General features: G+C 60.1%; 39 protein-coding genes. 22 read left to right on the top strand and 17 right to left on the bottom strand.

Annotated features, from left to right (window positions below; genetic code table 11):
* Nucleotides 1–50: 50 nt before the first annotated feature.
* Nucleotides 51–725 carry a ribose-5-phosphate isomerase RpiA gene (gene rpiA / locus AC1D2P_RS15835; protein ID WP_046032311.1) on the bottom strand — a complete coding sequence of 225 codons (675 nt, stop codon included), beginning with the start codon at nt 723–725 and terminating at the stop codon, nt 51–53.
* A 145-nt stretch (nt 726–870) separates the two neighbouring features.
* On the opposite strand from rpiA, the gene ilvA reads away from it, so the two are divergent.
* Both ilvA and AC1D2P_RS15825 read left to right on the top strand, forming a co-directional pair.
* Entirely contained in the window at nt 871–2,385 is a 1,515-nt protein-coding gene (gene ilvA / locus AC1D2P_RS15830) for a threonine ammonia-lyase, biosynthetic (protein ID WP_477757414.1), read from the top strand.
* A 39-nt stretch (nt 2,386–2,424) separates the two neighbouring features.
* Nucleotides 2,425–2,850, top strand: a complete 426-nt coding sequence (locus tag AC1D2P_RS15825; protein ID WP_109785663.1) for a DUF2269 domain-containing protein — start codon at nt 2,425–2,427, stop codon at nt 2,848–2,850.
* A 118-nt stretch (nt 2,851–2,968) separates the two neighbouring features.
* Here the strand turns inward: AC1D2P_RS15825 and AC1D2P_RS15820 are convergent, their stop codons facing one another.
* A complete protein-coding gene (locus AC1D2P_RS15820; RefSeq protein ID WP_477811499.1) occupies nt 2,969–3,625 on the bottom strand; it encodes a histidinol-phosphatase in 657 nt (218 codons plus the stop codon).
* A gap of 143 nt (nt 3,626–3,768) precedes the next feature.
* On the opposite strand from AC1D2P_RS15820, the gene AC1D2P_RS15815 reads away from it, so the two are divergent.
* Together AC1D2P_RS15815 and ptsP are read left to right on the top strand one after the other, a co-directional pair.
* Nucleotides 3,769–4,248, top strand: a complete 480-nt coding sequence (locus AC1D2P_RS15815) for an RNA pyrophosphohydrolase (protein ID WP_007945562.1) — start codon at nt 3,769–3,771, stop codon at nt 4,246–4,248.
* 22 nt (nt 4,249–4,270) lie between these two features.
* Nucleotides 4,271–6,550, top strand: coding sequence for a phosphoenolpyruvate--protein phosphotransferase (gene ptsP, locus AC1D2P_RS15810; RefSeq protein WP_046032315.1), 2,280 nt, complete (start codon nt 4,271–4,273; stop codon nt 6,548–6,550).
* Nucleotides 6,551–6,651: 101 nt separating this feature from the next.
* Here ptsP and AC1D2P_RS15805 read toward each other — a convergent pair whose 3' ends face one another.
* Nucleotides 6,652–7,398, bottom strand: a complete 747-nt coding sequence (locus AC1D2P_RS15805; RefSeq protein WP_046032316.1) for an NRDE family protein — start codon at nt 7,396–7,398, stop codon at nt 6,652–6,654.
* A 132-nt stretch (nt 7,399–7,530) separates the two neighbouring features.
* Between AC1D2P_RS15805 and AC1D2P_RS15800 the strand changes: the two genes are divergently transcribed.
* The 4 genes from AC1D2P_RS15800 (at nt 7,531) to AC1D2P_RS15785 (ending at nt 11,206) form a co-directional block, all read left to right on the top strand.
* Entirely contained in the window at nt 7,531–8,313 is a 783-nt protein-coding gene (locus AC1D2P_RS15800; RefSeq protein WP_109785661.1) for a sulfite exporter TauE/SafE family protein, read from the top strand.
* 80 nt (nt 8,314–8,393) lie between these two features.
* Complete coding sequence (gene lgt, locus AC1D2P_RS15795; RefSeq protein ID WP_046032318.1) at nt 8,394–9,206, top strand: prolipoprotein diacylglyceryl transferase; 813 nt, start codon at nt 8,394–8,396, stop codon at nt 9,204–9,206.
* Nucleotides 9,207–9,256: 50 nt separating this feature from the next.
* Nucleotides 9,257–10,228, top strand: coding sequence for a thymidylate synthase (locus AC1D2P_RS15790; protein ID WP_046032319.1), 972 nt, complete (start codon nt 9,257–9,259; stop codon nt 10,226–10,228).
* 141 nt (nt 10,229–10,369) lie between these two features.
* Nucleotides 10,370–11,206: a hypothetical protein gene (locus AC1D2P_RS15785; protein WP_146206164.1), complete on the top strand. Its 837-nt coding sequence runs from the start codon at nt 10,370–10,372 to the stop codon at nt 11,204–11,206.
* A gap of 18 nt (nt 11,207–11,224) precedes the next feature.
* On the opposite strand, the gene cadR is transcribed toward AC1D2P_RS15785, so the two are convergent.
* Nucleotides 11,225–11,674, bottom strand: coding sequence for a Cd(II)/Pb(II)-responsive transcriptional regulator (gene cadR / locus AC1D2P_RS15780; protein ID WP_109785659.1), 450 nt, complete (start codon nt 11,672–11,674; stop codon nt 11,225–11,227).
* Nucleotides 11,675–11,758: 84 nt separating this feature from the next.
* On the opposite strand from cadR, the gene AC1D2P_RS15775 reads away from it, so the two are divergent.
* From AC1D2P_RS15775 to AC1D2P_RS15745, 7 genes are all read left to right on the top strand, one after another.
* Nucleotides 11,759–14,020 (top strand): heavy metal translocating P-type ATPase, encoded by a 2,262-nt coding sequence (locus AC1D2P_RS15775; RefSeq protein WP_109785658.1) that lies wholly within the window; start codon nt 11,759–11,761, stop codon nt 14,018–14,020.
* Nucleotides 14,021–14,035: 15 nt separating this feature from the next.
* Nucleotides 14,036–14,899, top strand: coding sequence for a LysR family transcriptional regulator (locus AC1D2P_RS15770; RefSeq protein WP_109785657.1), 864 nt, complete (start codon nt 14,036–14,038; stop codon nt 14,897–14,899).
* A 224-nt stretch (nt 14,900–15,123) separates the two neighbouring features.
* Complete coding sequence (locus AC1D2P_RS15765; RefSeq protein ID WP_109785656.1) at nt 15,124–16,200, top strand: putative 2-aminoethylphosphonate ABC transporter ATP-binding protein; 1,077 nt, start codon at nt 15,124–15,126, stop codon at nt 16,198–16,200.
* On the top strand, nt 16,200–17,924 hold the full coding sequence (locus AC1D2P_RS15760) for a putative 2-aminoethylphosphonate ABC transporter permease subunit (protein ID WP_109785655.1): 1,725 nt from the start codon (nt 16,200–16,202) through the stop codon (nt 17,922–17,924). The genes AC1D2P_RS15765 and AC1D2P_RS15760 overlap by 1 nt, the downstream gene beginning before the upstream one ends.
* A gap of 38 nt (nt 17,925–17,962) precedes the next feature.
* Nucleotides 17,963–18,988, top strand: a complete 1,026-nt coding sequence (locus AC1D2P_RS15755) for a putative 2-aminoethylphosphonate ABC transporter substrate-binding protein (protein ID WP_109785654.1) — start codon at nt 17,963–17,965, stop codon at nt 18,986–18,988.
* A 124-nt stretch (nt 18,989–19,112) separates the two neighbouring features.
* Complete coding sequence (locus AC1D2P_RS15750; protein ID WP_109785653.1) at nt 19,113–20,246, top strand: TIGR03364 family FAD-dependent oxidoreductase; 1,134 nt, start codon at nt 19,113–19,115, stop codon at nt 20,244–20,246.
* Complete coding sequence (locus AC1D2P_RS15745; RefSeq protein ID WP_109785652.1) at nt 20,246–20,803, top strand: phosphonate degradation HD-domain oxygenase; 558 nt, start codon at nt 20,246–20,248, stop codon at nt 20,801–20,803. The genes AC1D2P_RS15750 and AC1D2P_RS15745 overlap by 1 nt, the downstream gene beginning before the upstream one ends.
* A 12-nt stretch (nt 20,804–20,815) precedes the next feature.
* On the opposite strand, the gene AC1D2P_RS15740 is transcribed toward AC1D2P_RS15745, so the two are convergent.
* On the bottom strand, nt 20,816–22,192 hold the full coding sequence (locus AC1D2P_RS15740; protein ID WP_109785651.1) for a GTPase/DUF3482 domain-containing protein: 1,377 nt from the start codon (nt 22,190–22,192) through the stop codon (nt 20,816–20,818).
* Nucleotides 22,185–23,555 (bottom strand): DUF2868 domain-containing protein, encoded by a 1,371-nt coding sequence (locus AC1D2P_RS15735; protein WP_109785650.1) that lies wholly within the window; start codon nt 23,553–23,555, stop codon nt 22,185–22,187. Before AC1D2P_RS15735 ends, AC1D2P_RS15740 begins: the two co-directional genes overlap by 8 nt.
* Before the next feature lie 86 nt (nt 23,556–23,641).
* Here AC1D2P_RS15735 and AC1D2P_RS15730 point away from each other — a divergent pair, with 86 nt between their 5' ends.
* Nucleotides 23,642–24,154 (top strand): dihydrofolate reductase, encoded by a 513-nt coding sequence (locus AC1D2P_RS15730; protein WP_046032330.1) that lies wholly within the window; start codon nt 23,642–23,644, stop codon nt 24,152–24,154.
* A gap of 124 nt (nt 24,155–24,278) precedes the next feature.
* On the opposite strand, the gene AC1D2P_RS15725 is transcribed toward AC1D2P_RS15730, so the two are convergent.
* Nucleotides 24,279–25,670: an L-cystine transporter gene (locus AC1D2P_RS15725; RefSeq protein WP_223522947.1), complete on the bottom strand. Its 1,392-nt coding sequence runs from the start codon at nt 25,668–25,670 to the stop codon at nt 24,279–24,281.
* A gap of 242 nt (nt 25,671–25,912) precedes the next feature.
* Here AC1D2P_RS15725 and AC1D2P_RS15720 point away from each other — a divergent pair, with 242 nt between their 5' ends.
* Entirely contained in the window at nt 25,913–26,968 is a 1,056-nt protein-coding gene (locus tag AC1D2P_RS15720; protein WP_109785649.1) for an HAD family hydrolase, read from the top strand.
* A gap of 95 nt (nt 26,969–27,063) precedes the next feature.
* On the opposite strand, the gene ilvD is transcribed toward AC1D2P_RS15720, so the two are convergent.
* From ilvD to AC1D2P_RS15695, 5 genes are all read right to left on the bottom strand, one after another.
* Nucleotides 27,064–28,905 carry a dihydroxy-acid dehydratase gene (ilvD, locus tag AC1D2P_RS15715; RefSeq protein ID WP_109785648.1) on the bottom strand — a complete coding sequence of 614 codons (1,842 nt, stop codon included), beginning with the start codon at nt 28,903–28,905 and terminating at the stop codon, nt 27,064–27,066.
* A 258-nt stretch (nt 28,906–29,163) separates the two neighbouring features.
* Complete coding sequence (locus AC1D2P_RS15710) at nt 29,164–30,375, bottom strand: MFS transporter (protein WP_109785647.1); 1,212 nt, start codon at nt 30,373–30,375, stop codon at nt 29,164–29,166.
* Nucleotides 30,368–31,345, bottom strand: coding sequence for a diiron oxygenase (locus AC1D2P_RS15705; protein WP_109785646.1), 978 nt, complete (start codon nt 31,343–31,345; stop codon nt 30,368–30,370). Before AC1D2P_RS15705 ends, AC1D2P_RS15710 begins: the two co-directional genes overlap by 8 nt.
* Nucleotides 31,342–32,421 carry a SagB family peptide dehydrogenase gene (locus tag AC1D2P_RS15700; RefSeq protein WP_109785645.1) on the bottom strand — a complete coding sequence of 360 codons (1,080 nt, stop codon included), beginning with the start codon at nt 32,419–32,421 and terminating at the stop codon, nt 31,342–31,344. Before AC1D2P_RS15700 ends, AC1D2P_RS15705 begins: the two co-directional genes overlap by 4 nt.
* Nucleotides 32,422–32,845: 424 nt before the next feature.
* The gene (locus AC1D2P_RS15695; protein ID WP_007945535.1) at nt 32,846–34,042 is read right to left on the bottom strand and encodes a class I SAM-dependent rRNA methyltransferase; all 1,197 of its coding nucleotides are present in this window, start codon (nt 34,040–34,042) and stop codon (nt 32,846–32,848) included.
* A gap of 230 nt (nt 34,043–34,272) precedes the next feature.
* Here AC1D2P_RS15695 and AC1D2P_RS15690 point away from each other — a divergent pair, with 230 nt between their 5' ends.
* The 3 genes from AC1D2P_RS15690 to AC1D2P_RS15680 are packed head-to-tail and all read left to right on the top strand — an operon-like array spanning nt 34,273 to nt 36,307.
* Complete coding sequence (locus AC1D2P_RS15690; protein ID WP_177412231.1) at nt 34,273–35,088, top strand: HDOD domain-containing protein; 816 nt, start codon at nt 34,273–34,275, stop codon at nt 35,086–35,088.
* Nucleotides 35,089–35,116: 28 nt separating this feature from the next.
* Nucleotides 35,117–35,929, top strand: a complete 813-nt coding sequence (mutM, locus tag AC1D2P_RS15685; protein WP_109785643.1) for a bifunctional DNA-formamidopyrimidine glycosylase/DNA-(apurinic or apyrimidinic site) lyase — start codon at nt 35,117–35,119, stop codon at nt 35,927–35,929.
* A gap of 54 nt (nt 35,930–35,983) precedes the next feature.
* Complete coding sequence (locus AC1D2P_RS15680; protein WP_109785642.1) at nt 35,984–36,307, top strand: multidrug transporter; 324 nt, start codon at nt 35,984–35,986, stop codon at nt 36,305–36,307.
* A 139-nt stretch (nt 36,308–36,446) separates the two neighbouring features.
* On the opposite strand, the gene AC1D2P_RS15675 is transcribed toward AC1D2P_RS15680, so the two are convergent.
* From AC1D2P_RS15675 to AC1D2P_RS15655, 5 genes are all read right to left on the bottom strand, one after another.
* The gene (locus AC1D2P_RS15675) at nt 36,447–36,698 is read right to left on the bottom strand and encodes a YfhL family 4Fe-4S dicluster ferredoxin (RefSeq protein ID WP_003195146.1); all 252 of its coding nucleotides are present in this window, start codon (nt 36,696–36,698) and stop codon (nt 36,447–36,449) included.
* Between the two features lie 102 nt (nt 36,699–36,800).
* Nucleotides 36,801–37,280 (bottom strand): pantetheine-phosphate adenylyltransferase, encoded by a 480-nt coding sequence (coaD, locus tag AC1D2P_RS15670; RefSeq protein WP_007945531.1) that lies wholly within the window; start codon nt 37,278–37,280, stop codon nt 36,801–36,803.
* A 115-nt stretch (nt 37,281–37,395) separates the two neighbouring features.
* The gene (locus AC1D2P_RS15665; RefSeq protein WP_077431099.1) at nt 37,396–38,991 is read right to left on the bottom strand and encodes a GMC family oxidoreductase; all 1,596 of its coding nucleotides are present in this window, start codon (nt 38,989–38,991) and stop codon (nt 37,396–37,398) included.
* 48 nt (nt 38,992–39,039) lie between these two features.
* Nucleotides 39,040–39,585 (bottom strand): twin-arginine translocation pathway signal protein, encoded by a 546-nt coding sequence (locus tag AC1D2P_RS15660; RefSeq protein WP_109785641.1) that lies wholly within the window; start codon nt 39,583–39,585, stop codon nt 39,040–39,042.
* Nucleotides 39,586–39,613: 28 nt separating this feature from the next.
* Complete coding sequence (locus AC1D2P_RS15655; protein ID WP_477757413.1) at nt 39,614–41,044, bottom strand: coniferyl aldehyde dehydrogenase; 1,431 nt, start codon at nt 41,042–41,044, stop codon at nt 39,614–39,616.
* 165 nt (nt 41,045–41,209) lie between these two features.
* Between AC1D2P_RS15655 and AC1D2P_RS15650 the strand changes: the two genes are divergently transcribed.
* Entirely contained in the window at nt 41,210–41,878 is a 669-nt protein-coding gene (locus tag AC1D2P_RS15650; protein WP_046029693.1) for a TetR/AcrR family transcriptional regulator, read from the top strand.
* Between the two features lie 35 nt (nt 41,879–41,913).
* On the top strand, nt 41,914–42,768 hold the full coding sequence (locus tag AC1D2P_RS15645; protein WP_109785639.1) for a sulfurtransferase: 855 nt from the start codon (nt 41,914–41,916) through the stop codon (nt 42,766–42,768).
* Nucleotides 42,769–42,866 lie beyond the last annotated feature (98 nt).

The raw sequence follows: 42,866 nt of genomic DNA, 5'->3' as shown, positions 1-42,866 counted from the left end.
CCGCTATCGCGAGCAAGCTCGGCTCCTACAGGTTTTGCGTTGTAAATGGCTTACTCGGCGCGCAGGGTTTTCACGCCTTCGCTGGTGCCCAGCAACAGCAAGTCCGCCGGGCGTGCCGCGAACAAACCATTGGTGACCACGCCAACAATGGCGTTGATCTGACGTTCCAGTTCTACCGGGTTGGTGATCTGCATGTTGAACACATCAAGGATGATGTTGCCGTTGTCGGTCAGCACGCCTTCGCGGTAAACCGGGTCGCCGCCCAGTTTCACCAGTTCGCGGGCCACGTGGCTGCGGGCCATCGGGATGACTTCGACCGGCAGCGGGAACGCGCCGAGCACTGGCACCAGTTTGCTGGCGTCGGCGATGCAGATGAACGTCTTGGCCACGGCCGCCACGATCTTCTCGCGGGTCAGGGCCGCGCCACCGCCCTTGATCAGGTTCAGGTGCTCATCGCTTTCATCGGCGCCGTCGACGTAAAACTCCAGGTCGCTGACCGTGTTCAGCTCATACACCGGAATTCCGTGGCCCTTGAGGCGGGCGGCGGTGGCTTCGGAGCTGGCAACAGCGCCGTCGAACGCACCTTTGTGCTTGGCCAGGGCATCGATGAAGCAGTTGGCGGTGGAGCCGGTGCCGACCCCGACGATGCTCTTGTCGTCGAGTTTCGGGAGGATGAAGTCGACGGCGGCCTGAGCCACTGCCTGTTTGAGTTGATCCTGGTTCATGCGGGCTCCGAGATGCCGGGGAGGGAACGAAAGGCCGGCATTATAGCCCTAAGCGGGGCTAAAACCGCTGTATTCGTGTGGTCGTACAGCTGAAAGCCGGGTTAGACTCCGTGGTCCTGCCCAACCCGCTCAGTGATGCTTTCCGATGCTCGAACAGTACGTCAAAAAGATCCTCACCTCGCGCGTTTATGACGTTGCCGTAGAAACCCCATTGCAGACAGCCCGCCAGCTCACCGAGCGGCTGGGCAACACGATCTGGCTCAAGCGTGAAGACTTGCAGCCGGTGTTCTCGTTCAAGATTCGCGGCGCTTACAACAAGCTGACCCAGTTGAGCGACGAAGAGCGTGCGCGCGGCGTCGTGACGGCTTCGGCGGGTAACCATGCGCAAGGCCTGGCCCTGGCGGCGAAAGTGCTGGGCGTCAAAGCCACCATCGTCATGCCCAAGACCACCCCGGAAATCAAAGTCGAAGGCGTGCGTTCGCGCGGCGGCAAAGTGGTGCTGCACGGGGATTCGTTCCCGGAAGCCCTGGCCTACTCGCTGAAACTGGTCGACGAAAAAGGCTACGTCTACATCCATCCTTACGACGATCCCCACACTATTGCCGGGCAGGGCACCGTGGCCATGGAGATTCTGCGTCAGCACCCGCAGCCACTGGACGCGATCTTCGTTCCGGTGGGCGGTGGCGGGCTTATCGCCGGCATTGCGGCGTACGTGAAGTACCTGCGCCCGGACATCAAAGTCATCGGCGTCGAACCGGACGATTCCAACTGCCTGCAAGTCGCCATGGCGGCGGGTGAGCGCGTGGTATTGCCGACCGTGGGCCTCTTCGCCGACGGCGTTGCGGTGGCACAGATCGGCCAGCACACCTTCGACATCTGCAAAGACTATGTCGATGAAGTGATCACCGTCAGCACCGACGAGATCTGTGCGGCAATCAAGGATATCTACGACGATACCCGCTCGATCACCGAGCCTGCGGGCGCGCTGGGCGTGGCCGGGATCAAGAAGTATGTCGAGCAGCGCGGTGTCAGCGGCCAGACCTTCGTGGCCATCGACTCCGGCGCTAACGTCAACTTCGACCGCTTGCGCCATGTCGCCGAACGCGCCGAGCTGGGCGAAGGTCGTGAAGCAATCATCGCCGTGACCATCCCCGAGAAACCGGGCAGCTTCAAGGCGTTTTGCGAAGCCATCGGCAAACGCCAGATCACCGAATTCAATTACCGCTACAACACTGGCAGCGAAGCGCACATCTTCGTTGGCGTGCAGACGCACCCGGAAACCGACCCGCGCAGTGCGCTGATTGCCAGCCTCGGCGAACAGGGCTTCCCGGTGCTGGACCTGACCGACAACGAACTGGCCAAGCTGCACATTCGCCACATGGTCGGCGGTCGAGCGGCCCACGTTGTTGATGAAGTGATCCTGCGCTTCGAATTCCCGGAGCGTCCGGGGGCGTTGTTCAATTTCCTCAACAAGTTGGGCGGGCGCTGGAACATCTCGATGTTCCACTACCGCAACCATGGTGCGGCGGACGGCCGAGTAGTCGCGGGCCTGCAAGTACCGCACGACGAACGTCATCTGGTGCCGGCCGCGCTGGAAGAAATCGGTTACCCGTACTGGGATGAAAGCGACAACCCGGCCTATAAGCTGTTTCTGGGCTGAACGGCTACGCTGATGGGCAGGCCATAAGGAAATCGAACAATGGAAACGTTATCTGCCCTGAAAGCGGCGCACATGGTCGCAACGGTTGTGTTGCTGATCAGCGCACTGGGCCTGGGCGTCTGGGTTTTACTTGCGCGGCGCAAGGGTGACGCGACGGCGGGAAGCCGCACCTTGCAACGGCCAAGGGTGTTTGTCTGGCTGCTGATGGGCCTGGCGCTGCTGAGCATGCCGGTTACAGGCTGGTGCATGGTGCATCTGGTGGGTTGGCCGCTGGGGCAGACGTGGTTGCTGGCCTCCAGCGTGCTGTACACCGTGGCGGCGCTGGCGTGGTTCTGGTTGCTGGTGCGGCTGAACAAACTGCGCAAGGCGCCGGGTAGCGTCGGTAAATTTACCTTTGCGTTGGCGTTGTTCAGTTTTGTCTGTTTTGTGGCCATTGCGGGGTTGATGGGAGCCAAACCCATCTAAGGCAGTCTCTGTAGCAGCTGCCGAGGTACGAGGCTGCGATGGGCTGCGAAGCTGCCCTTGAGGACGGCCCTGCGGACCGCAACGCAGCCTCGTGCCTCGGCAGCTGCTACAGATGTAATCAGAGGCGCAGACTGATCACCGGCCAGCCACGCTTCTGGGCTTCGGCACGCAGATTCGGATCAGGATCAACCGCGATCGGGTGGGTTACCTGCTCCAGCAACGGCAAATCATTCATCGAGTCGCTATAGAAGTAGCTGCCTTCCAGTGAATGCCCGGTCTCGTCCAGCCAACGATTCAAGCGCGTTACCTTGCCTTCACGGAAGCACGGTACGTCGGTACTGCGCCCGGTGTAGCGGCCATCGACCATCTCGCACTCGGTGGCGATCAAGGTTTCAACGCCCAGGCGCTGGGCAATCGGCCCGGTGACGAAGCGGTTGGTCGCGGTGATGATCACCAGTTTGTCGCCGGCGTCGCGGTGCTTGGCCAGCAGTTCGAGGGCCTTGGGCAACATGATCGGTTCGATGCAGTCGCGCATGTAGTCGCTGTGCCACTGAYCGAGCACGGTCATCTCGGTGCGGCCGAGGACTTCCAGGCAGAAGTTCAGGTAGGCGGCGTTATCCAGCTTGCCGGCCAGGTAATCCTGATAGAACTCGTCGTTGCGAGTCTTGTAGGCGACGGCGTCGAGGAAGCCGCGTTCGCACAGGTAATCGCCCCAGGCGTGGTCACTGTCGCCGCCCAGAAGAGTGTTGTCCAAGTCGAATAAAGCCAGGCGCATTGCAGTTACTCGCTGAAAAGTCTGTAGAAAGGCGCCCAGAATACGGACTTTTCACAAGAGTGCACATAAGGTTGGCCGGCTCGTTGCTGCCTTCACAACCTTTGTGGAACAATGCGGCGACATGCGTTTGCGAGGTTGTTGCCGTGATCGACCCCGATGGTTTCCGCCCCAATGTCGGGATCATTCTCACGAATGATGCCGGACAGGTGCTATGGGCTCGCCGTATCAATCAAGATGCCTGGCAGTTTCCACAGGGAGGGATCAACCCCCAGGAGACGCCGGAAGACGCCTTGTACCGCGAGTTGAACGAAGAAGTGGGTCTGGAGCGCGAAGATGTTGAAATTCTCGCCTGCACCCGGGGCTGGTTGCGCTATCGTTTGCCGCAACGTCTGGTCCGTACCCACAGCCAACCGCTGTGCATCGGCCAGAAACAGAAATGGTTTCTCCTGCGCCTGATCTCCAACGAGCAGCGGGTGCGGATGGATTTGACCGGTAAACCGGAGTTCGATGGCTGGCGCTGGGTCAGCTATTGGTATCCGTTGGGCCAGGTGGTGACATTCAAGCGCGAGGTGTATCGACGCGCTCTCAAAGAGCTTGCCCCGCGCCTTTTAACGCGCGACTGACGACGGAGTTCGACCCCGAGCCATGCTCAATACGCTGCGCAAGATCGTCCAGGAAGTTAACTCCGCCAAGGATCTCAAGGCGGCGTTGGGGATTATTGTGTTGCGCGTCAAAGAGGCCATGGGCAGCCAGGTCTGCTCGGTCTACCTGCTTGACCCCGAGACCAACCGCTTCGTGCTGATGGCTACCGAGGGCTTGAACAAGCGCTCGATCGGCAAAGTCAGCATGGCACCCAACGAAGGTCTGGTTGGCCTGGTCGGTACGCGCGAAGAACCCCTGAACCTCGAAAACGCTGCGGACCACCCGCGCTACCGCTACTTCGCCGAGACCGGTGAAGAGCGCTTCGCTTCATTCCTCGGGGCGCCGATCATTCACCACCGCCGGGTCGTCGGCGTGTTGGTCATCCAGCAAAAAGAACGCCGCCAGTTCGATGAGGGTGAAGAAGCCTTCCTCGTGACCATGAGCGCGCAACTGGCTGGCGTTATCGCCCACGCCGAGGCCACCGGGTCGATCCGTGGCCTGGGCCGTCAGGGCAAAGGCATCCAGGAAGCCAAGTTTGTCGGCGTGCCGGGTTCGCCAGGTGCAGCGGTCGGTACGGCGGTGGTCATGCTGCCGCCCGCCGATCTGGACGTGGTGCCGGACAAGACTATTGTCGACATCGACGCCGAACTCGGGCTGTTCAAGACCGCCATCGAAGGCGTGCGCGCCGATATGCGCACGCTGTCGGCCAAGCTCGCGACACAATTGCGCCCGGAAGAGCGCGCCTTGTTCGACGTCTACCTGATGATGCTCGACGACGCCGCGCTGGGCAGCGAAGTGACCACCGTCATCAAGACCGGTCAGTGGGCCCAGGGCGCACTGCGTCAAGTGGTCACCGATCACGTCAACCGTTTCGAATTGATGGACGACGCCTACCTGCGTGAGCGTGCCTCGGACGTCAAGGACCTCGGTCGCCGCCTGCTCGCCTATTTGCAGGAAGAGCGTCAGCAAACCCTGGTTTATCCCGACAACACCATTCTGGTCAGCGAAGAACTGACGCCGGCCATGCTCGGCGAGGTGCCGGAAGGCAAGCTGGCCGGTCTGGTGTCGGTACTCGGTTCCGGTAACTCCCACGTCGCGATCCTGGCGCGAGCCATGGGTATCCCGACGGTGATGGGCCTGGTCGACTTGCCGTACTCGAAAGTCGACGGCATCCAGATGATCGTCGACGGCTACCACGGCGAGGTCTACACCAACCCCAGCGATGTACTGCGCAAGCAGTTCGCCGAAGTGGTCGAGGAAGAGAAGCAACTGGCCCTTGGGCTGGATGCACTGCGCGACTTGCCGTGCGTGACCCTCGATGGTCACCGCATGCCGTTGTGGGTCAATACCGGTTTGCTGGCGGACGTGGCGCGGGCGCAGAAGCGTGGCGCTGAAGGCGTGGGTCTGTACCGCACCGAAGTGCCGTTCATGATCAACCAGCGTTTCCCGAGCGAAAAGGAACAACTGGCGATCTACCGCGAGCAGCTCGCCGCGTTTCACCCGCAACCGGTGACCATGCGCAGCCTCGACATCGGCGGCGACAAGGCCTTGTCGTACTTCCCGATCAAGGAAGACAACCCGTTCCTGGGCTGGCGCGGGATTCGCGTCACCCTCGACCACCCGGAAATTTTCCTGGTCCAGACCCGCGCCATGCTCAAGGCCAGCGAAGGCTTGAACAACTTGCGGATTCTGCTGCCGATGATCTCCGGCACCCACGAACTCGAAGAAGCCTTGCACCTGATCCACCGGGCGTGGGGCGAAGTGCGCGACGAAGGCACCGATGTGCCGATGCCGCCGATTGGCGTGATGATCGAGATTCCGGCGGCGGTGTATCAGACCAAGGAACTGGCGCGGCAAGTGGACTTCCTGTCGGTCGGCTCCAACGACCTGACTCAGTACCTGTTGGCCGTCGACCGCAACAACCCGCGGGTGGCCGACCTTTACGACTACCTGCACCCGGCGGTGCTCCAGGCCTTGCAGAACGTGGTGCGTGACGCCCATGCCGAAGGCAAGCCTGTGAGTATCTGCGGTGAGATGGCCGGTGACCCGGCGGCGGCGGTGCTGTTGATGGCGATGGGCTTCGACAGCCTGTCGATGAACGCCACCAACTTGCCGAAAGTGAAGTGGATGCTGCGCCAGATCAACCTGAGCAAGGCCAAGGAATTGCTGGCCGAGCTGATGACCATCGACAACCCGCAAGTTATCCACAGCTCGCTGCAACTGGCGCTGAAAAACCTCGGGTTGGCGCGGATGATCAATCCAGCGGCGATCAAGCCCCTCTAATTCTGCGGCGGCCCCATCGAGGGCAAGCCATGCTCCTACGGATTTGTGTCGTGCAGCCACAGACCTGTAGGAGCAAGGCTTGCCGTCCAGCCAACACAAAACTAAAGCCTGATCTCCACTTCCCCAAGATGCCCGCCATACGGCCCGAAACTCCGTTCGACCAGATGCCGCGAGCCATCCGCCTGCACAATCAACGCCGTGCTCGCCCGGGTCCCGTAGCTTTGGCTGGCAATAAACACACTCGACAACAACGTCTCGGTCGCCAGCCCCACCCCTGTATCCGGCAGCTCGGCAAATGGCGCAGTCTGCGAATCGCTCAACAGCGCCAATAGTGCTTGAGGTTGTGGGTCTTCCAGCACCTCACTCAATGCCGCCTTGGCCTTGAGCAACTTCGGCCAGGGCGTATCCAGCCCGGCGTTGGATAACCCATACACCCCAGGCACCAGCATCACGGCCTCGGATTCCCGGGCATTGAAGTGCCAGAGCTCATTGCCATTGCCGACCAGCAGGTTAAATCCGCCATATTCCGGCGAGCGGGCGACAACGTCGGCTAAATAGTCGTCAATCGGCAGCTCCCCGGTGAGAAACCGCGCCACCAGTTCACCGCGAGACTTGCGTCCGGGTGGTCGGTGCGGATCACGAATATTGGTCAGCGCCGCAAAGCGCCCATTGGCGCCGACACCGAGCCAGGTGCCGCCGGCCTCCAGGTCGCGACCGGCATGAACGTGCGCAGCTTCTGGCCATTGCGCCAAGGGCAGGCTGGGGCGCGCGTAGAACTCGTCGCGGTTGGCCGCCACGATCAGCGGCTGGGCGTGACCCGGTCGCCAGGCGAAAACAATCAGGCACATAAGGTGGTCCTTGTGTGTTTTTTGCTCACTCTACGCAGACATCGCACGGGTATCCATCGCCATCCAGTGGAGCCTTGGGCCCCGCATCCGTTACTATGCCGGTGCTTTTTTGAGAAGCGTACAAGGAAGGTCATGGAATTTCTGCTCTATCTGGCGCTGGGCGCCTGCGCAGGCGTGCTGGCCGGGCTGTTCGGGGTCGGCGGCGGGATCATTATCGTCCCCGTGCTGGTATTCAGTTTCACCTTGCAGGGCTTCGATGCATCGATTCTGACCCATCTGGCGGTCGGTACCTCCCTGGCGACGATTATCTTTACCTCGGTCAACGCCGTGCGCGAACACCATCGTCGTGGCGCGGTGCGTTGGCCGATTTTCGTCTGGATGACCGTGGGCATTTTGATGGGCGCCGGTTTCGGCGCACTGACGGCCGAAGCGATCTCCGGTCCGAATTTGCAGAAAATCATCGGTGTGTTCGCCCTGGTCATCGCCGCGCAACTGGCGCTGGACGTCAAGCCCAAGGCCAGCCGCACGGTGCCGGGCAAACTCGGTCTGACCATGGCCGGCAGTGTGATTGGCTGGGCCTCGGCGATTTTCGGGATTGGCGGCGGCTCCTTGACCGTGCCGTTCCTGACCTGGCGCAGTGTGCCGATGCAACAGGCCGTGGCCACATCGTCGGCCTGCGGTCTGCCGATCGCATTGGCCAGTGCGTTAAGTTTCATGATCCTGGGCTGGCACGATCCGTTGCTGCCGGCCCATAGTCTCGGTTTTATTTATTTGCCGGCACTGTTGGGCATTGCCCTGACCAGCATGGTCTTCGCCCGTATCGGCGCGCGACTGGCCCACAGGCTGTCGCCGAAGTTGCTGAAAAGACTGTTTGCCGCTTTGCTGTTCTGCGTCGGCCTGAGTTTCTTGCTCTGACGACCCGCGCAATCCTGACTTAATCCTGAGGTGGCAGCGTCGCCCGGGAATTTTGGTTTCAACTCTAACGAGGAGTCGCAATGCTGCCTTACCCGCAGATCGACCCGGTGGCCCTGGCCATCGGTCCGCTGAAAATCCACTGGTACGGCTTGATGTACCTGATCGGCATTGGCGGCGCCTGGCTGCTGGCGTCCCGTCGGATGAACCGTTTCGACCCGACCTGGACCAAGGAGAAGCTCTCCGACATGGTCTTCTGGATGTCGATGGGTGTCATTGTCGGTGGCCGTTTGGGGTATGTGCTGTTCTACGATTTGCACGCGTACCTGGCCAACCCGGCGCTGATTTTTGAAGTGTGGAAGGGCGGCATGTCGTTCCACGGCGGGTTCATCGGCGTGATGCTGGCGGCGTTGTGGTTTGGTAAAAAGAACAACAAGTCGTTCTTCCAGCTGATGGATTTCGTCGCGCCGATGGTGCCGATCGGCCTGGGCGCCGGGCGTATCGGCAACTTCATCAACGCCGAATTGTGGGGCAAGCCGACCGACGTGCCGTGGGCAATGATCTTCCCGCCGTTCAGCGATCCGTCGCAGTTGCCGCGCCATCCGTCGCAGCTGTACCAGTTCGCGCTGGAAGGCGTGGCACTGTTCCTCATCCTCTGGTTGTTCTCGCGCAAGCCGCGGCCGACCATGGCGGTGTCCGGGATGTTCGCGCTGTTCTATGGCATCTTCCGTTTCATCGTCGAATTCGTCCGCGTACCGGACGCGCAACTGGGCTATCTGGCCTGGAACTGGCTGACCATGGGCCAAGTGCTCTGCGTGCCGATGATTGTCGGCGGCCTGTTCCTGATCTGGCTGGCGTATCACCGTGCCCCGGCGACGCCAGCAGCAGCCGTATAAATTCGAACCCCGGGGGCAACGGTCTCCGGGTTCAAGGACACAGGTAACTCATGAAGCAATATCTCGAACTGGTCGCCCACGTCATCAAGAACGGCACCAAGCAAGCCAACCGCACGGGCGTGAACACCATCAGCTTTCCGGGTGCGATGCTGCGCTATGACCTCAAGGAAGGTTTCCCGGCGATCACCACGCGCAAGATGGCTTTCAAATCGGCCATCGGCGAGATGTGCGGTTTTCTGCGTGGCGTTAACAACGCCGCCGAATTCCGCGCGTTGGGCTGCAAGGTCTGGGACCAGAACGCCAACGAAAATGCGCAGTGGCTGGCCAACCCGTTCCGCCAGGGCGAAGACGACCTCGGCGAAATCTACGGTGTGCAATGGCGCAAATGGCCAGCGTACAAACAGATCCCGGTCAGCAATAAGGCCGCTATCGAACAGACATTGGGCCAAGGCTACCGCCAGATCGCTGAAGGCGAAGAAGACGGCCAGGCTTACGTCGTGCTGTACAAGGCGATTGACCAGATTCGTCAGTGCGTCGACACCATCATCAAAGACCCGGGCAGCCGCCGCATTCTGTTCCACGGCTGGAACGTTGCCCAGCTCGATGAAATGGCCCTGCCGCCGTGCCATCTGCTGTACCAGTTCCACCCGAATGTCGAGACCAAGGAGATTTCCCTGACCCTCTACATCCGTTCCAACGACCTAGGCCTCGGTACGCCGTTCAACCTCACCGAAGGCGCGGCGCTGCTGAGCCTGATCGGTCGCCTGACCGGCTACACGCCGCGCTGGTTCACCTATTTCATCGGCGACGCGCACGTCTACGAGAACCATTTGGACATGCTCAATGAACAGCTCAAGCGTGAGCCGTTCCCGATGCCGAAACTGGTGATCAGCGACCGTGTGCCGGAGTTTGCCAAGACTGGCGTTTATCAGCCGGAGTGGCTGGAGCTGATCGAACCGAGCGATTTCTCGCTGGAAGGTTACGAGCACCACGCGCCGATGACCGCGCCGATGGCGGTTTAATAGATGGGCGGATAGATTTTTATATTAGAAAAAGGTCTATCTGGCTGTCATTTTTGACAGTGGGCGAACGAATGCTAGGGTGTTTGAATGGCCATTAGGACGTGGTCAGCAACACCCTTTCTTTATTTCAGGAGCTTCGTCATGACAATCATTGCGCCCCGTGCAACTACCGGGTTTTCGCAAAGCCCTATCGGTCTCTCGCCAGAGCACTTGAGTAGTCAATTAACCGGTTTACCGCTTATTGGCTGCGAAAGCCGATCCGGACTTTTTCATTTCATCCCAAGCCTCGCTCCATGGGATTGCGTGGTGCCTATGGAAATATTCACTGGCGCACCTATCTTCGTCGATTCTCTGCGCGTGGTTGTGTCAGTAAATGACAGGGAATTTCAGATCGGTGATCAGGTTCGGGTGCAGTGGCAGGCGCTTGGTGGCAGCGGGAAAAGTTACCAGTCACCACCTCAGCCAGTACTGAGTTTCACCTCGTTGCAGTTTGCTGTTCCTGACGAAACGGCACGCCCGTTTGAAGGCGACCGGGTTGAGGTTATTTTTGTTATCGAAAGAGGGGGGAGCGCATTACCTTCCGCATCGTTGTACATGACGTTCGCCCAGGCACTGATTCAAACCGCCCCGATTTCTATTGACGACGTATCGGAGGGAGTTCTGGATATTGATCAACATCCCGATGGCGTTTTCCTAACCATTCCACTGATTGAAAACCTGCGAACAAACAACGCCATTGAAATGCACTGGAAAAGCAGCCCGAACGGCGGGCAGGGTGGCGCCTGGAGGGACTATCAGCGCAAGTTAACGGTCAGTCCCGATTCACCCCTCAAGTTTCGGATTGATTCTTCTGTCTATCAGGCGCATCGCGGAGAGTCCGTTCACCTGCTTTGCAGTTTGTTTCTGGGTTCCGGGATGGTCCCCGGCCTGAATTATGGCATGGGCCCCCGGGGTACCTTGGAGTTCACATTGGTCTGAGCGTTAATTGGCGAAGGACTAATGTCCATGACTGCGGCCGACATGGGAATGCCCCACCTCGGTCGCCACAACCCCGCCACTCACTTCCAGCCGTTGCAAAATCCCGCACTGATCAATCTCCGGCCCTTCGCCACAGCGTTGGCGCAGGTCGAGCAATTGTGTCTGCAACGCCAGTAACCCATCGATCCGCGCCTTGACGTGGTGGATGTGCTCGTCGATCAACGCATTCACGCTTTCGCACTGATCCTGCGGGCTGTCGCGAAACGCCAGCAGGCTGCGGATTTCTTCCAGCGTCATGTCGAGGGTGCGGCAGTTGCGGATGAAGGTCAGGCGCTCGGCGTGGGCCTGGGTGTAGACGCGGTAGTTGCCGTCGCTGCGAGCCGGCTCCGGCAACAGGTTTTCGCGCTCGTAATAGCGGATGGTTTCCACGGCGCAGTCGGTCAGTTTGGCCAGTTCTCCGATCTTCATGACGGCAGTCTCCAAATAGGTGCTTGACCCTATAGTGGCTACAGGGTCTTTACTTGGCAACAGGCACCTTATGGACGCGACCTGATGAGCGATTCCCAACACACCCACACCCCCAAGGCTGAGCACGATCACAGCCACACACTGCAGCCTGTAAAGAAGCACGAGCATGGCGGCCACGGCGATTCCTGCTGTTCCACCAAAGCGGCTGCGCCGTCGCTGATCAAGTTGAGCGAAACGCCAACGGCCGGTGCACGCCTGAGCAGCTTTCGCATCGATGCGATGGACTGCCCGACCGAGCAGACGCTGATCCAGAACAAACTCGGCAAACTCGCCGGTGTGCAGCAACTGGAGTTCAACCTGATCAACCGGGTGTTGGGCGTGACCCACGACTTGCCAAGCACTGCGCCCATCATCGAGGCGATCAAATCCCTCGGCATGCAGGCAGAACCGCTTGAGCAAGGCGTCGAAGCACCCGCTCCCGCGCCGGAGAAAAAACCGTGGTGGCCATTGGCGCTGTCCGGTGTGGGGGCGCTGGCCGCCGAAGTCATTCACTTCACCAACGCTGCACCCACTTGGGTGGTGGCGGTCATTGCGCTGGTCTCGATCCTCAGTGGTGGCCTGACCACGTACAAAAAGGGCTGGATCGCCCTGAAAAACCTCAACCTGAACATTAACGCGCTGATGAGCATCGCGGTGACCGGCGCGATCCTGATCGGTCAGTGGCCGGAAGCGGCGATGGTGATGTTCCTGTTCACCGTGGCCGAGTTGATTGAAGCCAAATCCCTGGACCGCGCACGCAATGCGATCAGCGGCCTGATGCAGATGAGCCCGGAACAGGCCACGGTGCAGCGGGCCGATGGCAGCTGGGTCGAGCAAGACGTCAAAACCATCGAGCTGGGGGCGCGGGTGCGGGTACGACCCGGTGAGCGCATCGGGCTGGACGGTGAAGTGGTGGCCGGCAGTTCAACTATCGATCAGGCGCCGATCACGGGTGAAAGCTTGCCGGTCGAGAAAACCGTCGGCGACAAAGTATTCGCCGGCACCATCAATCAGGCCGGGTCTCTGGAATATGCCGTGACCGCAGCGGCGGACAATTCGACGCTGGCGCGAATCATCCACGCCGTCGAACAGGCCCAGGGCGCGCGGGCACCGACCCAGCGTTTCGTCGACAGCTTCTCGAAAATCTACACGCCAGCGGTATTCATCCTGGCCCTTGCCGTTGCGCTGATTCCTCCGCTGTTCATGGGCGCCGCATGGTTCGACTGGATCTACCGGGCGCTGGTGTTGCTGGTGGTCGCTTGCCCTTGTGCGCTGGTGATTTCCACCCCGGTGACCATCGTCAGCGGCCTCGCGGCGGCGGCACGCAAAGGCATTCTGGTGAAGGGGGGCGTGTATCTGGAGGGCGGTTACAAGCTCGATTATCTGGCGTTGGACAAGACCGGAACGATCACCCACGGCAAACCGGTACAGACGGATTACCTTTCTCTCGACACAACCACCGTCGAAACAGCCCCGGCGATTGCCGCCGCGCTGGCCGGACGTTCCGATCACCCGGTGTCGCTGGCCATTGCCAATGCGGCTGTGGATAAACAACTCGCGCCGCTGTTTGTGGATAACTTTGAAGCGCTAGCCGGTCGCGGTGTGCGCGGTGAGATCAACGGTCAGGTGTACCACTTGGGTAACCACCGTTTGGTCGAAGAGCTGAACCTGTGTTCGCCGGCGCTGGAAGAGAAACTGTTCGCGCTGGAGAAACAGGGCAAGTCGGTGGTGCTGCTGCTCGATAAATCCGGCCCGCTGGCGCTGTTTGCGGTGGCGGACACGGTAAAAGAGTCGAGTCGCGAGGCGATCCAGCAACTGCATGACCTGGGCATCAAAACCCTGATGCTGACCGGCGACAACGTCCACACCGCTCAGGCGATTGCCGCACAAGTGGGCATCGACGAGGCCAAGGGTGATCTGCTGCCGACCGACAAACTGCAAGCCATCGAAGCCCTTTATGCACAGGGTCATAACGTCGGCATGGTGGGCGATGGCATCAACGATGCGCCGGCACTGGCCCGGGCCGAGATCGGTTTTGCCATGGCCGCGGCGGGCACCGACACGGCCATCGAGACCGCCGATGTCGCCTTGATGGACGACGACTTGCGCAAGATCCCGACGTTCATCCGGCTGTCGCGGCAGACCTCCAGCATCCTGAAACAGAACATCGCGCTGGCATTGGTGATCAAGGCGATCTTTCTTGGGGTAACCTTCGCCGGGCTCGCTACCATGTGGATGGCGGTGTTCGCCGACATGGGCGTCAGTTTGTTGGTGGTGTTCAACGGTTTGCGCCTGCTGCGCAAATAAGGAAGAGGGAAGGGTGTGCTGAGTGCGGAGCTGAAGGCGTTTTACATGGTGGCCCGCCTGGGCAGCATTACCCTGGCGGCGAAGAAGCTCGGCCTGAGCCAACCGACGGTCACGACCCAGATCCGCAACCTGGAAAACCAGTATTCGGTGGAACTGTTCTACCGTGGCGGCCGCCGCCTCAGTGTCAGCGATGAAGGCGCTCGGCTGTTGCCGATGGTCAAGGCGCTGTTGCAACAGGAAGCCGACATCGAGTTTTTCCTGCGCAACAGTGGCCAGGTCCAGGGCACGTTGCGCATTGCCGCCACGGCGCCGTATTACATCCTGGATCTGGTGAAAACCTTTCGCGAACGCTTGCCGCAAGTGGAAGTGTCGGTGGAAATCGGCAACTCGCAGCAAGTGCTCGAAGCGCTGGAGGATTACCGGGTGGATGTCGCAGCGTCCTCGCAATTGCTGGACGATGCGCGACTGATTCGCCGGGTGCTCGGCAGCGATCCGCTGGTGCTGGCCGTGCATCGCAATCACCCGCTGGCGATTCACGATCATGTGCCACTCAGCGCCTTGGCCGGGCATACGTTGCTGATGCGCGAGTCGGGCTCGACCACCCGTCGATTGACCGAAGAGTTGCTGGTCAATGCCGGGGTGAGTTTCGGGCCGTTGCTGGAAATTGGCAGCCGTGAATCGATTCGTGAGGCGGTGCTGCGCAACATCGGCATCAGCATCATTGCCCGCCAGGAAGTGCCGCACGATCCGCAATTGCGCGTGCTGACCATCGAAAATGCACCGCAGATTCCCGAGTACCTGTATTGCCTCAAGGAGCGCAAAGGCGCGCGGCTGCCGGCGGCGTTCCTGGGGTTGGCGCAGGAAATGGCCCCGGCCTGAAATATCCATCACTTGAGCTGGCCTCATCGCGGGCAAGCCTTGCTCCTACAGGAGTGGATAAGCCCCTGTAGGAGCAAGGCTTGCCCGCGATGGCGTCAGTTCAGGCGCCGCATGACTTCAACCAAAAATCCTGAATACCACTATCAGTCGTTTTTGCCTCACTGCCATATGACGGACGCATTACAAATCTAGGATGGCTCTCATCTGCTTGATGAGGCCTGTCCATGAACCACTCGATCGCAACTGCCCTGACCAACCCCGGCGCCCCAATGAAAGTGCGCGGCGTGCAGAAACGCTTTGGCGCCTTCACGGCGCTRGATAACGTTTCCCTCGACGTGGCGGCCGGTGAGCTGGTGTGTCTGCTGGGCCCGTCGGGTTGTGGCAAAACCACGTTGCTGCGCTGCATCGCCGGTCTGGAAAAACAGGACAGCGGCGAGTTGTACCTGGGTGATCGCGACGTTTCCCATCTGGCCCCCCAAGCGCGGGACTACGGCATTCTCTTCCAGTCCTACGCGTTGTTCCCCAATCTCACCGTTGAAGCGAACATTGCCTACGGCCTCGCGGGCAGCGGTCGTGATGAAGTGCGTAAACGTGTCGGTCAGATGCTGGAACTGGTCGGCCTGATCGGCAGTGAGAAAAAGTACCCCGGCCAGTTGTCTGGCGGCCAACAGCAACGCGTTGCACTGGCTCGGGCCCTGGCGCCAGCGCCCTCGTTACTGTTGCTGGACGAACCGATGTCGGCACTCGACGCCCGGGTCCGCGAGCATCTGTGCACCGAACTGCGCCAACTGCAGCGCAACCTCGGCATCACCACCCTGATGGTCACGCACAATCAGGACGAAGCCATGCTGATGGCCGACCGCATCGCCGTGATGAACAACGGCAAGGTCGAGCAGTACGCCACGCCGCAGGAAATCTACGACCGCCCGGCCACACCGTTTGTGGCGGAGTTCGTCGGCCAGGGCAACTGGTTGCCGTTCAGCCGTAGCAGTGACAGCCACGCCCAGGTCGGCGGGATGAGCCTGCGCCTGGCCGATGGCAGCGCCCAAACCGCGTCGGGCCGACTGTTCTGCCGCCCGGAAGCGATCAACGTGAACCCGGTGGTGCACGAGGAAAACCTGTTCCCGGCCAAGGTTCGCGAAATCACCTTCCTCGGCAACCGCTGCCGCATGAGCTTCGAGCTCGATCAATTGCCGGGCCATGCGCTGCTGGCCGAATTGGCACCGGAAGCCATGCCGCGCCTCGGCGCCCAGCAAATCATGGTCGCCTTGCCGCCACGCAGCCTGCAGGTGTTTGCCTGATGAGCGCGAACATCGCGCTGCCGATACCGCACAAGCAGTTTCGGCAGACCTCCCGTGCCGAGATCGGCGACCGGGTGTTCGTGGTCGGCGGCAAAGTCCTGTTGCTGGTGCTGCTCGGTGTCGCCGTGTTGATGCCGTTGCTCGCCATTTTCTGGCGTGGTTTCAGTTCCGAGGCGGGGCAGGGCGGTGGTCTGGTTGCAGCGCGCGAATTGGTGACCAGTGCGAATTTTCACTGGCTGTTGGGTAACAGCCTGAAGGTTTCCCTCAGTGTGGCGGCGATCGTCGTACCGTTGGCGTACCTGTTTGCCTACGCCCTGCAACGCACATTGATTCCCGGCAAAGGCGTCTGGCGTGCGATATCCCTGCTGCCGTTGATGGCACCGTCGATGCTGCCCGGCATCGCACTGGTTTATCTGTTCGGCAACCAGGGCCTGTTGCGCGGTCTGCTCTCGGACAACATCTACGGTTTCTGGGGCATTGTGCTCGGTGAGGTCATCTACACCTTCCCGCATGCCTTGATGATTCTGCTGTCGGCGCTGTCCCTGGCGGATGCGCGATTGTTCGATGCCGCCTCCAGCATGGGCGCAAGTCCCGCCAAAGCCTTTCGCAGCATCACCTGGCCGGCGACCCGTCAGGCCGTGTTCGCCGCGTTCTGCCTGGTGTTCACCCTGACTATCACCGACTTCGGTGTGCCCGTGGTGGTCGGTGGCGACTATCAAGTGTTGGCGCTGGAGGCCTACAAAGCGGTGGTCGGTCAGCAGCAGTTTGGTCGCGGCGCATTGATTGGCATGGTCCTGCTGTTGCCGGCGCTGTTCAGCTTCGGTGTCGATGCGTGGTTGCGTCGACGTCACGGTGATTCCATGAGCGGTCGTGCCCAGGTATTCAAACCGGCGGCATCGACACTGCGAGACGGTTGCTACCTGGCCATCGTGTTGCTGATCTGCGCCGCGTTGTTACTGGTGTTCGGCATGGCGGTGTTCTCATCCCTGGTCAAATTCTGGCCGTACAACCTGTCGTTGTCGCTCAATCATTACCAGTTCAACGACACGGCGGGCGGCGGCTGGCTGGCTTACGGCAACAGCGTGAAGATGGCGTTGTGCACGGCGTTGATCGGCAGCGTGCTGATTTTTACCGGCGCTTACCTGATGGAAAAAACCAAGGGCCAGCGTGGGCTGAACCTGACCCTGCGCATGCTCAGTTTCGTACCGATGGCGGTGCCGGGACTGGTGTTGGGCCTGGGTTATGTCTTTTTCTTCAACCTCACCGGCAACCCGCTGCATGTGCTCTACGGGACCATGACCCTGCTGGTGGTCTGTACCATTGCTCACTATTTGACCACCGCACAAATGACCGCGACCACCGCGCTGCGTCAGCTCGACGCCGAGTTCGAAGCCGCTGCGCTGTCGCTCAAGGCGCCGCTGTATCGCCACTACCTGCGGGTGACGGTACCGATCTGCCTGCCGGCGCTGCTGGACATCGTGCGCTACCTGTTCGTCTCGGCCATGACCACTGTTTCGGCGGCGATCTTCCTCTATAGCCCCGACACCATCCTCGCGGCAGTGGCGGTGCTGAACATGGATGACGCCGGCAACGTCGGCGGTGCGGCAGCGATGTCGACTCTGATTCTGTTCACCTCGGCGGGCGTGTCCCTGCTGCTGGCCTGGGCTTCGCGCGGTTTGCTGCGTCGTTCCCAAGCCTGGCGGCAGACCGCGCCTGGCCATTGATTCGTACAACCCACTCAACTCAACAACAGGAAAAGATCATGTTCAAGCCCCTGGCCTTGGCCGCTGCTGTCCTCACCGCTTTCAGCCTGAACGCCTTCGCGGCGAAAACCGAGTTGACGGTGTACACCGCCCTCGAAGCCGAACAACTGAAGACCTATAAAGAAGCGTTTGAAAAGTCCAACCCGGACGTCGAAATCAAATGGGTGCGCGATTCCACCGGGATCATCACCGCCAAACTGCTGGCCGAAAAAGCTCGCCCGCAAGCTGATGCTGTCTGGGGCCTGGCCGCGTCGAGCCTGGCGATCCTCGATCAACAAGGCATGTTGCAAAGCTACGCGCCGAAGGACCTGGGCAAAATCGGCAACAACTACCGCGACGCCGCCAACCCGCCAGCCTGGGTCGGCATGGACGTCTGGGCCGCGACCGTTTGCTTCAACACCGTCGAAGCCGAGAAGCAGGGCCTGACCAAGCCCGTGAGCTGGCAAGACCTGACCAAGCCTGAGTACAAAGGCAAAATCGTGATGCCGAACCCGGCCTCGTCCGGCACCGGTTTCCTCGACGTCAGCGCCTGGCTGCAAACCTTCGGCGAGAAGCAGGGCTGGCAGTACATGGATGACCTGCACCAGAACATCGGCCAGTACGTTCACTCCGGTTCCAAGCCTTGCAAACTGGCGGCGGCTGGCGAATTCCCGATCGGTATTTCCTTTGAATACCCGGCTGTTCAACTGAAGCGCCAGGGTGCGCCACTGGACATCATCCTGCCGAAAGAAGGCCTGGGCTGGGAGATCGAAGCGACTGCCGTGATCAAAGGCACGCCGCATGAAGACGCCGCGAAGAAACTCGCTGACTTCTCGGCAAGCCCGGCGGCGATGGAGCTGTACAAAGAAAACTTCGCCGTACTGGCTCAGCCAGGTATCGCCAAGCCACAGACCGAACTGCCGGCTGACTACGAGCAGCGTTTGATCAAGAACGACTTCGCCTGGGCCTCGAAAAACCGCGACGAGATCCTGACCGAATGGCGCAAGCGCTATGACGGCAAGTCCGAGAAAGTGGTTGCCAAGTAAGATCTTCATCGGCTGACAGGTCCCCATCGCGGGCAAGCCCGCTCCCACATGATCTGTGGCGTTCACAAAACCTGTGGGAGCGGGCTTGCCCGCGATAGCGGTCTGTCATTCAGGACAAATTTCAATGACACAACACAACGACATGCTGATCGTCGGCGCCGGCATTCTCGGTCTGTCCCACGCCTACGCCGCCGCCAAACGCGGTCTGAAAGTCACCGTTTTCGAACGCAGCGAAACACCTTTAGGGGCTTCGGTGCGCAACTTCGGTCAGGCATTGGTCACCGGCCAGCCGCCGGGCCCGATGCTCGAACTGGCCAGGGCCAGCCGCGAGATCTGGGGCCAATGGGCGCAACTCGCCGGCCTGCAACTCAAGCGTAATGGCTCTTACTTGTTCGCCCGTACCGAAGCGGAAGAGCACCTGCTCGAAGCTTTTTGCGCCGGTCGCGCCGTGGAACACGGCTACCGCGTCGAGCTTCTGCGCGGTGCTGCCTTGCGCGATCTGTACAGCGGCCAGTTCAGCCATCACCGCGCCGCGTTGCACGGGATGGACGATCAACAACTGTATTCCCGCGAGGCGATACCGGCACTGATCGACTACCTGCGCCGCGAGCTCGGCGTCACCTTTCACTTTTCGACCCTGGTTCGCGACATCGAGCCGGGCCGCTTGCACAGCACCACCGGCACGTTCAGCGCCGAGCAGATCATCCTGTGCTCGGGCCACGACTATCAGACCTTGCTCGCCGAGCCGATTGCCGAACTCAACCCACAAATCTGCCGTCTGCAAATGCTCCGCGTCCGCCCGCAGGTCAACCTCAACTTGCAACACGCCTTGCTCACCGGTTTGAGCTGCGTGCACTACGGCGCCTTTGCCGACCTGCCGGAAGCGGCGGCGGTGCAGGCGCAGATCCTGCGCGACGAGCCGCACTTGCACGAAAACGGTATCCACCTGCTAATCAGCCCGACGCCCTACGGCGAATTGATCATCGGCGACTCTCACCATTACGGTCGCGATCCATCACCGTTCAATGCCGAGCAAGTGGACAACTGGATGATCGAGCTGGCCGAGCAGACGTTGGGCTGCAACGTGCAAGTGGTCGAGCGCTGGCAGGGGGTCTATGGTTCACGGGGGCCGGGGCCATTTTCATTCCTGCGACCGCAGCCGGGCGTCAGCATTGCGCTGATGCACACCGGCGTCGGCATGAGCGTCGGGCCCGCGATGGCGGAGCGTAACGTGGCGACTTTATTGGGAGAGCGTTGATGGGTAGCAGTGAGCACGTGATCGCCGAAGTATTCGGCTTGTATGAACGTTTTGGCGACAGCGATTACATCGGCGAGCCGGTGTCGCAGATCGAGCACATGTCCCAGGCTGCGCAACTGGCAATGGCCGAGGGCTTCGATGATGAAGTGGTGCTGGCGGCGTTCTTTCACGACATCGGGCACATCTGCGCCGAGAGCGCCGAGAACATGGGCGGCTTCGGCGTGGTCAGCCACGAGCGATTGGGCGCCGATTACTTGCGTCGCGCCGGTTTCAGCGAACGCATGGCGCGACTGGTGGAATACCACGTGCAGGCCAAGCGGTATCTGACGCTGAAAGAGCCTGGGTACTACGAGCGCTTGAGCGAAGCCAGCCGCCGCACCCTGGAATACCAGGGCGGGGTGATGACACCGGCCGAGGCTGCCGCCTTCGAGCAAGACCCGTTGTGCGAAGTCAGTTTGCGCATGCGCCAGTGGGATGAACTGGCGAAGGAAATGCAGGTGCCAGTGATCGACCTTGGGGTCTTGAAGGAAAAAGCGGCGCGACTGTTGGCTGCGTGAAGGCTGCGCCGCTTAAAGCTGTTGCGCCAACACCTCAATTTGCTCTTGGCGCTCGGCCTGATTCAACTTCGCCTGCGGATTAAGCGACGACCATTGCGGATACGCCCGTGCCTTGTTCAATGCTTCGGGCAATTTGCCTTCGCGCCAGGTCTTGTCCTGGGGCGTGGCCACGTGAATGCTGTCCATCGCGGCATGCCCGCGCTGATTCAGCGCCTGTAGCAGTTGCCGCTGACGCAACGCCAATAACCGCAATACGCTGTCATCGACGGTCAGCTCTCGCTGACCTTTGATTTTGCCCAGCAAACGGCTGCCATAGCTTCGCGCGGTTTGCAGCGCGCCACCGGCGATCGCTCCGGCCAAGGCTGCCGCACCCAGGGTAATGCCGCCCACCAGCAAATCGACCCCGGCGCCCGCGGCCGCACCGGCCGCGATTCCACCGCCGACCCTGACGCCGAGTTGCTTGAGGGTTTCGGGGTTGAACAAGTCATCGCCCCAGCGCCCATCGAGCAGCGGCAAGTCACTGGCCGCCGCGTCCTGTGGGCGGAAGGCGTACAGCTTGAGCAGTGCTTCAACGCAACGTTGTTCGCGCTGGCGCACGGCTTTGTGCAGTTCACCAATGGCCTGTTGTTCTTGCGCCGCGTCGCTGGCAACGCTGCGCCGGCACGCGGCGCAATCAATCAGCAATTCGGCAATCAACCGCACTGCGCTTTGCTGACGGGCGAGGCGTTGGGCCTGTTGATCGGCGATCAAGCGCTCCAGTTGCTCACGGGAGCTTTCCAGCAGGAGGGCGAGGCTTTCATAGAGTCGACGCTCACCATCCTCTGGCGGCGCGACGCTGTCGAAACGCACCAAGGCATGCAAGCCCAGGCGCGCCAACGCTTCACGCCAGGCCGGTTCGCGATGGTTGGCACTGCTGACGAAATTCAGCACCGGCAGCAACGGTTTGCCACAGCTGGCCAACACTTCCAGTTCATCGCGGTACTTGGCCAACACCGGCTCGCGGGCGTCGATCACGTAGAGGCCGGCGTCGCAGGTGAGCAGTTGGCGCAACACTTTGGCTTCCTGCTCAAAGCGCTGCCGGGCTTCGCTGCCCTCAAGGAACCGCGCCAGGCGGGCCGGGCCGTCGAGGCGTTCGCCGGGACGTTCCAGCCGTTCGAGGTAGTCGAGCAGGGCGATGGCGTCTTCCAGGCCGGGCGTGTCGTAGAGGTCGAGCAGCGGCTCGCCGTCCACCGACAACCTCGCGCCTTCGACATGGCGCGTGGTGCTGGGGCGATGGGACACTTCGCCGAAGCCGACATCACGGGTCAGTGTTCGCAGCAATGAGGTTTTGCCGACGTTGGTGTGGCCGACCACGGCCAGTTTCAACGGTGCCTTCCAGGCGTTAGTCATGACCGCTCTCCAGCCAGTTCAACGGCGCGCAATCGGCGAACGGCAGCTCCAATTGCTGCAAGGCGACATGCCAGTCCCCCAGCCGTTCGGCATCCAGCGCTTCGCCGGGCGGCGCTTGCAGCAGCCAGACGCGGGTGGCGGCCGCATTGCGCGCCAGTTCGGCGATCAGCGCCAGGCTGCCACGGTCCGGCGAGCGCCGTGGGTCGCAGGCAATCAGCAACCGCGCGGGCGGAAAGCGGCTCAGTTGTTCGAGGAGTTTGTGGCGCGATTCACGGCTGTCGAGTATGCCGGCGTTGCCCACGGTTTTCGGCAGGTGCGGTGGCCACTCGCGTTGGTCATCGAGTTCAATGGCCACCAGCAGGGCGCCGTCGCTTTGCTGATCCGTGACACCGCTTTGCACGCGATGAAGTTGCGCCGGCGCGGCATCGCTGATACCCAGGCGCTCGCTGGTGGGCATCAAGCGTTCGCGCAGTTGGGCATAACCGGGCAGGTTCAAATCCAGGTGCAATTTCGCCTGGCCGGTTTTCCAGCGCCATCGGCAAAACAGCATCAGCAGCAAGCGCGGCAACACGCCGTACATCAGCAGCACACCCACCAGCCAGGCGGCCCAGGCTTGCCGAGCGCTTTCGATGTTCAGCGCGGCATCGCCGCTGGCGCGAATCATCTCCACGCTGGGCACGCTGAAACCGATCAAGGCCGGCAGCGCGCCGAGGGCCTGAGTCATGGCGACGAAGGTGTCGCCGCTCAGGAGGGTGGTTTCCCAGACGAAGCCGTAGCGCCGGGTGGCCATCAACGTCAGTAGAATCGCCAGGGCGCTGAGCATCGCCAGCAGCCACAGGCCGTTGACCAGAATACCGAGGGCCCAGCGATTGAGTTTTTGTCGCTGCAATAGCAGCAGCAGGGCCGGGGCCAGTTGTGCGGCTTTGGCATCACGCGCGAGTCTTTCACTGAGCCACAACCATAAGCGCCCGAGGGTGGCGCCGTGTTCGCCGGCGAAGACCAGGCCCAGCGCCCAACTGATCAGCAAAATCAGGTTCAGCCCGAGCAAACTGCCCAAGGCCCAGAACACATTCACCGGGGTTTGCCCGTCGCCCATCGCAGCAAACGCCAGGCCGGCGCCGCTGACCACGGCCAACACCGCCATCACGATCAGCGCCAGTCGCGCGCCTTGCAGCCAGTGCACGAGGGCATTGGCCAAACCATCGCGTTCGGCCAGCCACACGGCCCGACGTTGAATCCGTGCCGGCAGGTCGCCGCCAGCGCTGCGGGCCAGTCGGTTGGCTTCCAGATCCTCAAGCGGCCCGGCGTGTTCTTCACGCAGGCGGATGGTTTCTGTCAGCCAGAGGTTGTTCAGTTCAGTCACGCGGCATCCCGTCGCTTAGATTGAGTCGTGAGCATAACCGCTGTGGCGCTTATCGGGGTACGGATGGCTCTGGTATCCTCGCCGGCATGACTAAATCACTCCCCCTCAGCCTGATTGCAGCCCTCGGTGAAAACCGTGTAATCGGCGTCGACAACAGCATGCCCTGGCACTTGCCGGGGGATTTCAAATACTTCAAGGCCACCACCCTCGGCAAGCCGATCATCATGGGTCGCAAGACCTGGGATTCGCTCGGGCGACCGCTGCCGGGCCGGTTGAACATCGTGGTCAGCCGTCAGGTTGATCTGGTGTTGGAAGGCGCGGAAGTCTATCCATCGCTGGAAGCGGCCGTGGCGCGCGCCGAGGAATGGGCGAAAGAGCAGGGCGTCGATGAGCTGATGCTGATTGGCGGTGCGCAGTTGTATGCGCAGGGGATGGCTCAGGCTGACCGCTTGTATCTGACGCGCGTGGCGCTAAGCCCGGACGGGGATGCGTGGTTTCCGGAGTTTGATTTGAAGGAGTGGAAGTTGGTGTCGAACGTGCCGAATCCGGCCGAAGGCGACAAACCGGCGTACAACTTCGAGGTTTGGGAGAAGGCTTAAAAGCATCGCGAGCAAGCTCGGCTCCTACAGGGTTTTGAGGTGGAGCACACACCGTGTGAACACCACTGATCCCTGTGTAGGAGCCGGGCTTGCCCGCGATGGGGCCGGTCCTGTCGATGAAGATTTAAGCGTGAGCCAACGACCCATGCTCATCCGCATCCAGCAGCTCTTTATCCGTCTGCTGCATGATCTGGCTGGTGATCGCGCCCGCTGTCATCGACCCACTGACGTTCAACGCCGTGCGCCCCATATCGATCAGCGGCTCGACCGAAATCAGCAACGCCACCAGTGACACCGGCAAACCCATCGCCGGCAACACGATCAACGCGGCAAACGTCGCGCCACCACCGACACCCGCCACACCGGCCGAACTCAGCGTCACAATCGCCACCAGCGTCGCGATCCACAGCGGGTCCAGCGGGTTGATACCCACGGTCGGCGCCACCATCACCGCCAACATCGCCGGGTACAGACCGGCACAGCCATTCTGGCCAATGGTCGCGCCGAACGAAGCGGCGAAGCTGGCGATGGACTGCGGGATTCCCAGGCGGCTGGTCTGCGCTTCGATGCTCAATGGAATCGTCGCGGCGCTGGAGCGGCTGGTGAAAGCAAACGTCAGCACCGGCCAGACCTTGCGGAAGAAGCGCAGCGGGTTGATCCCGGCTGCCGACACCAGCACGCCATGGACCACAAACATCAGGCCCAGGCCGATGTAGGACACCACTACAAAACTGCCGAGCTTGATGATGTCTTGCAGGTTGGAACCGGCGACCACTTTGGTCATCAACGCCAATACACCGTACGGGGTCAGCTTCATCACCAACCGCACCAGGCGCATCACCCAGGCTTGCAGGGTGTCGATGGCGTTGATCACTTTCTGACCTTTTTCGACGTCATCCTTGAGCAATTGCAGGGCTGCGACGCCAAGGAACGCCGCAAAAATCACCACGCTGATGATCGAGGTCGGTTTGGCCCGGGCCAAGTCTGCAAACGGGTTTTGCGGAATGAACGAGAGCAACAGCTGCGGTACGTTCAGGTCGGCGACCTTGCCGGCGTAATCGGTCTGGATGGTTTGCAGGCGCGCCATTTCTTGTGTGCCGGCGATCAGGCCTTCGGCGGTCAGGCCAAACAGGTTGGTCAAACCGATGCCGATCAGCGCCGCAATCGCGGTGGTGAACAGCAGCGTGCCGATGGTCAGGAAGCTGATCTTGCCCAGCGATGATGCGTTGTGCAGACGGGCCACGGCGCTGAGGATCGAGGCGAACACCAGCGGGATCACGATCATTTGCAGCAGCTGCACATAACCGTTGCCGACCAGATCGATCCAGCCGATCGAGGCTTTCAGTACCGGATTGCCGGCACCGTAAACGGTGTGCAACGACACACCGAACACCACGCCCAGCACCAGCGCGAGCAAGACTTTTTTTGCCAGGCTCCAAGTGGTGTGACGGGTTTGTGCCAGCCCGAAGAGCAGGGCGAGGAACACCAGCAGATTGAGAATCAGCGGCAGATTCATAAGGACTCCAATAAGACTTGTGCTGGCTGCCTTCCCGGGCAGCTGCGAACCGGGAATCCTAACAGTTTGATATCTAATGAATTAATACCGAAAACAGAGGTTGACTGTCGTTTTTGGAATAAGCCGGTGTCGCTGTCAGGGATGCAGTTGGCGCGATGGGTACGGTAGCGGTCGCTGACAGACGAGGACTGTCACACTTATTTGTTAGCGTCGATGTCTTTCACATTCAGGGAGAGTCGTCGATGAAATTCATACCAAAAATACTGGCTGCAGCAATTTGCCTGGGCCTTGCCGGCCAGGCATTCGCCACCGATTTGAAACACTGGCCTGCCGATCAGGCCAAGGCGCTGGACGCAATGATTGCCGCCAACGCCAACAAAGGTAACTACGCGGTGTTCGACATGGACAACACCAGTTACCGCTACGATCTGGAAGAGTCGTTGCTGCCGTACATGGAGAACAAGGGCCTGATCACCCGCGAGAAACTCGACCCCTCCCTGAAACTGATGCCCTTCAAAGACACTGCCGATCACAAGGAAAGCCTGTTCAGTTACTACTATCGCCTCTGCGAAGTCGACGACATGGTCTGCTATCCATGGGTCGCCCAAGTGTTCTCCGGCTTTACCCTCAAAGAACTCAAAGGCTATGTCGACGAGATGATGGCGTCCGGCAAACCGGTGCCGGCGACTTATTACGAAGGCGACGTGGTCAAGAATCTCGACGTCAACCCGCCGAAAATCTTCACTGGTCAGAAAGAGCTGTACAACAAGCTGATGGAGAACGGCATCGAGGTCTACGTAATGACCGCCGCCTCTGAAGAATTGGTGCGCATGGTCGCTTCCGATCCGAAGTACGGCTACAACGTTAAACCGCAGAACGTGATCGGCGTGAGCCTGCTGCTCAAGGACCCCAAGTCCGGCGAGTTGACCACTGCGCGCAAACAGATCACCGCGGGCAAATACGACGAGAAGGCTAACCTTGGCCTTGAACTGACCCCATACCTGTGGACCCCGGCAACCTGGATGGCCGGTAAGCAAGCCGCGATCCTGACCTACATCGATCAGTGGAAAAAACCAGTCCTGGTCGGCGGCGACACCCCGAGCAGTGACGGTTACATGCTGTTCCACAGTGTCGACGTGAAGAAGGGCGGCATCCACTTGTGGGTCAACCGCAAAGACAAATACATGACCCAGATTAACGGCATGATGGCCACAAACGCTGCGGCCCAGGCCAAGGAAGGACTGGAAGTTACGGCGGACAAGAACTGGGTGATCGTGAAGCCTGAGGAAATTCAATAACACCGACGATGGGGCCGTAATGTTCAACCATTAAATCGGTCAGACAAAAAAATGCCCCGCACTTGGCGGGGCATTTTTATTTCTACGACTGACGTTTACAGACCGTCGAGCATTGCCTTGTTACGCACGGCACCCTTGTCGGCACTGGTCGCCAGCAGGGCGTAGGCTTTCAGGGCGGTGGTGACCTTGCGTGGACGTTTTTCCACAGGCTTCCAGCCTTTCTGATCCTGCTCGGCACGGCGCCCGGCCAGTTCTTCGTCGCTGACCAACAGGTTGATCGAACGGTTCGGAATGTCGATCAGCACCTTGTCGCCGTCCTGCACCAGACCAATCGCGCCRCCAGCAGCGGCTTCTGGCGARGCGTGGCCGATGGACAGGCCCGARGTGCCGCCAGAGAAGCGRCCGTCGGTGAGCAGGGCGCAGGCTTTGCCCAGACCTTTGGATTTCAGGTAGGACGTCGGGTACAGCATTTCCTGCATGCCCGGGCCGCCTTTCGGGCCTTCGTAACGAATGATCACGATGTCGCCGGCCTTCACTTCGTCAGCAAGGATGCCGCGCACGGCGCTGTCCTGGCTTTCGAAGATCTTCGCGTTGCCTTCGAAGACGTGGATCGATTCGTCGACGCCAGCGGTTTTCACCACACAGCCATCGAGCGCGATGTTGCCGTACAGGACGGCCAGGCCGCCTTCTTTCGAGTAAGCGTGTTCAACGCTACGGATGCAGCCGTTTTCACGGTCGTCATCCAGGGTTTCCCAACGGGTCGACTGGCTGAATGCGGTTTGCGTCGGAATACCTGCCGGGCCGGCCTTGAAGAAGTGATGCACCGCTTCATCGCTGGTCTGGGTGATGTCCCACTTGGCAATGCCTTCGGCCAGGGTCTTGCTGTGCACGGTCGGCAGGTCGGTGTGCAGCAAACCGCCACGGGCCAGCGAGCCAAGGATGCTGAAGATCCCGCCGGCACGGTGCACGTCTTCCATGTGGTACTTCTGGATGTTCGGCGCGACCTTGCACAGTTGCGGAACGTGACGGGACAGACGGTCGATGTCGCGCAGGTCGAAATCGATCTCGGCTTCCTGGGCCGCGGCCAGCAAGTGCAGGATGGTGTTGGTCGAGCCGCCCATGGCGATGTCCAGCGTCATGGCGTTTTCGAACGCCTTGAAGTTGGCAATGTTGCGCGGCAAGACCGATTCGTCGTTCTCGCCGTAGTAACGCTTGCACAACTCGACGATGGTGCGACCGGCTTGCAGGAACAACTGCTCGCGGTCGCTGTGGGTGGCCAGGGTCGAACCGTTACCCGGCAATGCCAGGCCCAGGGCTTCGACCAGGCAGTTCATCGAGTTGGCGGTGAACATGCCGGAGCACGAACCGCACGTCGGGCAGGCGCTGCGCTCGTACTCAGCGACTTTCTCGTCAGAAGCGCTGGAGTCGGCGGCAATGACCATGGCATCGACGAGGTCGAGACCGTGGCTGGCCAGTTTGGTCTTGCCGGCTTCCATCGGGCCGCCGGAAACGAAGATCACCGGGATGTTCAGGCGCAGAGAGGCCATCAACATGCCAGGGGTGATCTTGTCGCAGTTGGAAATGCAGACGATGGCGTCGGCGCAGTGGGCGTTGACCATGTACTCGACGGAGTCGGCGATGATCTCGCGGCTCGGCAGCGAATACAGCATGCCGTCGTGACCCATGGCGATGCCGTCATCGACAGCGATGGTGTTGAATTCTTTGGCGACACCGCCAGCGCGTTCGATTTCGCGGGCGACCAGTTGACCCAGGTCCTTGAGGTGGACGTGGCCTGGTACGAACTGGGTGAAGGAGTTGGCAATGGCGATGATCGGCTTTTTGAAGTCGTCATCTTTCATCCCCGTGGCGCGCCACAATGCGCGGGCACCGGCCATGTTGCGGCCATGGGTGGATGTTTTCGAGCGGTAATCAGGCATGAAGCACTCCGGGCGGCTAATCAGGTATCAAAAGGGAAGTGAGCTTCTATTGACGTCTGGAACACTCAGAAATGGCCGTGTGTCCGGAAGTTGCCGATAACTTTGCGGGATCGCCGCGCGCTTCAGCTTGAGCTCATAAACCCGCCGGGGGATGACTGGCGATGAATGTCGCGATTCTACACGGCTGGCGTCAGGAGGGAATGCCGGCAAGCGTTGATCCCGTGCTGACGGAGCGGGCGAGATGACGACTGGCACGTATCACCCGGTATTGAGTGCCTGTTGCGTCTTGTAGTTGATGACTGCGTTCACCCCAAGCCCTGCAGCGCTCAGTGCCAGGAAGCCAAGGGCCAGAGCCGTGGTCAGGTTTTCGGGCGTCAGGTTGATCACCGAGCTGATGACGCCGCCGAACATGAAAATCAGCATGGCCCCGACCGAAGTGGAGGCCCCGGCATTCTCAGGGTGAAGACTCATCGCTTTGGAATTGGCGATTGGCCTGGCGATGGTGGTGCCGACGGTGCAAACCAGCATCGAAATCAACACCGTCGCCGCTGAAAGACCGAAGTGGCGAGTCAGCCACAGCATGATTGCGCCTGACACGGCGATCAGGCCCAGGCCGATAATGATCTGGGCGTTGGCTTGCAGGTATCGATGCAGCACGCTGGCTAATACCCCGCCCAATACGTACGCGACGCCATACAGCAGCAATGCACAGGCGAACTCATACGGTGAGAGCGCCAGGCGTTCCATGAAAATGATGGGCGAAGAAACGATGAACGAAAAATGGCAGGCGAAGGCGAGCGCCGAAATCAACCAGTACCCCATGAAACGTCCATCCGAGCACAAGCGCCAATAAGCATTGAAAAACCCTGCGTGGGATGGCTTGCGCCCGGGCGGCGTTTCCTTGAGTAGCCAATAGGCCCCGCACCAGGCAACACACGACAGAGCAATGAATACATAAAAACTGCCTTGCCAGCCAAGGCACGATTGCAGCCAGGTCCCCAACAGGGGCGAAACTGAAATGAACACTCCGCCCCCTGTCACCATCCAGATCCTGATGCGCTCCCGTTCACGACCGACGAACAGATCCTGAATCAGTGCCTGCGACAATGAAAATGCCCCGCAACCCATTGCCTGAACCATGCGAAATCCCAGGAACCAGCGGTAGTCGCTGGCGAACACGCAGCCAACCGCTCCAATAGCCGCGACAGCCATGCCTCCCAGCAGCAGCGTCTTGCGTCCCCACACATCCGATATTGGCCCGACCAGCATCACAGACAGTGCCAGACTGATGGCAAACACGCTGACAGACAGGGAAATTCCGGACGGTGAGGTCTGAAAGTAATCAGCCAGATGGGGGAAGGACGGGAGCACGACGTCGAGGGGGAAGACACCCAGCAGCGTCATGGTCATCAACAGCGTGACGGTGGCTCGACGTTTTTTGCTGAAGGCTGCATCGTTTCCTTTATTCATCAAGAAAACCGGCGCGGGTGAAGAGTTTCCGGTTGCAAGGCCGATCGAAGAAACCGGCTTTTTCCAAGGCGCCCAGGGTGGCGCTGGCCCCCGAGCGGGCGCGTTGCAGGGTGGCTTGCGCGTCGGACAGCCCTTCGATGATTTCCAGGCAGGCTGTCTCGCTGAGACCGACAAAGCGAAGGCTCGACTTCAGCCAACGCTCATCGACTTCAAAGAAAACCCGAATGAGCTCCGGCAGCAGACTCGCGCAGAACATCCGTTGCGCGCTGTTCAAGTGCAGCCACAGATAATGGAAAACTTCGCAGAAATAGCGACTGTGTCGTGCCTCGTCGGCAAGGTGATCCCTGAGCATTTCCTGAACGCCATCCACCAAGGCGTCGCGACAGATGTCGAGCAGATCCTTGGCGATGATCGTCTCGGAGACGAAGCCGGCGAGGAACCAGGCCAGTGATTTGTGCCTGTCCGGTGTGCGCTCGAGCAGGGCCTGCAGGCGGATGATTCGCTGCGGCATGACGGGCCGGTCGAACATGCCGTAGAACGCGGCAATCTGTTCGGCGAGGCTATTGGAAACGAGGGCGTGATACCCCTCGTCGGTGTAGAGCTGCAGTGCGGCGTTTTTCATCCGCCGGGGAATGCACACACCGAGGTCGTCATGGACGATGGTTTCGACAGATCGATTGACGATGCGGTGTTCGAGCAGGGTGGTGTAGTCGAGGAAGTACACCAGATGATTGGCCGATAATCGATGAGTGATCGCCCGCCCTGCGGCTTTGACGGACGGGTGATTCAAATAAGGCAGGAAGGCTGGCGGGAACCAATGCCGGGTTTGCAGTTGCTGCTCAATCTCCGGCGGCAATAAATAGGTGTGCTTACTGGTTCGCACTGCGGCGCGGTTATCCCAGTCGCCGAGGGTGAAGCGATCAGCCCAGCCGGTGGGAAGTGTTGCCTGTTCATGGCGCGAGTCGGTCATGATGGCGAGTCCTGACGGCTCAGCAGCGCTTTCAATTCCTTGCACAGCGCCTCCCCGTCGCTCTTGCCACAACCGACAAAAAACAAGGGCTGTTCGGGGTTGTCATTGAGTCCCAGCAGCGTTTCAACCTGATCGTCCGTCAGCGCTCCGGTCAACCAGGTGTTCAGGCCCAGCGAGGTGGCCACCAGCTGGAAGGTCTGGGAAATGTGCCCGGCTTCAACGTAGGCCATTCGATACGCGCGCGAGTGTTCATATTTCCACCACAACTTGTCGAACCGACTGGTGATGAACAGACCCACTGGCAGGTTATTAATGAAGTGTTGCCCGCACAGCAATTGCCCCAACGGTCGGCCGGGCAGTGGATTGACGAATCTCAGCGCATGTCCGCTTGGAAGGTAGGCATAGAGCCCGGGATTCAGGCCAATGACATTCTGTACCAGCAGGAAACCTTCGCAGGCGTTGAGCCCACCCCCGGATGGACTGGTACGTCGGGCGCCCAGCCCTTCGACACAGTTTTCGTCGATGGCATCTTCACGTTCTCGCAGGTAGCCCAGGGACAGGTATAGCAGCGTGCTGACCACCTCAAGTGAGAGGGCATCCCCGGTGAAGGTACGGCAGGTTTTCCGATCGATCAGGGTGTTTGCCAGAGAGCCTTCCGGCAGGCATGAAGGTTTCGGCAGCTCAATCAGTTCGCCTGCCAGACGTTCGACAAGCCTGTTGTCGGGAGCCGGTGTGGCCAACACTTCGCTGCAATGGTCCAGATACTCTCTGGACCATTCATGAATATTTTGTGGAGTATGTTTGCAGGGAATGTTCTTGGTGCCGATATGGAATATTTTCGACAGTTCATCCCAGCCCCATTCAATAATGACGGGTGTTGAAAGTGTAAGTATTCCTGCATCAAGAAGTTGTGTGTCTATTCTGTTGCTGCTATTGAATTTGCCCGGGTTGCTGATAAGTTCTGCAAGTCGGGTTGAATGCTCAAGATCCAGTTCGTATTGTTTGTGGTTTTTGTAGTCCCAAACTATTTGTCCGGGCGTGCGCGGGAGTATGAAGAGATGAGGGTTTATCTGCATGATAGGCGTTTTGCTCTGGAGTTTTTCATAAAGAACGCTGGGTAGCCGGCACTCCCCAGCGCTTCATTTACTTAGCGGTTTTTTGGGGCAACCAGAAAAGACAGATTGGCGATGTTGTTAGCTTCCAGAGTAATTGCTTTCATGTTTTGAATTCCTTGTCATTGATAGTGAGTGTCACTTCTGTGTGACAACTTAATCATAGTTGTTAATCAGTCCTTATCAAGGGGAGATTGAGTAGGAAGGTTCTAGTAGTTTTGTCAGATCAGTCACGGGTAAGGCGGGATTTTGTAAGGCGTATTCTCTGAAATAAAAAATACAGAGAAACGTCCTGCAAGTCGCACGGATTGCAAGTGTAGGAAGTTGTAAGTTTGAATATCGAATAATAGAACGGGGAACCGAGTGGTTCCCCGTCAAACCGGCCTTATCAGCTGTTTGGCAGCAGGCGGCAGGTGATGCTTTTGATGTAGCGGGTTTCGGCGATGGCCGGGTGAACCGGGTGGTCCGGACCCTGAGCGCCACGCTCCAGCAGCTGGATGTTGCGGTCCAGGTGACGGGCGCTGGTCAGCAGGATGTTTTGCAGGTCGTCTTCGGGCAGGTGCATCGAGCACGAAGCGCTCACCAGGATGCCGTCCTTGCTGAGCAGGCGCATGGCTTGCTCGTTCAGGCGACGATAGGCACCTTCGCCATTTTTCATGTCTTTCTTGCGCTTGATGAATGCCGGAGGGTCGGCCACGATCACGTCGAAACGCTCTTCGCTGGCTTTCAACTCTTTCAGGGCTTCGAACACGTCGCCTTCAATGCAGGTCATCTTGTCGGCGAAACCGTTCAGCGCGGCGTTGCGCTCGACGCCGTCGAGGGCGAAGGCTGACGCATCGACGCAGAACACTTCACTGGCGCCGAACGCGGCCGCTTGCACGCCCCATCCGCCGATGTAGCTGTAGAGGTCCAGCACGCGTTTGCCTTTGGCATACGGGGCCAGGCGAGCGCGGTTCATGCGGTGGTCGTAGAACCAGCCGGTTTTCTGGCCTTGCATGACCGGCGCTTCGAATTTCACGCCGTTTTCTTCCAGCGCCACCCACTCCGGCACCAGACCGAACACGGTTTCGACGTAGCGGTTGAGGCCTTCGGCATCACGGGCAGCGGAGTCGTTCTTGAACAGAATGCCGCTTGGCTTGAGCACTTGGGTCAACGCGGCGATCACGTCTTCTTTATGAGCTTCCATGGTCGCCGAGGCGATCTGCACCACGAGGATGTCGCCAAAACGGTCGACCACCAGGCCTGGCAGCAGGTCGGAGTCGCCGTAGACGAGGCGATAGAACGGCTTGTCAAACAGACGATCGCGCAGCGACAGGGCGACGTTGATACGGTGAACGAGCAACGACTTGTCCAGCGGCAACTTGATGTCACGCGACAGCAGGCGGGCGCAGATCAGGTTGTTCGGGCTCATGGCCACGATGCCCAGCGGCTTGCCGCCGGCTGCTTCGAGGATCGCCTGATCGCCGGCCTTGAAACCGTGCAAAGGCGTGGCGGCTACATCGATTTCGTTGCTGTAGACCCACAAGTGGCCGTTGCGCAGGCGACGGTCGGCGTTGGCTTTGAGGCGCAGGCTAGGCAGGGACATGACGTCGCTCCGGAAAAAAGAGCGGGAGTATAGCGTGTTGCGCAAGGCCACGGTTTGGCGGATGGACATGCGGTGAAGGTCGCGGCTGAAGATGAAACTTCAACAGATGGACCGTCCAAGGTGTCGGATCCAACTTTTAGAAGCTAGAATCTGCGCCTGGCCCAGAGTGTGTACTTATGTCCCAAGAGCTGACTACCGAACAGATTCAACAGTCCCTGCAAGGCATCAGCGTGCCCGCCCAGCCGCAAATCATGGTGGATTTGCAGATGGAGCAGTACATGCCCGACCCGGACCTGGAAGTGATCGCGAAGCTGATCTCCCAGGACCCGGGCCTCTCTGGCTCCTTGTTGAAAATCGTCAACTCGCCGTATTACGGCTTGAGCAACAAGATCACCTCGATCCAGCGTGCGGTGAACCTGCTGGGCAGTCGTTCAATCATCAACCTGATCAACGCGCAGTCGATCAAGGGTGAGATGAATGACGACACCATCGTTACCTTGAACCGTTTCTGGGACACGGCTCAAGACGTGGCGATGACCTGCCTGACGCTGGCCAAGCGGATTGGTGCGCAGGCCGGCGATGAAGCGTATGCCCTGGGGTTGTTCCACGATTGTGGCGTGCCGTTGATGCTTCAGCGTTTCCCTGAGTACATGACCGTGCTCGAACAGGCTTACGCCAATGCCGGCCCCGAGTGCCGAGTGGTGGACACCGAGAACCGGGTGTTCAACACCAACCACGCCGTGGTCGGCTACTACACTGCCAAGTCCTGGCGTCTGCCGGACCATGTGACCGCCGCTATCGCCAATCACCACAACGCGTTGGCGATCTTCAGCGATGAGTCGTCGCGCAATGCCCAGCTCAAGAATCTGCTGGCGATCCTGAAGATGGCCGAGCACATTTGTGCGTCCTACCGGGTGTTGGGCAACCAGACCGAAGACCACGAATGGAACAGCATCGGGCATCTGGTGCTCGACTATGTCGGCCTCTCGGACTACGACTTCGAGACGCTCAAGCAAACGATTCGCGACCTTGGCACTCACCGCTGAGTGTTGGATAGCCTGATTCGAGTGCGCCATGCCTGAACTGCCAGAAGTCGAAACCACCCGCCGCGGGATTGCGCCGTACCTGGAAGGCCAGCGGGTCTGCCGGGTGATCGTGCGTGACCGGCGTTTGCGCTGGCCGATTCCCGAAGACCTCGATGTGCGCTTGTCCGGGCAGCGCATCGTGCTGGTGGAACGGCGTGCCAAGTACCTGCTGATCAATGCCGAAGTCGGCACACTGATCAGCCATTTGGGCATGTCGGGGAATTTACGCTTGGTGGAAGCCGGACTGCCGGCGGCCAAGCACGAGCATGTGGATATCGAGCTGGAGTCCGGGCTGGCGCTGCGTTACACCGACCCGCGCCGGTTTGGCGCAATGCTCTGGAGCCTCGACCCGCTTAACCACGAATTGTTGATTCGCCTGGGGCCGGAGCCGTTGACCGACCTGTTCGACGGCGAACGCCTGTTCCAGCAGTCGCGCGGGCGATCCATAGCGGTCAAGCCGTTCATCATGGATAACGCAGTGGTGGTGGGTGTCGGCAATATCTACGCGACTGAAGCGCTGTTCGCCGCCGGCATCGATCCGCGCCGCGAAGCCAAAAGCATCTCCCGGGCGCGATATTTGAAACTGGCGATCGAGATCAAACGCATCCTCGCCGCGGCCATCGAGCGTGGCGGCACCACCCTGCGCGACTTCATCGGGGGTGACGGTCAGCCGGGTTACTTCCAGCAGGAACTGTTTGTGTACGGTCGAGGCCATGAGCCCTGCAAGGTCTGCGGTACAGAACTGCGGGATGTGAAGCTCGGCCAGCGCGCCAGCGTCTTTTGCCCACGCTGTCAGAGCTGAAAAACCCCACGGTCTATAGTCAGTGTTCTCACTGCCTCGCATAAGGACCGTGCCATGAGTCTTTTTCGAACCCTTGCCGTTGTTTTGCTGTTGAGCGTGAGTACCTCAGCGCTGGCGTCCAGCAGTGGCAGTGGCGATCCGCTCTACACCATCCACAATCCTCCGGCGTACGCCATGATCGGTGATTTGCTGATTGCCCGACCTTTGTTGGTCGTCGCGACGGTGATCGGTGCGGGCGTGTTTGTGGTGTCTTTGCCGTTTACCGCGCTGGGTGGCGGGGTGGGCGATGCGGGACAGGCGTTGGTCGTTGATCCGGCGAAAGCCGCATTCGTGCGATGCCTGGGGTGTATCGGGGAGGGGTTTGAGCAGCAGGAATGAAGGCAGTTATATCTTTGGTGTGGCTGATGGCCTCATCGTCGGAACGCCGCCCGGAGCAAGCTCGGCTCCTACAAGTTCACGCGATCAACTGTAGGAACCGAGCTTGCTCGCGATGGCGGCATGGCAGGCAGAAAAAATCTCAAGCCTTGCCAGTAATTTTCCGGTACTTCTCCATCAGTTGCTCTTCTGTCTCCGGGTGCGCTTCGTCCAGTGGAATGCAATCCACCGGGCACACTTGCTGGCACTGAGGTTCGTCGTAGTGGCCGACGCACTGTGTGCACAGGTTCGGGTCGATCACGTAGATCTCTTCGCCTTGGGAAATAGCGGCGTTCGGGCACTCGGGTTCGCAGACGTCGCAGTTGATGCAATCGTCGGTGATGATCAGGGACATGCTAACTCCAGCCAGGGCGACAGGCCCGGGCGCAATAAACCAATGCGCACAATTGTGCCGCATTGGCGCCCGCAGTGCACGCAGGCGCCGATTCAGCGGTCGTTACTTCTTGAAGCGCTCGGTGAGGGCGTCCGCCACCGCAGGGTGGACGAACTTGGTGATATCGCCGCCAAGCGCTGCGATTTCACGGACCAGCGTCGAGGAAATGAACGAATAACGCTCGGACGGTGTAAGAAACAGGCTTTCTACATCCGGCGCCAGCTGGCGGTTCATGTTGGCCAGCTGGAATTCGTATTCAAAGTCCGACACCGCGCGCAAGCCACGCAGGAACACGTTGGCGTTCTTCTCTTTGGCGAAGTGCGCGAGCAGCGTCGAGAAGCCGACGACTTCAACGTTCGGCAGGTGTTTTGTGACCTCGCGGGCCAGCTCCACACGTTGCTCCAGAGGAAACAACGGGTTTTTCTTCGGGCTGGCGGCGACGGCAATGATGACATGATCGAACAGGCGCGCGGCGCGTTCGACCAAGTCGCCATGGCCCTTGGTAATAGGGTCGAAGGTACCTGGGTACAACACTCGGTTCATCGCGTCGTCCTGGCGGGAGTCCGTTGGGGAGTCGGATGGTATCGCAGCCTTCCCGGTCGGCCAAGTCGCCTGTTGGGTAAGAAAGCACTATAGACGATACGAATATTCTCCATTCTTATGGGTTTTTCAAACGTTCGGCCAGCGAAGTGGCCAATTGCGCTGTCAGCCCATAGACCGACAATTGCGGGTTCGCACCAATGCTGGTGGGAAACAGTGAGCCATCATGGATCGACAGATTGCTCAGCTGATGATGACGGCCAAGGCTGTCGGTCACGGCGTTTTTCGGGTCTTCGCCCATCGCGCAACCGCCCATCACATGGGCACTGCCCAGGCGTGTGCGATAGAGCTCAAGGCTCAAGCCATCGATCAGCGTGCGTGCTTCAGCCAGGGTTTTCACGTAGCGAGCGTCGGCGTGCATGGGCATGACCGCACTGGCGCCGCCGGCAAACTGGATCTCGGCCATGCTGTGAAAGGCTCGGCGCAGGCCCTCCCAGGCATAGGGCGAGACCTGATAGTCGAGCACCGGCGTATTGTCGCCGCGCAGCTCGACGCTACCGCCGGTGCTCTCTGGATGAAAACCGTCGCGCAACAGCGCCAACATCGCATGGGTATGGGGCAGGTGCTCCATGTGCTGGGCGTTTTCCGTGCCGAAACCACCAAGCAGGGTCGTCGCCAGCGCCGGGTGCAGSGGCGGGACTTCAAGTTTGTAGGACATCTTGCCGGTGGTGCCGTCCTGCCATTGGAAATGGTCGGAATAGATCGACTGGGGCGCGCCGTAGAACGGGTTGACCACCTCGTCGAACAAGGCGGCGGACATGTTCACCAAATGCAAAAACGTTCTTTTGCCCAGGCGTTTATGGGGATCGGGCGCGTCGGAACGCAGGAGCAGCGCCGGGCTGTTGATGCCGCCGCCGGCCAATACGTAATGCCGCGCCTTGACCGTGATCGTGCGTCCGGTCGGCGCAACGCAACGGTCATCCATCGCTACGCATTGCAAGCCGGTGACTTTGCCATCCTTGATCGACAGCTGTTGCGCGCGGGCCAGGTACAACAGCTCACCACCTTTTTCCAGCGTGGCGGGAATGGTCGTGACCAGCATCGATTGCTTGGCGTTGGTCGGGCAGCCCATGCCGCAATAGCCCAGGTTCCAGCAGCCACGCACGTTGCGCGGAATGACGTGCCAGCTGTAACCGAGTTTTTCACAGCCTTTGCGGATCACATCGTTGTTGGCGTTGGGCGGCACCCTCCACGGTGCGACACCGAGGCGTTGTTCCATTTTCTCGAACCACGGCGCCATTTCGGCGGGGGAGTGGCCTTTGACATCGTGCTCCTTGGCCCAGTGTTCGAGCGTCGGGGTCGGCGTGCGAAAGCTCGACGTCCAGTTGATCAGCGTGGTGCCGCCCACGGCCCGGCCCTGGAGGATGGTGATCGCGCCATCCTTGCTCATGCGCCCGATGCCTTCCTGATAGAGGCTGGTGTAGGCCTGGTCTTCGAGCATCTTGAAGTCGCTGCTGGTCTTGAGCGGGCCTTCTTCGATCAGCAGCACTTTGTAGCCGGCCGCACTGAGGATTTCAGCCGTGGTACCACCGCCGGCACCGCTGCCGATGATCGCCACATCCGCTTCGAGGGTCAGGTCTTGGGTCAGTTGCGAGCCATTGTAGGTTTTCCAGCCACGGGACAGGCCTTCTCGGAACGGATCGGGTACGGGCATCTTCAAGTTCTCTTTTTATTTTGTTTTTGGTGGTGAGGCGCCTCGGTCTCAAACGGCAGGCGGCCCGGGATATCCGCAATGCACCCACGACTCCGCCCGGCTGTACCACGCCATCATCACCAGTTGCAGCAATGAGCTATGCCCCATGCGCAACAAGCTCAACGAGCTGTTTTCCCAGCGATCAAGAAAATGCCGGATCTCTTCGCTGCTTGCGTTTTCCCAGCTGCCCCAGATGCCGGTCAGCGGGCCGCGCGTCACCGTCATTCCCAGCACATCGAACAATTGCTGGGTCAGCTTGAGCATTTCCGGCGACAGGTGATTCAAGGCGTTATCCAGGCAGTGCAAGGTCTCGTCGACCGATGCCGGCATCTTCCCGGCGGCGACGCTGCCCTCGAGCATCACCGGGATCAGTGCGCGCAAAAACAGCAGATCGCCGCTGCGCAGGATCACGAAGCCGTTCGCCGCAACACTCGACGAGCAGCCGCTGAGGCTCGCACCCAGTCCGGCGGTGGCGAGAAAGGCGGTGGCGCCGAGGCTGAATTTCAGCAGGCCGCGCCGTGACAGCGCGGGTGTATCGGTCAGGCTTGGGCTCATTATTGTTTTTACCCGGTGGTGGCGATCGTTAGCGGATGAACAGTTTCTGGATCAGTTTTTGAATGGACTTTCCGTACGGCGGGTAGATCAGTTTTGCCGCGTTGAACCGCTGCTTGATCAGTACACCTTTGGCCTTGCTGAAGGTCAGGAAGCCTTCGTGGCCGTGGTAATGGCCCATGCCCGAAGCGCCGATACCGCCAAACGGCATGTCGTCTTGGGCGACATGGAGCAGGGTGTCATTGAGGCAAACCCCGCCGGAATGGGTTTCGTGGAGCACACGGTTTTGTTCACGCTTGTCGTAGCCGAAGTAGTACAGCGCCAGTGGGCGAGGGCGTTGGTTGATGTAGGCAAACGCCTCGTCCAGATGCTTGTACGGCACGATCGGCAGCAGCGGGCCGAAGATTTCGTCCTGCATCACCGTCATGTCGTCGGTGACATTGAGCAGCAGGCTGTGGCTCATGCGACGGCCCTGACCTTGATCGAACAGCGGGATCAGCAGCGCACCTTTGCTGGTGGCATCGCTGACGTAGCCGTTGAGGCGCGCCAGTTGCCGCTCGTTGATGATGGCGGTGTAGTCCGGGTTGTCAGCCAGTGTCGGATAAAAACCGCGAACCACCTGGCGATAGGCTTCGACAAACCCACCCACGCGGTCTTCCGGCACCAGTACGTAGTCCGGGGCCACGCAGGTTTGCCCGGCGTTCAGGGTTTTGCCGAAGGCGATGCGTTCGGCGGTGTCTTTGAGGGGCACGTCGTGGGACACGATGGCCGGGGACTTGCCGCCGAGTTCCAAGGTGACCGGGGTGAGGTTCTCGGCCGCCGCACGCATCACGTGTTTGCCGATGCTGGTGGCACCGGTGAACAGCAGGTGATCGAAACGCAGGCGGGAGAATGCGACGCCGACATCGGCTTCGCCCAGCACCACGCAGACCAGGTCCTGAGGGAAGATCCGGGCGAACAGTTCCTTGAGCAGTGCACCGGTGGCGGGGGTTGATTCGCTGAGTTTGAGCATCACTCGGTTACCGGCCGACAGCGCGCCTACCAATGGACCGATGGCCAGGTACAACGGGTAGTTCCAGGGCACGATCACACCCACCACGCCCAGCGGTTGGTACACCACTTTGGCCGCCGCCGGCTGGAAAGCGATGCCCACTTTACGTCGCGAGGCCTTCATCCAGCCCTTGAGGTGCTGGCTGGCGTAATGGATGCCGTGAAGGCTGGGCATCAGTTCAGCGAGCAGGGTTTCGTCAGCGCTGCGGTGGCTGAAATCCTGGCTGATGGCCTCGATCAAGGCCTGACGTTCGCTGCTCAACAGATCGCGCAGGGCCTTCAGCCATTGCTGGCGCTGGGCAGCAGGCGGCATCGGGTTGGCGGCGTAAGCTGCGCGTTGCGCGTCGAACAGTGCCTGCATTTCTTCCAGAGGCTGATTCAAACTCTGGAGGTAGGCGATGTCAGCAGTCATGATCGGCTCCGGATTTATTGTAGTGAGGCACTTTTTATTGTAGTGAGGCACTTTTTAGAGTCTATGCTCTATAAAGTCAAATGACATCTTGCGCGGGGTTGTTTCATCCGCTTGCGGATAGGTCGTAAGATGCCCGTCATCGCACTCTGAATTAAAGCTCAAGCCATGGCCCCTCGGATCAAAACCAGCGAGCGCATCGTGCAGAACAGCCTGGAGCTGTTCAATCAGCAGGGTGAGCGCAGCATCAGCACCAACCACATTGCCGCCCACATGGAAATTTCACCGGGCAACCTGTACTACCACTTCCCCAACAAGCAGGCGATCATCGCCGTGTTGTTCAGTGAGTACGAAAGCCTGGTGGACAGCTTCCTGCGCCCCCCTCAGGGGCGCGCGTCTACGGTCGAGGACAAGCGCTTCTACCTTCAGGAGCTGCTGGCGGCCATGTGGCGCTACCGGTTTTTGCATCGCGACCTCGAGCACTTGCTCGACAGCGATCCCGAACTGGCGGCCCGATACCGACGGTTTTCCCAGCGCTGCCTGATTCATGGCACGCACATCTACGCGGCCTTCGTCGAGGCCGGCATCCTGCAAATGGACAAGGTTCAGATTGAGTCTCTGACGCTCAATGCGTGGATCATCCTGACGTCCTGGGTGCGGTTCCTGTGCACCACGCGGGAGAATTCCAACCACCTGAGCGAGCAGGCCATCAAACGGGGTGTGTATCAGGTGCTGGTGCTTGAGGCCGGGTTTGTCACGGATCAATCCCGCGACGCGGTCAATGCACTCTGCGAAGAGTTTTATGTGCCGTTGGCCCAGGCACTGGAAGAAGTGTAGTAAGACTCAATTCGACTTAATCACTGGAGCCCGTTATGCCCATTGCGCAACTGATCAGCCCGCAAGCACTGGACCTGAAAAAGGAGCAGTCGGGGCTGGTGATTCTGGATTGTCGTTTTGCCCTCGAAGACCCGGACTATGGCCAGCGTAGCTATGCCGAAGGGCACATCGCCGGGTCGAGCTTTGCCGATCTGGAAGGTGATTTGAGTGGTGTTGTGGTCAAGGGGGTCACCGGGCGTCATCCCTTGCCCAAACCTGAAGACTTGATCGAACGCCTGCAAGCCTGGGGCATCAACGCTGACAGTGAAGTGGTTTTGTATGATGACGGTCCGGGTGCCTACGCAGCACGGGCCTGGTGGTTGCTGGCATGGCTGGGCAAGCGTGATGGCGTGTTCATTCTGGATGGCGGGCTCAAGGCCTGGCACGCGGCGGGGTTGCCGCTGAGCCTGGATGCGTGCGAGAGCAAGCGGGGCACCTTCACCGGTGTGCCGGACAACGCGTTGACCCTGAATGCGCAACAACTTCTGCAACGTCTCGGCCAGCCTGCGCTGACCTTGCTGGATGCCCGTGGCTTGCCGCGTTTCAAAGGCGAAGTTGAGCCTATCGATCCGATTGCCGGGCATATTCCGGGTGCGCAATGTGCAGCCTTTACCGACAACCTTGGCGCCGATGGGCGATTCCTGCCGGCGGATCAGCTCAAGCAGCGTTTTGCCGCAAAACTTGCCGATCGCTCGCCGAACGATCTGGTGGCGTACTGCGGTTCAGGCGTAACGGCGTGCCACAACCTGTTTGCGCTGTGCCTGGCGGGTTATCCGTTGGGGACGTTGTATGCCGGATCGTGGAGCGAGTGGATCAACGATCCTGCGCGGGGCGTTGCTACCGGCGAATAAACGCAACCTTACCCTGTGGAGCGAGCCTGCTCGCGATAGCGGTGTGACAGTCAGCATCGTCACTGTCTGACCCACCGCTATCGCGAGCAGGCTCACTC

The organism is Pseudomonas sp. P1_F1_2 (assembly GCF_056405815.1).
The sequence above is the reverse complement of the archived record's forward strand: the minus strand, read 5'-3'. Positions and strand labels throughout refer to the sequence as shown.

Coding starts and splice junctions, on each gene's coding strand:
- AC1D2P_RS15710 (WP_109785647.1), bottom strand. CDS start 30,375: ATGAATAAAGGAAACGATGCAGCCTTCAGCAAAAAACGTCGAGCCACC.
- AC1D2P_RS15700 (WP_109785645.1), bottom strand. CDS start 32,421: ATGCAGATAAACCCTCATCTCTTCATACTCCCGCGCACGCCCGGACAA.
- AC1D2P_RS15740 (WP_109785651.1), bottom strand. CDS start 22,192: ATGACTAACGCCTGGAAGGCACCGTTGAAACTGGCCGTGGTCGGCCAC.
- AC1D2P_RS15655 (WP_477757413.1), bottom strand. CDS start 41,044: ATGACTGCTGACATCGCCTACCTCCAGAGTTTGAATCAGCCTCTGGAA.
- AC1D2P_RS15785 (WP_146206164.1), top strand. CDS start 10,370: ATGACAATCATTGCGCCCCGTGCAACTACCGGGTTTTCGCAAAGCCCT.
- AC1D2P_RS15800 (WP_109785661.1), top strand. CDS start 7,531: ATGGAATTTCTGCTCTATCTGGCGCTGGGCGCCTGCGCAGGCGTGCTG.
- AC1D2P_RS15660 (WP_109785641.1), bottom strand. CDS start 39,585: ATGAGCCCAAGCCTGACCGATACACCCGCGCTGTCACGGCGCGGCCTG.
- AC1D2P_RS15825 (WP_109785663.1), top strand. CDS start 2,425: ATGGAAACGTTATCTGCCCTGAAAGCGGCGCACATGGTCGCAACGGTT.
- AC1D2P_RS15695 (WP_007945535.1), bottom strand. CDS start 34,042: ATGTCCCTGCCTAGCCTGCGCCTCAAAGCCAACGCCGACCGTCGCCTG.
- AC1D2P_RS15705 (WP_109785646.1), bottom strand. CDS start 31,345: ATGACCGACTCGCGCCATGAACAGGCAACACTTCCCACCGGCTGGGCT.
- AC1D2P_RS15725 (WP_223522947.1), bottom strand. CDS start 25,670: ATGAATCTGCCGCTGATTCTCAATCTGCTGGTGTTCCTCGCCCTGCTC.
- mutM (WP_109785643.1), top strand. CDS start 35,117: ATGCCTGAACTGCCAGAAGTCGAAACCACCCGCCGCGGGATTGCGCCG.
- AC1D2P_RS15760 (WP_109785655.1), top strand. CDS start 16,200: ATGAGCGCGAACATCGCGCTGCCGATACCGCACAAGCAGTTTCGGCAG.
- ilvA (WP_477757414.1), top strand. CDS start 871: ATGCTCGAACAGTACGTCAAAAAGATCCTCACCTCGCGCGTTTATGAC.
- AC1D2P_RS15805 (WP_046032316.1), bottom strand. CDS start 7,398: ATGTGCCTGATTGTTTTCGCCTGGCGACCGGGTCACGCCCAGCCGCTG.
- cadR (WP_109785659.1), bottom strand. CDS start 11,674: ATGAAGATCGGAGAACTGGCCAAACTGACCGACTGCGCCGTGGAAACC.
- AC1D2P_RS15645 (WP_109785639.1), top strand. CDS start 41,914: ATGCCCATTGCGCAACTGATCAGCCCGCAAGCACTGGACCTGAAAAAG.
- rpiA (WP_046032311.1), bottom strand. CDS start 725: ATGAACCAGGATCAACTCAAACAGGCAGTGGCTCAGGCCGCCGTCGAC.
- AC1D2P_RS15680 (WP_109785642.1), top strand. CDS start 35,984: ATGAGTCTTTTTCGAACCCTTGCCGTTGTTTTGCTGTTGAGCGTGAGT.
- lgt (WP_046032318.1), top strand. CDS start 8,394: ATGCTGCCTTACCCGCAGATCGACCCGGTGGCCCTGGCCATCGGTCCG.
- AC1D2P_RS15720 (WP_109785649.1), top strand. CDS start 25,913: ATGAAATTCATACCAAAAATACTGGCTGCAGCAATTTGCCTGGGCCTT.
- AC1D2P_RS15675 (WP_003195146.1), bottom strand. CDS start 36,698: ATGTCCCTGATCATCACCGACGATTGCATCAACTGCGACGTCTGCGAA.
- coaD (WP_007945531.1), bottom strand. CDS start 37,280: ATGAACCGAGTGTTGTACCCAGGTACCTTCGACCCTATTACCAAGGGC.
- AC1D2P_RS15745 (WP_109785652.1), top strand. CDS start 20,246: ATGGGTAGCAGTGAGCACGTGATCGCCGAAGTATTCGGCTTGTATGAA.
- AC1D2P_RS15650 (WP_046029693.1), top strand. CDS start 41,210: ATGGCCCCTCGGATCAAAACCAGCGAGCGCATCGTGCAGAACAGCCTG.
- AC1D2P_RS15750 (WP_109785653.1), top strand. CDS start 19,113: ATGACACAACACAACGACATGCTGATCGTCGGCGCCGGCATTCTCGGT.
- AC1D2P_RS15755 (WP_109785654.1), top strand. CDS start 17,963: ATGTTCAAGCCCCTGGCCTTGGCCGCTGCTGTCCTCACCGCTTTCAGC.
- ptsP (WP_046032315.1), top strand. CDS start 4,271: ATGCTCAATACGCTGCGCAAGATCGTCCAGGAAGTTAACTCCGCCAAG.
- AC1D2P_RS15790 (WP_046032319.1), top strand. CDS start 9,257: ATGAAGCAATATCTCGAACTGGTCGCCCACGTCATCAAGAACGGCACC.
- AC1D2P_RS15775 (WP_109785658.1), top strand. CDS start 11,759: ATGAGCGATTCCCAACACACCCACACCCCCAAGGCTGAGCACGATCAC.
- AC1D2P_RS15730 (WP_046032330.1), top strand. CDS start 23,642: ATGACTAAATCACTCCCCCTCAGCCTGATTGCAGCCCTCGGTGAAAAC.